Raw genomic sequence first — 45,698 nt, 5'->3', positions numbered from 1 at the left:
GTTTCAAAGAGCCATTAAGACCGCTGCGGGGATATCTACGACATTTTGCCGAGGCCTTTCGGCCCGGCAACAACCGAATTGGTTGGCTCATGCCTCAAGCCGCGTGAGCTTTTTTCGCGATTGCATCCTTTATAGTTCCCCCGCGTTTTCGAAGCCCATCCCTTTCATCCTCCTCGCGGTGGCCCGATGAATCGGACGCCGGGGGTTTTTATTCCCGCGTGCCGGCCCACCGTATCCCCAGGGAGAACCCATGCTGGACATTCTTCTCAACGAAAAACTGATCTTTGGCCTGGTCGGCGGACTGGGACTTTTTCTCTTCGGCATGAAGATCATGTCCGAAGGGTTGCAGAAGATCGCCGGCGACCGCATGCGCAAGATTCTTTCCGCCCTGACCAACAACCGGATTATCGGCACCTTGGTCGGTCTAACCGTGACCGCCATCATCCAGTCCTCCAGCGCCACGACGGTCATGGTGGTCGGCTTCGTCAATGCCGGCCTCATGTCCTTGGTCCAGTCCATCGGCGTTATTCTTGGCGCCAACATCGGCACCACCATTACTGCCCAGCTCATTGCTTTCAAGATCACCAAATACGCCTTGCCCGCCATCGGCCTCGGTGCCGGACTTAAACTTTTTTCCCGCAGTCGCAAGTGGGTCTACATCGGTGAGGTGTTGCTCGGTTTTGGTCTGCTTTTCTTCGGCCTGCAGATCATGGAGCAAGCATTCAATCCCCTGAAATCGAGCCAGGAATTTCGTGAAATATTCGTTCTGGTCGGGGATATGCCGCTGCTTGGCGTGTTGATTGGTACGATTCTGACCATAATCGTCCAGAGCAGTAGTGCCACCATGGGTATCACCATCGCCCTGGCCAGTGCCGGACTCATCTCCTTCGAGGCGAGCGTGGCCCTGGTTCTGGGCGAAAATATCGGCACCACCATCACCGCCAATCTGGCCGCCATCGGTACGAATCTGGCCGCCCGGCGTACGGCTTTCGCCCATTTCCTGTTCAATTTCATTGGCGTTGCCTACATGATTCTGCTGTTGCCCTTCTTTCTTTCCTTCGTTAACAGCATCACCCCCGGCGATGCCGATTTCGTCATTCAGGCCCAACAACAGGCCCAGACCCTGGGTGCCGCCGTTGGCGACAAACCCTTTATCGCCCGGCATATCGCCAATACCCATTCCCTCTTTAATATCATCAACACCATCATCTTCCTGCCTCTCGTCGGAATCTTGGCGAAGCTCACTACATTGATCATCCGTGGCCGCGATGAAGAGATGGAATTCCATCTGAAATATATCGACAACCGTGTCCTCAACACCCCGCCGATCGCTCTCGGACAGGCCAAGGCGGAAACCCGCCGTATGGGTCAGATCGCCCTGGAAATGCTCGACGAAACCCTCCTTTTTCTGAAGGACGGCAACGAAAAGCGGATTGCCGTTCTGGAAAAGAAGGAAGAGATTGTCGATCTTTTGCAGAAGGAGATCACCGACTTCCTCGTCGCCCTGTCGCAAAAATCGATTACCCAGGACACGTCCAAGCAGCTCGCCTCGATGATGCACATGGTCAACGACCTGGAGCGGGTGGGGGATCACTGCGAAAACCTTTGGCGTCTCGGCCAGAAAAAGGGAGCCCAGAAAATTATCTTCTCGGATGTGGGGGAGGCGGAACTGGTGCAGATCGGAGAAAGCACCAAGAGCCTGCTGGAATTCGTCGTCGCCGGCCAGGCCCGGGAAGACAAGACGATCATGGAAAAGGCCCGGCATATGGAAGACAACATCGATTATCTGGAAGAATCGATGCGCAACAACCACATCGCCCGCCTCAATACCGGCGAATGCGCGGTTCTGCCCGGTCTGATCTTCATCGATATGCTGCACAATTTCGAGAAGATCGGCGACCACACCTTTAACGTGGCGCAAGCGGTGGTGGGGGAGAAATAATTGTTTGCGGCCATCGACATTGGCACCAACACGGTTCGCATGTTACTGGCCGAGGTCGGTCTTCAAGGACTGACGCCATGTTGTTACGAACGCCGCATCACCCGCCTGGGCGGCGGGTTGTGCCCGATAAAGGGTCTGGCTCCCGATGCCCGGGAACGGACCCTTTGCGCGTTACGCGACATGGTTGCGACCATGGCCGCTCATGATGTCCAACGGTTGCGAGCGGTCGGCACCCAGGCTCTGCGTCTGGCGACGAACGGCACGGATTTTGTTCACGCCATCCGGCACGAACTGGGCATTGCCGTCGAAATCATCAGTGGCGACGAAGAGGCCCGCCTCAGCGCCCTCGGCGTCCGCGAAGCCCTGCGGCCTCAGCCCCCGTCCTGCCTGATCTTTGATATCGGTGGCGGCAGCACCGAGTTCATCCTGCTCGAAAGGAACCAGCGCCGGTTCGCCCGCAGCTATCCTTTGGGCGTGGTCCGTCTGGCCGAATCATCGGAGGAAACGGATCAGGTCATTGATGACATCCTTGATCGATTGGAAAAAGATCTGCACGACGTCAAAACGTCGGTCACCGACACGACCGCGCTGGTCGGCACCGCCGGCACCGTCACGACCATCGCCGCTCTGGATTTGGAAATGACCGATTACGACTGGCGGCGGGTGAACAATCACCGGGTGTCACGGGAACGGGTCGAATATTTTCTTTACCGCTTACGGTCCATGTCCGTGAGCGAACGGGAAAATCTGCCGGGGATGGAAAAGGGGCGCGGCGACCTGATCGTTCCAGGCCTTTCGATCGTTTCAGGGCTTCTTGCCCGATTCCGCAAAGCCGAAATCATTGTTAGTGATTTCGGTCTTTTGGAAGGCATCGTTCTGGATTTGGCGGCTGCGCCGGCAAATTGACTTTTACCCCCCGATTGTCTATATTCGCCTTTCTTCATTACATCCCAACCGAGGAGTTCTATGTCACAGGCAATTCTGTCCGGCAATGAAGCCTTCGCCCGCGGCGCTTTCGAGGCCGGGGTACGTGTCGCTTCGGCCTATCCCGGCACGCCAAGCACCGAAATTCTTGAGAATATTTCCCAGTACCAGGAAATCGATTCCAACTGGGCTCCTAACGAGAAGGTCAGCCTCGAAGTTGCCATCGGCGCCAGTTTCGGCGGTGCCCGGGCTATGGTCGCGATGAAGCATGTCGGCCTCAACGTCGCCGCCGACCCCCTCATGACCCTATCCTATATCGGCGTACGCGGCGGCCTCGCACTGGTAGTTTGTGACGACCCGGAGATGCACTCGTCGCAAAACGAGCAAGACAGCCGCCACTACGCCCGGCTGGCCAAAGCGCCGATGCTTGAACCCGCCGACAGTGCCGAGGCACTGGCATTCACCCGGCTCGCCTTCGAACTGAGCGAGCAGTTCGATACCCCGGTCCTGCTGCGCTCCAATACGCGCATCTCCCACGGAAAATCCATCGTCACCCTGGGGGAGCGGGTCAGCGGCCTGCCCGAACCGAAAATCGAGCGGAACCCCGGCAAGTTCGTCATGCTCCCGGCCAACGCCCGCAAGCGCCACCCGCTGGTCGAGCAGCGCCTGCTCGATCTCAAGACCTGGGGCTGCAACCACGAGATCAACCGCATCGAGGAAGGGGAGGGGGAGGTCGGTGTCATCACCGCCGGCATCGCTTACCAGTATGCCAAGGAAGTGCTGCCCAAGGCGCACATCCTCAAGCTCGGCATGGTCTATCCCCTTCCTGAGCAGTTGATCCGCGACTTCGCTGCCCGCTGCAAAACCCTCTACGTCATCGAGGAACTCGATCCCTTCATCGAAGAGCAGGTCAAGGCGATGGGGATTGACGTCAAGGGTAAGGAGATCTTCCCCATCTGCGGGGAATTCTCCCCCAGCCGCGTCGCTGCCGCTCTCGGTCTGCCCCAGCCTCAGGGAGTCGCGGTGCCTTCCGAGCCGCTGCCCAACCGGCCCCCCAACATGTGCCCCGGCTGTTCCCATCGCGGGGTCTTCTATGCCCTGAAGCGTCTCGGTGCCTTCGTCACCGGCGACATCGGCTGCTATACCCTAGGCGCCCTGCCGCCTCTTTCGGCCATGGATACCTGCGTTTGCATGGGCGCCGGCATCAGCAGCGCCACCGGCATGGCCAAGGCCCTGGGCGAGGCGGAGCGCTTCAAGGTGGTCGGCGTCATGGGCGATTCGACTTTCCTCCATTCGGGCATCACCAGCCTGATGGACATGGCCTACAGCGGCACCCCGGCCACGGCCATCATCCTCGACAACCGCATCACCGCCATGACCGGTCGCCAGGATAATCCCGGATCGGGCCACACCCTCGCGGGTCTGGAAACGCTTCCCGTCAATCTTGAAGCGATCTGCCGCGCCATTGGCATCCGCAATGTGCAAGTCGTCGATCCCTACGATCTGGACCGGACCCAGCAGGTCATCGACGAGGAGATGCGCCGACCCGAGCCCTCGGTGGTCATCGCCCGCCGTTCCTGCATGCTCGACCGTCACGGCCGCGGGGTGCGCAGCACACCGCTGTTCGTCAAGACAGAAGCCTGCACCGCCTGCAAGGCCTGCTTAAAGATCGGTTGTCCCGCCATTGAATGGCGGACGGACGAAGGGGGTGGCAAGGGCCACGCTTATGTCAACCAGGCGCTCTGCGTCGGCTGTGGTCTCTGCCGGCAGGTCTGTAAATTCGATGCCTTTGGAGTCGGTCATGAGTCCTGATGTAAAAAATATCCTGCTCGCCGGGGTCGGCGGTCAGGGCACCCTGCTGGCCAGCGAAATCCTCTCTGAAACCCTGATGCTGGCCGGTTTCGACGTGAAGAAGAGCGAGGTCCACGGCATGTCCCAGCGGGGTGGTAGCGTCACGTCCCACGTCCGCTACGGCACCAAGGTCTACAGCCCGCTCATCCCCGACGGGCAGGTCGACGTGCTCTTCGGTTTCGAGCTGCTCGAAACCTATCGTTATCTGCCGACATTGCGTGCCGGCGGCGCGGTGGTGGTCAACGATCTGAAAGTCATGCCCGCGACCGTGGCCATGGGGACGGAAAACTATCCCGTGGATATTCCCGGAAAAATTTGCTCCGTCTGCGCCGATGCCAAGATTGTCGACGGCCTCGACCTGGCTCTGAAGGCCGGCAACGCCCGTACCGTCAACACCGTCCTTCTTGGGGCCCTGTCACAACGCATGGAGATTGGCGAGGAGCTGTGGCTGGCGGGCTTGAAGAAGATGGTTCCGGAAAGGTTCCTAAAGGAAAATCTCGCCGCTTTCCAGCTCGGCCGTCAGGCCTGATGGGTAAATCTCGTTTTTTGTCAAAGGGTGAGTCATGATCTGGAACGACGAATTTGAAACCCTGCCCCGGGAAGTCATCGAATCCCTGCAAGTCAAGCGTCTGCGCCAGACCCTGGAGCGGGTCAACGCCACCGTCCCCTTTTATCGGGAGCAGTTCCGCAAGGCCAAGGTGACGCCGGACCAGATCAAAAGCCTCGATGATCTGCGCCGGTTGCCCTTCACCCTCAAACAGGACATGCGCGACAACTACCCCTACGGGCTCTTCGCCGTTCCTCTGGAGCAGATCGTCCGCATCCACGCCTCCTCGGGCACCACCGGCAAGCCGACGGTGGTCGGCTACACCCGCCGCGACATCGATACCTGGGCGGAACTGATGGCCCGCTCCTTCGTCGCCGCCGGCGCCCACAAGGGGGATGTCATCCATAACGCCTACGGCTACGGCCTCTTCACCGGCGGTCTCGGCGCTCACTACGGGGCCGAGCGTCTGGGCGCCTCGGTCATCCCCATGTCCGGCGGCAACACCATGAAACAGCTGATGATCATGCAGGATTTCGGCTCGACGGTGCTGACCTGTACGCCCTCCTACAGCCTCTATCTCGCCGAGGTGGCGGCCGAGGAGGGGATCGATTTCAAGGCGCTCAAGCTCAAGGTCGGGATATTCGGCGCTGAGCCCTGGAGCGAAGAGATGCGCAAGGAGATCGAAGAAAAACTCAATCTCAAGGCAATCGACATCTACGGGCTCTCGGAAATCCTCGGCCCCGGCGTCGCCATCGAGTGCATTGAGGCGCAAAAAGGGCTGCACATCTGGGAGGATCACTTCATCCCCGAAATCATCGATCCGGAGAGCGGCGAGATCCTTCCCTGGGGCGAGCAGGGGGAACTGGTGATTACGACCATCACCAAAGAGGGGATTCCGATGATCCGCTATCGTACCCGCGACATCACCCGGATCATCCCCGAACCCTGTATCTGCGGTCGCACCCATGTGCGTCTGGAACGGATGAGCGGGCGCAGCGACGACATGCTCATCATTCGCGGCGTGAACGTCTTCCCGTCGCAGATCGAAAGTGTGCTGATTAATATCGAAGGGGTCGAGCCCCACTATCAGCTGATCGTCGACCGGGAAGAGAATCTCGACACCCTGGAAGTGCAGGTCGAGGTCAACGAACAATCCTTTTCTGACGAAATCAAGGTCTTGCAGGGGCTTTCCAACCGCATCCGGAAAGAGATCAAGGACATGCTCGGCGTCACCTGCAAGGTGCGCCTGGTGGAGCCGAAGACCATCGCCCGCAGTGAAGGCAAGGCCAAGCGGGTCATCGACAAGCGCAAGGAACAGTGACCGTTCGCAACAGTCAAGGGGGTACCATGAAAGTCGATCAGATTTCCATTTTCATAGAAAACAAGTCGGGACGGCTGGCGGAAGTTACCCGGGTTCTGGGCGAAGCGGGCGTCAATATCCGCGCCCTGTCCTTGGCGGATACTTCGGATTTCGGTATCTTGCGGCTCATTGTTAATAAAACGGATGAAGCCAAGGCGGTGCTCAAGAGCAAGGGGTTCACCGTCAACAAGACCGACGTAGTGGCGGTAGAGGTTCCCGACCGGCCCCTGGGTCTCAACAGTATTCTCGAAATCCTCGACCGGGGGCATGTGAATGTGGAGTACATGTACGCCTTCGTCGAACGTTGCGGCGAAAATGCCGTCATCATCTTCCGCTTCGACAACACCGATGAAGCCATCCAGGTTCTGACCCGGGGCGGCATCACGGTTCTTTACGGTGAACGCATCTACAACATGTAGATCAAACGGATTGTTGATTTTCGATGTCCAGAGTTGAACACAAACAGAATGCCGCCCCGGTAGAACGTATCTGGGATCCGGCGAACGAATGCATGCCCCGCCCCGAACTGGAGATACTTCAGCTCTTTCGCCTCAAGCAGACGGTGCGCCGGGTCTGGGAGAACGTCCCCTGCTATCAGGCCAAGTTCCGTGAACTCGGCCTGGGGCCAGAGGATATCCGCTCCTTGGCCGATCTCTCCCGGCTGCCCTTCACCACCAAGGAAGACCTGCGCCTGAACTACCCCTACGGCATGTTTGCCGTTCCCCTGCGGGAAGTGGTGCGCATCCATTCCTCCTCCGGCACCACCGGCAAACCGACGGTGGTCGGCTACTCCCGGCAGGATCTCGACAACTGGTCGGAACTGGCGGCTCGCTTCATGACCGCCGCCGGCGTCACCGAGGACGATATTGTCCACATCGCCTTCGGCTACGGCCTCTTCACCGGCGCCTTCGGTCTGCACTACGGTGCCGAACGCATCGGCGCCTCGGTCATCCCCATGTCCAGCGGCAATACCGACAAGCAGCTGATGATCATGCAGGATTACCGCTCCAGCGCCCTGGTCTGTACGCCGTCCTACGCCCTGACCATGGCCGAGCGCATGGACAAGCTCGGCATCGACCGCTCGCAGCTCTCCCTGCGGGTCGGCCTCTTCGGCGCCGAGCCCTGGAGTGAGGAAATGCGCCGTGAGATCGAAAACCGCCTCGGAGTCATCGCCACCGACAACTATGGCCTTTCCGAAGTCATGGGGCCCGGCGTCGCCGGCGAGTGTCAGCAGCGTTGCGGCATGCACATCTTTGAGGATCACTTCCTGCCGGAGATCATCGATCCGGAAAGCGGCGAGGTTCTTCCCCCCGGCTCCGTCGGCGAACTGGTGCTGACCAGCCTCACCAAGGAGGCTTTTCCGGTCATTCGCTACCGCACCCGCGACATCACCAGCCTCGATTACGCGCCCTGCGCCTGCGGCCGCACGTTGGTACGCATGCGCAAGACCATGGGCCGCAGCGACGACATGCTCATCATCAAAGGGGTCAACGTCTTCCCGACCCAGATCGAGGAAGTGCTCTTCCAGGTCGAGGGCTGCCAACCCCACTACCAACTGGTTATCGACCGGGTCGGCAATGTCGATACCCTAGAGGTGCAGGTCGAGGTTTGCGAGAGTATTTTCTTCGATGAAATGAAAAAGCAGCGGGCTTTCGTCGAAATTCTGGAGAAGCGCCTCCTTTCCACCCTCGGGGTCGGCGCCAAGGTCAAACTGGTCGAACCGTCGTCCATCACCCGCCACGAAGGTAAGGCCAAGCGGGTCTTCGACAAACGTCGGCTCTGATTTTCCAACCTATTGACTTTAAAAGATAAAATAAAATTTAAGCCGGATGAATTTATCCTTGACATTCCCGGCGCTATCGCCGATAATCCGGCCTCGTTGATTGACGGGGCGTAGCGCAGCCTGGTAGCGCACGTGCATGGGGTGCACGGGGTCGGAGGTTCAAATCCTCTCGCCCCGACCAACGAGAAAAAGGGAGTGACTTGGTCACTCCCTTTTTTTTCGGCGCGGCTCTTTAAGCCCGCCGCGAAGGATGCAGATCATGAAAGAACAGATTCAGCGGTTGCTGGAAGAAGCCCTTGCCGCCATGAAAGCAAAGGGACTCTTCCCCGCCGACCTTGAACCAGCCATCCAGATCGACCGCACCAAGGACAAGGCCCACGGCGATCTCGCCACCAACCTGGCCATGGTCGGAGCCAAGACGGCAAAAAAGAATCCTCGCCAGCTTGCCGCCGAGCTCATCGAACAGTTGCCGGCATCGAAGCTGGTGCGCCGGGTCGAGATCGCCGGTCCCGGCTTCATCAACTTCTATCTCAATCCCGACTGGCTGGCCGAACAGCTGGAAAACGCCCTGGCCGATCCGCGCCTGGCCATTCCCCTAGCGGCCGCGCCGCAGACGGTGGTGGTCGATTATTCCTCCCCCAATCTCGCCAAGGAGATGCACGTCGGTCATCTGCGTTCGACCATCATCGGCGATTGCGTCTCCCGCACCCTCGAATTCCTCGGTCACCAGGTCATCCGCCACAACCATGTCGGCGACTGGGGTACCCAGTTCGGCATGCTCCTGGCGCACATGGAGGAACTGCAAGGGCAGGCGGGAGAGATCCGCATGCAGCTTTCCGACTTGGAGAGCTTCTACCGCGAGGCCAAGGGGCGCTTCGACGCGTCCCCCGCATTCGCCGACCGCGCCCGGCAACTGGTGGTCGATCTCCAGTCCGGCGATGCCCACTGTAATCGTCTCTGGCGGGAATTCCTCGACATCTCCCTGTCTCACTGCCAGCAGATCTACGACCGGCTCAACGTCGCCCTGACCCGTGAGAATGTGCGCGGCGAGAGCGCCTACAACGACGATCTGCCCCAGGTGATCGAGGATCTGGCCGCCGCCGGTCTGCTTACCGAAGATCAGGGCGCCCGCTGCGTCTTTCTCGATGAATTCAAGGGGAAGGATGACGAACCCCTGCCGATGATCGTCCAGAAGAAGGACGGCGGCTATCTCTACGCCACCACCGACCTCGCCGCCATCCGCTACCGTCTGCGCGTCCTCAAGGCCGACCGGCTGCTCTATTTCGTCGATCATCGCCAATCCCTGCATTTCCAGCAGCTCTTCGCCGTCGCCCGCAAAGCCGGATTCGCCGATGAGCACACCAGCCTCGAACACATGCCCTTCGGCACGGTCATGGGCGAGGACGGCAAGCCCTTCAAGACCCGCTCCGGCGGCGTCGCCAAACTCGCCGATCTGCTCGACGAGGCCGAGTCCCGCGCCTATGAGCTGGTCAAGGCCAAAAATCCGGAAATGAGCGAGGAAGAGCTGCGCCACATCGGCCGAGTGGTCGGCATCGCCTCAGTGAAGTACGCCGACCTCTCCAAACACCGCACCAGCGATTACGTCTTCAGCTTCGACCAGATGCTCAGCTTTGAGGGGAACACCGCCCCCTATCTGCTCTACGCCTACACTCGGGTGGCCGGCATTTTCCGGCGGGGAGAGATCGACGCCGAGGCGCTGCAAGGGAGCATCCGCCTGGAAGAAGAAGTGGAGAAGGAACTCGCCGGCAAGCTCGCCCAGTTCGGCGAGGTGGTCCAGCGCGTCGCCGAACGCGGTTGGCCGCATCTTCTCTGCGGCTATCTCTATGACCTGTCCGGAATTTTCTCCGGTTTCTACCAGAGCTGCCCGGTCCTCAACTGCGACGATGCCGCCATCCGCGCCAGCCGCCTGAAACTCGCCCGGCTCACCGCTCGGACGCTGCAACAGGGTTTGGCGCTCCTCGGCATCGAAACGCTGGAGCGGATGTAAGAGACAAACGCCCGTCCAACCCCTCTCCCTCCGGAAGAGGGTATTTTAAAGGCGTCCTGACTTTTCCGGTCACGGCGCCTTTTGTTTTTCTTTTTGAACGATTATGATGGGGCGACTTGCCATTGTTCCATTCCCTCCGCAAAGGATTCCCATGAGCGAAGAAGCCATCGTCAGTTTCGCCGATCTCGCCTTGGCCCCGGCCGTTTTCCGGGTCATCGACGAAGTCGGTTACGAAACCCCCTCGCCAATCCAGGCCCAGAGCATCCCGCCACTGCTGGAAGGGCGCGATCTGCTCGGCCAAGCGCAGACCGGCACCGGCAAGACCGCCGCTTTTTCCCTGCCGCTCTTGAGCCGCATCGACCCGGCGCTGAAATATCCGCAGATTCTGGTGCTGACGCCAACCCGCGAACTGGCCTTGCAGGTGGCCGAGGCGATGCAGACCTACGCCCGCCATCTGCCGGGTTTTCAGGTGTTGCCGGTCTACGGTGGCCAGAACATGAGTCAGCAGTTGCGCCAGTTGTCGCGGGGCGTGCAGGCGGTGGTGGGAACGCCGGGGCGGATTCAGGACCATCTGCGCCGGGGCACGCTCAAGCTCGACCGGCTGCTGGCGGTGGTGGTGGACGAAGCGGACGAAATGCTCAAGATGGGCTTCATTGAGGAGGTCGAGCAGATTCTCGAACATGCGCCCCCCACGCGGCAGACCGCGCTTTTTTCCGCGACCATGCCCAACGAGGTGTTGCAGGTGGCCCGCCGGCACCTCAGAAATCCCGTGGAAATCCGCATCAAAACCAAGACCTCGACGGTGGAGACCATCAGCCAGCGTTTCTGGCAGGTGAAGGGACTGCACAAACTCGATGCCCTGACCCGCATTCTCGAAGCGGAAGAGATCGAGGCGATGCTCATCTTCGTCCGCACCAAGATCGACACCGTCGAACTCTCGGAAAAACTCGAAGCGCGGGGCTTTTCCTGCGCGCCCTTAAACGGCGACATGACCCAGGCGATGCGCGAGAAGACCGTCGAGCGCCTGAAAAACGGTAGTCTTGACATCGTCGTCGCCACCGACGTGGCGGCCCGCGGCCTCGACGTTAAGCGCATCAGCCATGTGGTCAACTACGACATCCCCTACGACACCGAGGCCTACATCCACCGCATCGGCCGGACGGGGAGGGCGGGGCGGGAAGGCAAGGCCATCCTCTTCGTCGCCCCCCGCGAGCGGCGGATGCTCTATGCCATCGAACAGGCCACCCGCCAGCCGATCACACCGATGACTCTGCCGAGTCGCCAGGACATCACCGACCGGCGCATCGGCCTCTTTAAAGAGATGATCGCCGAGGCGATGGAGTCGCAGGATCTGGAATTTTTCGAGGAGTTAATCGACAACTATCAGGATGAATACGATGTCGGCCTGCGCCGCATTGCCGCGACTCTGGCTTATCTGGTGCAGAAGGACAAACCCTTGCAAATGGAAGGCGGCGCCGAAGAGAAGGTCAAGGCGGCGCCCGAGGCCCCGGAGCGCCCGCGCGTCCGCGAGAAGACCGGCGACATGCGCCGTTACCGCATTGAGGTCGGCCGCATCCATGGCGTCGAACCCCGCCATATCGTCGGCGCCATCAGCAACGAGGCGCAACTGAGCAGTACCCACATCGGCCAGATCAAACTCCACGACGCCTTCAGCCTGGTCGACCTCCCCGCCGATCTGCCCAAGGAAACCATCCGTCTGCTCAAAGACGTCTGGGTCTGCGGCCAACGCCTGCAACTCAGCCTCGACGAAGGCAAACCCGCGTCGGGCAAGGAAAAACCATTTAAAAAAAGACCGGGGAAGAAAGTCGAAAAAGCGGCGCGGACGAAACCGGTCGGGAAGAAGCCGCCGGTGAAGAGGAAAAGTAAATTTGGTGCTGATTCTGACCAGACTTAAGGATTTACTTTTAATGCAAATGCCCATAATTGCTAGCAATTAATCAGACGGGCAGATACAGGACGAGGGAAATGTCGAAAAGACAATCGGAGTTCGTTAGATGGATGGGGCCTATTCTTGATGCACTTCGTTATCTTGGTGGCTCCGGTAAGCCCCGTGAGGTCTCTGAGCTTGTAGCTGAAAGGCTTTCGGTTCCAGATAAAAAACAGGAGGAAACGCTCAAATCTGGTCAGTCCAGATTTCATAACCAAGTTGCTTGGGCTCGACAATACTTAGTTTGGGAGGGACTTCTAGATAGCTCGACCCGTGGTGTTTGGTCGCTTACTGAGAAAGGCAACGAAACCAAACTGAGCGATGAGGCAGGTAGGCAAATATTCCTCAAATGGGTCAAAATTCATTCTGATGCACGCAAGAAGGGCACCGATCCGGACATTCCTGCTGCCATTGAGCAGAGCGTAGACGATGATGATCACAAACAGGTTTTACTGGAGGTTTTGAAAGGATTGACACCGGAGGGATTTGAGCGCGTTTGCGCGCGTTTACTTCGAGAGTCCGGATTCGAGAAGGTAACGGTCACTGGCGGTCCAAAAGATGAAGGGATCGATGGGATTGGCATACTTCAGGTTAATCCTTTCGTGAGTTTCAAGGTTCTTTTCCAGTGCAAGCGGTACAAAGGTGCGGTTTCTCGGGCTCAGGTCGGTGATTTCCGCAACGCCATGATCGGACGGGCAGACAAGGGCATTATTATGACAACCGGAACTTTCACGACGGATGCGCGTCGAGAAGCAGATCGTGATGGTGCCCCGCCAGTTGAGCTTGTAGATGGTGAAAAACTCGTAGAAATGTTCGAAAGCATCGAGTTGGGTCTGAAGCCCAAGCGGATTTACCAAGTAGATCATGCATTCTTTGCCCCATATTTAGCGAAAAATGACTAATAGGACCGCAGCAGGCCATAGGTCACGGCAGTGGAACAGCAGCGGGTCAGGTGGAACAGCAGCGGGTCAGGCTTCCAAGTTGCCAGGATGATCAACTGAGGGGTAAATCAGGACGTCAACCCAATCAACTTGATTAAACCTATGAAATTCCATAACTTTCTGCCTTGAGAAAATAAACTCTTTTATTCCCTGCGATCCCCAGGTTATTATGGTGCCATATTTAAACCTATTCTAAGGGCTTATTATGGACCGAATTTTCGCCTCCGCATCCGTCAGCATCAGCGACCTCAAGAAAAATCCCAGTCGCGTTATCCTTCAGGCCGAAGGCGCTCCCGTGGCGATTTTGAACCACAACAAACCGAGCGCCTATCTGGTTCCAGCCGAGACCTTCGAGGCCGTGATGGAAAAACTCGAAGAGTACGAATTGGTGAAACTGGTGGAAGAACGGGCCGAGGAAGCGACAGTGAAGGTCAGCCTTGATGACCTATGAACTCGAATTCAAGGTGTCCGCGCTCAAGGAATGGCGCAAGTTGGACGAGTCGGTTCGTCATCAGTTCAAGAAAAAGCTCGCCGAAAGGCTCGTCCAGCCCAGGGTTGAAGCGGATCGTCTGCGCCACTTGCCGGACTGTTACAAGATTAAGCTGAGAAATGCAGGTTATCGGCTGGTCTACCAGGTTGACGACCGAAAGGTTCTGGTGATTGTGGTGGCGGTCGGCCGCCGTGATCGCCTGACCGTCTACCGCGCCGCCAAGGATCGCAGCTGAACGCGAAAGCCCCCTGACTCCAAATCAAAGGCGTAACATCACCCGAAAAAAGACCGTTGCGTCAGCCACCTCCAGATGCTACTTTCAAAAGTACAACAGGAGGTACAACCAATGCCAAGAGTGCCGAAAATCATCCCCATCTCGGATCTTCGCCAGGACGTCGGCGGCGTCATCAAGCGCGTATCCGTTTCCCGCGAACCCCTGATTATCACTCAGCGCGGAAGGGCCGCCGCCGTGATGGTCAGCATGAAAGAATACGAACAAACCCAGCATGAGCTTGAAATCCTGCGATTGCTTGCTCGTGGCGAGCGGGACATCGAGGCCGGCGTCGGCTTCGACCTGGAAGCCGTGCTCGCCGACGCGGATGCGCTTCTGGCGGAACAGCAATGAAAATCGTCTTTACCCCAGCGGCACGCGATCAGTTTCTGCACGCATTAGCCTATATCCGCCGCGACAACCCGCTCGCGGCGGTTTCATTTCGGCAGAAGACCGAGAAAATCCTCTCCCGTCTCCGCGATTATCCCGAAACCGGACGAACTCTTCCGGAGTTTCCGGACATTCACTACCGTGAGGTCATCGTGACGCCCTATCGGTTTTTCTATCGGGTCAAAGACGATGTGGTCTGGGTCGTGGCCGTCTGGCACGGCGCACAGATTCCTGAAGACCCGTCGGAAACCGGCTAGAACCGTGAAAGCCCCCTGACTCCGAAAAGAGCAGGGGGCTTTCGCGGTTCATGGTTCATCCCCAGTTACGGACGGCGTTTTCCGGGGCGGTCGAGGCGCGCGGGCTTTTTCCCGCCGCCGGGCTTGGCCGGCCCGGGTTTTTGCGGCCGCGCCTCGGAAACCTCGATCTTGCGCGGACCGAGAAGGGCGCCGTCGAGGGTATCGACGACCTCGCGCACCTTGACGTCGGCCATCTTGACGTAGGCGCAGCCCTTGAACTGACCGCTCTGGTGATCGGTAATCATGTGGATGGAGCGCACCTTGCCCGCCACCTCGAAGAGTTTCTGCAATTCTTCTTCTGTCGTTTCGAAGGCGATATTTCCGACGTAAAAATCGACCAGCATAATATCTCCAGTGTTATTTATGAGTTATCGGTTGAATCTAAGGTCTCTTCTGAAGGTTCCTCGAAGCTGACGCGGCCAAGCTTGCCGCCGCGCAGCTCGCGGATGAAGGCCTCGGCGGCGCGGTGCATATCGATGTCGCCACCGGCCATCAGACAACCCCGTTTGTGGCCGATGGCCTCGACCAGCGCGGTGGGCGTCTCGGGAAGATCAGCCAATCCGTAGCGTTCGCGCAGCATTTCGGGATAGCGCCGCAGGAGATAGTCTCCGGCATAGAGCGCCACTTCGAGATAATCGATGGCGCTGTCGCCGATGGCGCCGCTCGCTGCCAGCCGATAGGCGACGTCCTGATTTTCCATGTCCGGCCAGAGCAGCCCCGGCGTGTCGGAGAGCATGATGCCGTTGCGCAGGTCGACCTGCTGGTGGCAGGTGGTGATGGCCGGCCGGTCGCCGACCCGCGCCATCTTCTTGCCGGCCAGGGTGTTGATGAGGGTCGATTTGCCGACATTGGGGATGCCGACCACCATTGCCCGCAGGGGGAAGCCGGGCTTAGCGCGCTTGGGCGCGAGCTGCTTGCACAGTTTGGTGATGAATCCGACCTGGCCCCGGTCGCGGGCATCAAAGGGCAGGGCGCGCACATCTTTCTGCGCGTCGAAAAAACGCACCCACGCCTGGGTGACCTCCGGGTCGGCGAGATCGCTTTTGTTCAGAATCTTGATGCAGGGTTTATGGCGACGCAGGGTGCCGAGAATGGGATTGGCGCTGGAAACGGGAAGACGGGCGTCAAGCACTTCGATAATGACATCGAAGGACATGATGACATCGGCAACCTGCCGACGGGCTTTCGCCATGTGCCCGGGGTACCATTCAATTTTCATCTATCCAAGATCCTTTTCAATAACTGCTTGATTGGCGGGCAATTTAACATAGTCACGTGGAAAATGTCGAAAATTTCCGTGAGCAAGAAGTCATGCGCTATTTCGGGGGAGAAGTTTCTGGACGGCAACAGCTAAAGGCGGACATCAACACGTTACGTCGCATAAGATATATTATGTAAACTAAAGCAGACGTAAAACCAAAGGGGCCGAGCGAGAGAAAGTGGCAATGGAAACCAGGTCATGGATGTTGCGATCCCCCTTTAATCACAAAGTCGCTAAAGATGAGATTTTTCCCCATATCCAAGCCAGGGCCGGTCGAAAAAAGTCGATTACAGGGCAAATTTGGAGGTTGGGATTTGTTCAGTTTCAACCACTTGTTTTTATTGATACTTTTCGACGCCTATTACCGTGCCGTCAGCGCCACGGCGGTTTCGGGGAACGCCCGCAATATTTTACCGTCCATGGTGATCAGTTTGACTCCAAGATGTTGTGCCAACGTTACGAATTCGCAATCATAGGCCGAGCAATCGCTCCTCTCCACCAGAGTCAGGACCGATTCGGAGCTGACGTCGAATTCGAAACCGGCCATCATCGTTTCAGCCTCCTGTTGCAGTTGAACCGCTTGCACCAAGGTTAACTGCCCTCGGCGCAGAATACCGGCCAGAACATTTCTGAATTCACTTTGCCAGAGAATGGGCGTGGCCCACTGCGGCTCGTCCAGCAGCAACTGCTCGGCCTGGGGGGTGAATTCGCAAGGCAGGTACAGATAGACCAGAATGTTGGTATCGACGACGATCACGAGCGGCCTTCCCGTTTGAAGGCATCCAGCTCGTCCGCATGAAAGACCGTTTCAATTCGGCCGCGCAGTTGACGTGCCCTGCGCAAACGTTCTTCGGCGGCAAAACCGCCGGGGGTCAGAACAGCTTCCAGACAGACGATGGCTTCGCTGTTGATGCTACGCCGATGCAATTCAGCGGAAGCCTTAAGGCGGGCGTAAACCTCGTCGGGGATATTTTTAAGAGTCAGAGTCGTGGGCATGGCTCCTCCTTTCACTTTGGAACCATTATGGTTGCGAAACGCCACTCCGTCAAGTCACCACCAATACAATAGGATGATCCGTTCCCGACGGGGTTTTCCCTCTTAGCCGATACTCGCCAACTCCAGTCGATTCCCCCAGCGCTCCATCAGAACTTGTCGTAACTCCTCGTACTTTGGATGAGTCATGAAATCCACCTCGGCGGCGAGGCGGAAAGCTTCCTGACGGGCTTCTTCGAGGACGCGTCCGTCACGGAGGAGATTGGCGACGCGGAAGTCGGGCAGGCCCGATTGCCGGGTGCCGAGGAATTCGCCGGGGCCGCGAATTTCCAGGTCGGCTTCGGCGATACGGAAACCGTCGTTGGTTTCGGTCATCACCTGCAAGCGCTTCATGCCGTCCTCACTGCAGCGCTGGGAGCGGATCAGCAGGCAATGGCTCTGGTCGGCGCCGCGCCCGACCCGTCCGCGCAGCTGATGGAGCTGGGCCAGGCCGAAACGCTCGGCGTGTTCCACCAGCATCACCGTGGAGTTGGGCACGTCGATGCCGACCTCGATAACTGTGGTCGACACGAGAATATCAAGTCGGCGCTTTTTGAAGTCATCCATCACCGCCTCTTTTTCGTCCGGCTTCATCTGGCCGTGCAACAAGCCGATCTTGAAATCGGGGAAAATCTTCTCTTGCAGATGGGCGGCCCCTTCGCTGGCGGCGAGGAGATCGGACTTCTCGGATTCCTTCACCAGCGGATAGACGATGTAGGCCTGCCTCCCCTGCCCCACCTCATTTTTAATGAAATTATAGGCCCGGTCACGGTGATTTTCACTCAGCATCTTAGTGACGACGGGCGTACGACCCGGCGGCAGTTCGTCAATTACCGACAGGGCGAGATCGCCGTAGAGGGTCAGGGAGAGGGTGCGGGGGATGGGCGTGGCGGTCATGACCAGGATATGCGGGGAAACCCCTTTACGCTTGAGCTCCCCCCGTTGGCGTACGCCAAAGCGGTGCTGTTCGTCGATGATCCCGAGGCCAAGCTGCTGAAATTCCACCCCTTCCTGCAACAGGGCATGGGTGCCGACAACGAGATGGATGGCACCGGCACGGATCGCTTCAAGAGTTTCGCGCTTCTCTTTGACGGTTTGCGAGCCGGTCAGCAGAGCGCAGCGCAAGCCGAGGGCTTCGAGCCAATGATGGAATTGCCGGTAATGCTGCTCGGCGAGGATTTCCGTCGGCGCCACGACCGCCACCTGGGTGTCGTTTTCGATGGCGATGAGTGCCGCCATCAGAGCAACGATGGTCTTGCCGCAACCGACATCCCCCTGCACCAGCCGGTTCATGGGATGGGGGGCCATCAGATCGGCTTTGATTTCGCCGAGGACCCGGCGCTGGGCGGCGGTGAGCCGGAAAGGGAGCATCTTCGCGAGGGGTCTGGTGTAGCGGTGTTGGACCTGGAAGGGAATGCCCTCTTCCAGAACGATGCCGCGCCGTTTCAGGGCCAGGCCAAGTTCGAGAAAGAAGAACTCGTCGAAGACCAGGGTGCGGCGAGCGGCATCCCTCCCCTCTTCCAGTTCCCGCAAAGAAACCTCGCCTTCGGGCCAATGGGCCTGAGCCAAGGCCTCGGCCAATGGGAGCAGATTCCGGCGGCGAGCGATCTCCTTGGGAATGGCGGAGGTTACCAAGGGGGCATAGCGCTCGACCACCTCCTTCATGATCTTGCGCAGGCTCTTTTGTGGCAGGCCTTCGGTGAGGGGGTAGACCGGCAGGATGCGGCCGAAACTTAAAGGGTCGGCGCGCAGGACGATTTCGGCGTCGGCACCGTCGGGAAGGAATTCCACGTCGGGATGATGCACTTCGCGCAGGGCGCCGAAGCGTTTGACCTCGCCGATGAAGACCGCCTTGCGGCCGACGGCAAACTGTTTTTGCATCCAGTCGCCGCGATAGCGGAACCATTTGAGGGCTACCTGGCCGCTGCCGTCGCTCACCATTGCCTCGAAAATCTTCTTGCGGGCACGAGGGGTGACGGTTTCGCCGGCGTAGGTAATTTCACCGGTAAAAACCTCGGCGGCGCCGGGTACGAGTTGGGCGATCTTCTTCAGTTGGCGGCGGTCTTCGTAGCGGAAAGGCAGGCAGTAGAGGGCGTCCTCCACGGTGTGGAGTCCGAGTTTGGCGAGTTTTTCCAGGACACGGGGACCGACCCCCCGGATCGTTTCCAGGGGGGTCGAAAGTAGTTGCATACCGCGATTTCGGGTGGGAGTCAGGGGCATCCCCTCCCCTCCCGATTACTTTTCGAAAATGGCGTTGAGCGCTTTGAGCAGCTCGTTGATATCCAGGCCGTGAGCGGTGGCGCCATGCTCCAGGCTTTCGCTCATGGCACCCATGCAACCGACGCAGCCGAGGCGGAATTGGCGCAGCACACCGACGACTTCCGGACTCATCTGCATCACCTGATGAAAGGTCATATCCTTGGTGATTTTCTGGCTCATAGCGGGTCTCCTTTGATTATTCGTATTTGATATCGATGATTTCGTAGATGCGCAGCCCCGAGGGAACCTTGATGCGCACTTCGTCATCGAGCTTGTGGCCGATAAGGGCCTTGCCCACCGGGGAGGTCACCGAAATCTTTCCCTGCTTGAGATCGGCTTCATCCTCACCAACGATCTGATAGGTCACTTCCGTGCCGGAATCGACATCGAAGATGGTAACAGTGGCGCCGAAGACCACCTTGTCCGTATCGAGCTCCGCCGGGTTGATGACCTGGGCGCGGGCAATCTTGTCGTTCAGTTCCTTGATTCGACCTTCGATGAAACCCTGACGATCCTTGGCGGCGTCGTACTCGGCGTTTTCTGAGAGATCTCCATGGCCGCGGGCTTCGGCGATGTCCTGAACGACTTTAGGACGATCGACGCGAATCAGCTTCTTGAGTTCTTCCTGGAGGCGCTGATAGCCCTCCTGGGTCATGGGTAGGGAATGGGACATGGCTGCTTCTCTTTCCTTTTCCAAAAATAGTGTCGGGCAGGTTACCCCGCCCGACATGTGTATTCATACCGTTTTTTCGCTGAAAAGAAAACCTTTATTTCGGCGGATAATACTCTTGTAGCGGCGTCACGTCAAGAGCTTCGCGGCTCATGGCGAGGATGCCGTCGACAGCGGCGTTAATGCCGGCGACGGTGGTGTAGTAGGCGACGTTGTTCATCAGCGCGGTGCGGCGGATGGAATAAGAGTCGGCAACCGACTGGGGACCCAGGGTAGTATTGAAAACCAGTTGGATTTCCCGGCTTTTGAGGGCGTCGACAACGTGGGGCCGACCTTCCTTGACCTTGTTGATGGGGCTGACCAAAACCCCGTGAGCCTCCAGATAGCTCGCCGTGCCGTGAGTCGCCACCAGTTTGAAACCGGCTTCGGCCAATTTCCGCGCCGATTCGAGGATATGGCGCTTATCCGCATCCTTGACGCTGATAAAGGCGCTGCCGCTCAACGGCAGCTTGACGTTGGCCGCCAACTGCGCCTTGGCGAAGGCTTTGCCGAATTCGTAGTCGATGCCCATGACTTCGCCCGTCGATTTCATCTCAGGTCCGAGCAGGGTATCGACGCCGGGAAACTTGACGAAGGGGAAGACCGATTCCTTTACCGAGATGTGCTTGGGGGTGATTTCTCCTGAAACCCCCAGTTCTTTCAGAGTTTTTCCGGCCATGATCCGGGCCGCGATCTTGGCCAGCGACCGGCCGGTGGCCTTGGAGACGAAGGGGACGGTGCGGCTCGCCCGGGGGTTGACTTCCAGGAGGTAGACGATGCCGTCTTTGACCGCAAACTGGATGTTCATCAGGCCGACGACCTTCAGCTCCAGGGCCAGGGCCGCGGTCTGCCGGCGGATGTCGTCAACGATGGCCGGCGCCAGGGAATAAGGCGGCAGGGAGCAGGCCGAATCGCCTGAGTGAATACCCGCCTCTTCAATGTGCTGCATGATGCCGCCGATAACGACCTCCTGACCGTCACAGAGGGCGTCCACATCGACCTCGATGGCGTCTTCCAGAAACTTGTCGACGAGAATCGGATGCTCGGGAGAAGCCTCGACCGCGTGCTTCATGTAATTGCAAAGCTGCTCCAGTTCGTAGACGATCTCCATCGCCCGGCCGCCGAGTACGTAGGACGGCCGCACCACCACCGGGTAGCCGATGCGTTCTGCTACCTTCTCGGCCTCCTCGAAGGAACGGGCCAAGCCGTTTTCTGGCTGTTTCAGGTCGAGCTTGTGCAACAGCGCCTGAAAGCGCTCCCGGTCCTCGGCGCGGTCGATGGCGTCGGGGGAAGTGCCGATGATCGGCACTCCCGCTTGTTCCAGGGCCACCGCCAGCTTGAGCGGGGTCTGGCCGCCGAACTGAACAATGACCCCGACCGGTTTTTCCACGGCGACGATTTCCAGCACGTCTTCCAGGGTCAGGGGTTCGAAGTAGAGGCGATCCGAGGTGTCATAGTCGGTGGAGACCGTCTCGGGGTTACAGTTGACCATGATCGTCTCGAAACCGTCCTCGGCCAGGGCGAAGACCCCATGCACGCAGCAGTAGTCGAATTCAATCCCCTGGCCGATGCGGTTGGGACCGCCGCCGAGAATCATGATCTTCTTGCGGTCACTCGGCGCCGCCTCGCACTCTTCTTCGTAGGTCGAGTAGAGATAGGGGGTAAAGGCAACGAACTCGGCGCCGCAGGTATCGACCCGCTTGTAGACCGGGCGCACGCCGAAGCGGTGACGCAGGGTACGAATGTCCCCTTCCGTCGTTTGCCAGAGTTGGGCCAGACGTTTGTCGGAAAAACCGTTTTGTTTGGCCTCGCGCAGCGTTTCGCCATCCTCGCGGGCGGAAGGGGCGAGGGCGATCAGTTTCGACTCCATGGCGACAATGGCGGCAAGATGGTGCAGAAACCAGGGGTCGATGCGGGTCAGTTCATGAACCTGGTCGATGGTAAAGCCGGCGCGAAAGGCGTCCCCCACATACCAGAGTCGCTCCCAGTTGGGCACCCGCAGCCGGGATTGAAGCAGGGCCTGCTCGCTTTCCGTCAGTTCCCGTCGCATTTCTTCATGCACGTCGAACAACCGGCTCTCCAGACCGTGGGAGCCGATTTCCAGAGAGCGCAGCGCCTTCTGGAAACTCTCCCTGAAGGTCCGGCCGATGGCCATGACCTCCCCCACCGACTTCATCTGCGTGGTCAACGTCGCGTCGGCCTTGGGAAACTTTTCGAAAGTGAAGCGGGGAATTTTGGTGACGACGTAGTCGATGGTTGGCTCGAAAGAGGCGTAGGTCTCCCGGGTGATGTCGTTGGGAATCTCATCGAGGGTGTAGCCGACCGAAAGCTTGGCGGCGATCTTGGCGATGGGAAAGCCGGTGGCCTTGGAGGCCAAGGCTGAAGAGCGGGAAACACGGGGGTTCATCTCGATCACCACCAGTCGGCCGTCCTCGGGGTTGATGCCGAACTGGATGTTCGAGCCGCCGGTTTCCACGCCGATTTCCCGGATGATGCGCAAGGAGGCGTCGCGGAGGATCTGGTATTCCTTGTCGGTCAGAGTTTGCGCCGGGGCGACGGTAATGGAGTCGCCGGTATGCACGCCCATGGGATCCAGGTTTTCGATGGAGCAGATGATGACCACGTTGTCGGCGAGGTCGCGCATGACCTCCAGCTCGTACTCCTTCCAGCCGATGACCGATTCTTCGACCAGGATTTCGTCTGTCGGCGAAGCATCGATGCCGGCCATGGCCATCTGCTCGTACTCTTCCCGGTTGTAGGCAATGCCGCCGCCGGTGCCGCCGAGGGTGAAGGAGGGGCGGATGATGGCGGGAAAACCAACATGTTCAATGACCTCCATCACCTCCTGATAGTTATGGGCCAGGCCCGAGCGGGGGACAGCCACGCCGATGCGCTCCATCGCCTGCTTGAACAGGGTGCGGTCCTCGGCCATCTCGATGGCCGGCAGCTTGGCGCCGATGAGTTCCACGCCGAACTTGTCGAGGATGCCGTTCTTGGCTACCGCCACCGCCGTGTTGAGGGCGGTCTGCCCGCCCAGGGTCGGCAGCAGGGCGTCGGGGCGCTCCTTCTCGATGATCCGCGCCAATACCTCGGGGGTCACCGCCTCGACATAGGTGCGGTCGGCAAAGCCGGGGTCGGTCATGATGGTCGCCGGGTTGCTGTTGAGCAGGACGATTTCGTACCCCTCTTCCTTCAGCGCCTTGCAGGCCTGGGTGCCGGAGTAGTCGAACTCGCAGGCCTGACCAATGACAATCGGCCCGGCGCCGACGATGAGAATTTTCTTGATATCTGCGCGTTTGGGCATGTTTTATCTTTCACTCAAGAGGAGAGAGGTTAAAGGACAAAGGACAAAAGACATGCTAAAGACCTTTTTCCTTTATCCTGGATCCTTTTCCCTGTTTTTCCTGCTCCATCATCGCGATGAAGCGGTCGAAGAGATAGCGGGCGTCGTGGGGGCCGGGGGAAGCCTCGGGGTGGTACTGAACGGAGAAGGCCGGGACGCTCCGGTGGCAGATCCCCTCGACGGTGCTGTCGTTGAGATTGACGTGGGTCTGGACGGCGCTGTCAGTGATGGAGGCAGCATCGACGGCGAAGCCGTGATTCTGCGAAGTGATCTCCACGGCGTGCTTTTCCCCCTGTAAGACCGGCTGGTTGCCGCCACGATGGCCGAACTTGAGCTTGTAGGTGCGGCCGCCGAGAGCCAGACTGAGCAGTTGATGGCCGAGGCAGATCCCGAAAATCGGCTTCTTGCCGAGAATCTTCCGGATGTTTTCCTGGGCATAACGGATCGGCTCGGGGTCACCGGGTCCGTTGCTGAGAAAAACCCCGTCCGGATCCATCGCCAACACCTCTTCCGCCGGGGTGAAGGCGGGGACGACGGTGACATCACAACCGAGACTGACCAGGTTGCGCAGGATGTTGCGCTTGATACCGAAATCGTAGGCCACGACCTTGAAGCGCGGCGGCGTCTCGGGGCGCGCATAGCCCCGGCCCAGCTCCCACAGCCCTTCTTCCCAGTGATAGGGCGCGTCGCAGGTCACTTCCCGCACCAGGTCGCGGCCGACGATGGACGGCGCCTGGCGCGCTTTCGCCACCAGACTCTCGGGATTTATATCGACGGAAGAGATAATGCCGGTTTGGGCGCCGTGGTCACGGATGTGCCGAACCAGCGCCCGGGTGTCGATCCCCTGGATGCCGATGATGCCGTTCTCCTTGAGATAGGCGTCGAGGCTCATGCGCGCGCGCCAGTTGCTCGGCACTTCGTGGCATTCTTTGACCACGAAACCGGCCAGATGCGGGCGGGAGGATTCCACATCCTCGGGGTTGATGCCGCAGTTGCCGATCATCGGATAGGTCATGGTGACGATCTCGCCGCGATAGGAGGGATCGGTGAGAATCTCCTGATAGCCGGTCATGCTGGTGTTGAAGACCACTTCACCGGTGACTTCGCCGGTGGCGCCGAAGGATTTTCCGTGGAAAACCCGGCCGTCGGCCAGGGCCAGAATGGCTTTCATTATGCGTGGGGCTCCTTGTGATGGGCGGATGCCCGTCGAAACGCCACCGATGGCGTTTCGACGGGCGCTGATAAGCTGGGACTTAACGCTGATAGACGACTTTGCCACCGACGATGGTGCGAACCGCCGCGCCCTGGATGTTCCAGCCGTTAAAAGGCGTATTCTTGCTTTTCGAATGGAGTTTGGCGGCTTCAACCGTCCATTTCAATTCCGGGTCGATCAGGGTCACGTCGGCGACGACGCCGACGCTCAGCGTGCCACGCGGGATGCCAAGAATCCGCGCGGGAGCGACGGTCAGTTTGGTCACCATGTCGACGAGGGAAAAGACGCCGTCGCGAACTAGGGCCAGACTCAGCGGCAGGGCGGTTTCGAGACCGACAATGCCGTTCAGGGCGACGTTGAACTCGACATTCTTTTCGTCGAGATGATGAGGCGCATGATCGGTGGCGATGGCGTCGACAGTGCCGTCGGCCAGCCCCTGGCGCAGGGCGGCCACATCCTCGGCGGTGCGCAACGGCGGATTCATCTTGGCGTTGGTGTCGTAACCACGCACCGCTTCCTCGGTCAGAGTGAAGTGATGGGGAGTCGCCTCGCAGGTCACCTTGACCCCCCGCTTCTTGGCGGCACGGACGATCTCCACTGAGCCCTTGGTGGAAACGTGGGCGACATGGAGACGGGCGCCGGTGAATTCAGCCAGCATCACGTCACGGGCGGTGGCGGCATCCTCGGCGACCCAGGGAACGCCTTTGAGCCCGAGTTCGGTGGCGACGAAGCCGTCATTCATCACCCCCTCGCCGATCAGGGAAAGATCCTCGGCATGGGAGATCAGCGGCAGGTTGAAGGGTTTGGCATATTCGAAGGCGCGGCGCATGATCTCGCCGTCGCTCACCGGCCTGCCGTCGTCGGACAAGGCGACGCAGCCGGCGTCCTTGAGATCCCCCATCTCACTGAGGGTTTCGCCTTTAAGCCCCTTAGTGATGCTGCCGATGGGAAAGACGTTGGCTACCCCTTCCGCCTTCGCCTTCTCGACGATGTAGCGGGTGACCGCCTTGTTGTCGTTGATCGGGTTGGTGTTCGGCATGCAGGCCACCGAGGTGAAACCGCCGGCCACCGCCGCTTTCGTACCGGAGACGATGTCCTCCTTGTATTCCTGGCCGGGATCACGCAAATGCACGTGCATGTCGATCAATCCTGGGGTCACCAGCAGTCCGGCGGCGTCGATGACTTCGGCGCCGGCGGCGTTCAGGTTCTTGCCGACCTGGGCAATGCATCCTTCCTGGATCAGCAGGTCGAGGGTATCGTCGATGCCGTTCGCCGGGTCGATGACCCGGCCGCCTTTGATAAGAATGCTCATATCCGTCACCTCTCTATCAAAAAAAACGATGATTTAGTTCAAGCTTCCGAATGATCGCCGCCGGCCACCAGATAGAGCAGGGCCATGCGCACCGCCACACCGTTTTCCACCTGGTTGAGAATGACGCTCCGGCTGCCGTTGGCCACATAGGAGGAAATTTCCACCCCGCGATTCAAAGGGCCGGGATGCATGACGATGACGTCAGACTTGGCCAAGGCCAAGCGCGCCGGGTTGAGGCCGTAAAGGCGGGCATATTCGCGCAAGGTTGGGAGTAGGGTTTTGCCCTGGCGCTCCAGCTGGATGCGCAGCATCATAACGACATCGGCGTCGCGCACCGCGTCGTCCATGTCGGTGAAGACCTCGGCGCCGAGACGCTCGATCCCCGGTGGAACCATGGTTCCGGGGCCGCAGAACCGAACCTTCATCCCCATCTTGGTCATGGCGTAGAGGTCGGAACGAGCCACCCGGCTGTGGGTGATGTCGCCGACGATGGCGACAGTCAAACCTTCGAGTCTGCCTTTGCGCTGGCGAATGGTGAGCAGGTCGAGAAGAGCCTGGCTGGGATGTTCGTGCGCGCCGTCGCCGGCGTTGATGATCGAGCAGTCAACGCGTTGGGCCAGATAGTGCGGAGCGCCGGAGGCGGAATGGCGCATGACGATGATATCGGGCTTCATCGCCTGAATGTTTTTGGCCGTATCCTCCAGGGTCTCGCCCTTGGTCACTGAGGAAGTGGAGGCGGTCATATTGATGGTATCGGCGGAAAGGCGTTTACCGGCGATTTCGAAGGAAGTGCGGGTGCGGGTGCTGGCTTCATAGAAGAGGTTGACGATGGTCTTGCCCCGCAAAGTCGGCACCTTCTTGATTTCACGGCTATTGATTTCCCTGAGGCTTTCGGCGGTATCGAGAATCAGTTCGATGTCTTCTCTGGAGAGCTGTTCCGTGCCAAGGATGTGCTTATGGCGGAAAGACATGGGGGCCTCCCTGATGGGGTGTTAGGGTTTGACGAGACGGACTTCGACCGGGTTGTTGTCGGCGGCGAACTCGACGAGAATTTTCTCCTCGCGGGAGGTCGGCACGTTGCGCCCGACATAATCGGCGCGGATCGGCAGTTCCCGGTGCCCCCGGTCGATGAGGGTGGCCAGCTGGATGTTTTTCGGCCGGCCGATATCGACAAGGGCGTCCATGGCGGCGCGGATGGTGCGGCCGGTGAAGAGGACGTCATCGATCAGCACGACCTTGCGGCCGTCGAGGGGGAAAGGGATTTCGGTCTTGCCGAGGGGCAGGCTGCCGCGGGAGCCGAGGTCGTCTCGATACATGGTGATGTCGATGGTTCCCAAGGGGATTTTTTCCCCCTCGATCTGGGTGATCCGCTGCCCGAGGATGCGCGCCAGATGGTCGCCGCCGCTGCGGATGCCGATCAGAACGAGCCCTTCCGTCCCCTTGTTGCGTTCGAGAATCTCGTGCGCAATCCGGGTGAGTGCGCGACCGATGCCGGCGCTGTCGAGAATCACCGTTTCATTGCTGGCCATGCCCGAATCTCCTTTGGTTCGTGGTTGCGGCAAAAAAAATACCTTCCCGCCGGTGGGCGAAAAGGTATGGGGGTACGAATTCCGGAGCTGGATTTTCTGCATCTTTGCCACCCTTGCTAATCTCTCGGGATTAACGTTAAAGGGATACGTCGAATTTGGACGGAACTATAGCAACATAAAATCTGTCAAGTCAACGGAAAATGCGTGAGAGAAAACTACTCGATGGGACGGCCGAGGCGGTTCCAGCGGATCTTGTGAAGCCAATCGGCCTGGGAATCCCAGGACCAGTATTTGATGAAGGCCAGTCCCTTGATCTTCGACTCTTCGACAAAACCCCAGAAACGACTGTCATAAGAACGGTCACGGTTATCCCCCATGACGAAATAGTGCCCCTTGGGAACCGTCACGGCGGGCATGAAGTCGCGGGGGCCGAAACCGGAAGGAACGATATTGTTCTCTTTATGGATTTCCTGGGGGATATGAAAGGGCTCGCCATTGACCAGGACTTCCTTGTCCCGGACTTCCACCGTGTCGCCGGGGAGGCCGACGATGCGTTTGATGAAATCGCGACGCTGGAAAAAGTTTTTCCCTTCGTCTTCGGGGAATTCGAAGACGATCACATCCCCTCGCTCAGGTTCGCGGATGGTCAGATAGCGGCCGTCGGCAAAGGGCACCTGCATGCCGTAAAGGAACTTGTTGACGAGCAGGTGGTCGCCGATCAGCAAGGTGTCTTCCATAGAGCCGGAAGGAATCTTGAAGGCCTGGACCACGAAGGTGCGAATGATCAGGGCCAGGATGGCGGCAACGAAGAGGGCCTCGGCGTATTCCCGATACCAGGGTTTCTTGACGGTCGCCGGTGCCGAGGAGGGAGTTTCGGTTTTCGACATTATTTCTGCTCTTTCACCTTGAGGATAGCGAGAAAAGCTTCCTGAGGCAGTTCGACATTGCCAACCTGCTTCATGCGCTTCTTGCCTTCCTTCTGTTTTTCCAGCAGTTTCCGTTTTCGGGTGATGTCGCCGCCGTAACACTTGGCGGTAACGTCTTTGCGCAGGGCCTTGACCGTCTCGCGGGCGATGACCTTACTACCGATAGCGGCCTGGATGGCCACCTCGAACTGCTGACGGGGAATGAACTCTTTCATCTTCGCAACCAGATCCCGGCCCCGGTACTGGGCCTTGTCGCGATGGACAATGAGGGAGAGGGCGTCGACCAGATCGCCGTTGATCAGAACGTTGAGACGGACCAAGGCGCTTTCGCGGTAATCGAGTTGCTCGTAGTCGAAGGAGGCATAGCCGCGGGTGATCGACTTGAGCCGGTCGTAAAAATCGAGGACGATCTCGTTTAACGGCAGTTCGTAGACGACCATGACCCGGTTGGCGGTCAGGTATTTGATCTCCCGCTGCACACCGCGCTTTTCCTCGCACAGGGCCAGAACCATGCCGACGAATTCGTTGGGCACATGAATCGAAGCGAGGATGAAGGGCTCTTCGATTCGTTCGATATGCTGGACCTCGGGGAGTTTGTTGGCGCTTTCCACTCGCAGGTGTTCCCCCTTGACCGTGGTCACTTTGTAAACGACGGTCGGCGCGGTGGTGATGAGCTCGACGCCGAATTCCCGCTCCAGACGTTCCTGGATGATCTCCATATGCAGCAGGCCGAGGAAACCGCAGCGGAAACCGAAACCGAGGGCCAGGGAATTTTCCGGTTCGAAGGAAAAGGAACTGTCGTTGAGGCGCAGCTTTTCCAGGGCATCGCGTAGGGCGTCGTATTCGCCGGTGTCGATGGGATAGAGCCCGGAAAAGACCATCGGCTTCACTTCCTTGAAGCCAGGCAACGGTGCGGCGGCGGGGCGGTGCAGATGGGTGATCGTGTCGCCGACCTTGGCATCCTGCACGACCTTGATCCCGGCGATGAGAAAACCGACCTCGCCTGCGGCAAGTTCCGTCATCTCCACGGGATGGGGAGCGAAGACCCCGACCTTCAAGACCTCATAGCTCTTTTTGTTGGCCATGAGCTGGATCTTGTCCCCCTTTTTGAGGCAGCCGTCGAAGATCCGCACGAGGATGATGACCCCCTGATAGGAGTCGTACCAGGAATCAAAAATCAGCGCCTTGAGCGGTGTGTCGGGATTGCCCTTGGGAAAAGGAATCTTCTTGACCACCGCTTCGAGGATTTCGTGGATGCCGATCCCTTCCTTGGCGCTTGCCTCCACGGCGTCGGCGGTATCCAGGCCGATGATCTCCTCAATCTCGGCCTTGACCGCCTTGGCATCGGCGCTGGGCAGGTCGATTTTGTTGAGCACGGGAAAGACTTCCAGATTCTGGTCGATGGCCAAGTAGACATTGGCCAGAGTTTGCGCCTCAACCCCCTGGGAAGCGTCGACCACCAGCAGCGCCCCTTCGCAGGCGGTTAGGGAACGGCTGACCTCGTAGGTGAAGTCCACATGCCCCGGGGTATCGATGAGGTTGAGAACATAATCATGGCCGTCGTCGGCCCGGTAATTGAGGCGCACCGCCTGGGCCTTGATGGTGATGCCGCGCTCCCGCTCCAGTTCCATCTTGTCGAGGAACTGATCGGTCTTTTCCCGGTCGGTCAAGGCGCCGGTGGTTTCGAGAAGACGGTCGGCAAGGGTCGATTTGCCGTGGTCGATATGGGCGATAATGGAAAAATTTCGGATATACTTCTGATCCATGCAGGCCCTTTTTGGCTTGATGTTGGGATTAAAGACGCAATCCCATAACATAGTGAATCGGTTCGTCTTTGTAAAGTACAAATGCGGGTGAAAAAGAGCGGGGCTTCCCCCTGCCCGCTCCGGACAATTTTCACTGCAAGAGGAGATGTTTTATCCTTGCCTTGGCCCCGGCCAACCGACATGATTCACATTCCGAAACAAAAACCAACCTGGAGTCGTCAAGCGCCGTGAACAGTATTGTCTCTCTCATCGCTGAAAGCTGCCGGATTCACGGAGATCGAGTCGCCCTGCGGGAAAAGGTATCCGGCATCTGGGTGGGGCTTTCCTATGCCGAACTGTGGAAGCGGGTGGAATCTCTTGCCTCCGGATTGCGGAAGCAGGGTTTTGCCCCCGGGGCGCACGCCGCCCTCCTCGCCCCCTCCTCGCCCCGTTGGATTCTGGCCTACCTCGCCGTCCTCCACGCCGAGGGGGTGGTGGTTCCGGTGGACAAAGAGCTCAAAACGGGAGAACTGCGTCATGTCCTAGCGGACAGCGACGCCGAACTGGTTTTCACCACGTCGAATTATCTGGAAACCCTGGCGGAGTTGCGGGAGAGTCTGCCCCGCCTGGAGCGGATTGTCCTACTCGAAACCCTTCCCGATGATTCCCGGCCACAACGGGAGCTGGCCCGGGCCTTGGATGCCCTGCTCGACGAATGGCAACGGTTGCGCCGGGATCTTGATCTGCCCGAAGCCCGCGGCCAAGTCATGGAAAATCTGGCGAACCGTGTCTACTGCCTGCTCGCTCCCCACCCCCCGGGAATGGATCGGCCTTTGTTGAGAAAAGACCGTATCCCCCCCTTCTGCAACAAGCGCATCCCCCCCCAGGACTCGTGCCTGCTCACCTTCGACGAACTGCTGAACGCATCGCCGGCCGTCGCGCCGGAAATCCCACCCGAGAAAACTGCCGTCATCCTCTACACCTCCGGCACCACCGGGCGCTCCAAGGGAGCGATGCTCAGCCATGGCAACATCGTCTCCAACATCCGCTCGGCAGCGGAACTCTTTCACCTCGACGCCGACACCCATACGCTCTCTTTCCTGCCGATCAATCACGTCTTCGAGCAGGTCTGCGGTATCCTTCTGCCCCTCTCCCTAGGGGGCTGCGTCTCCTTCGCCGAATCCCTAAAGAAACTTGGAGACAACCTGACCGAAATCAAGCCGACCTGCTTTCTCGGCGTCCCTGCCCTCTACCGGATCTTCTACGACCGAATCATGAAAAACATCCAGGGTAACCCCCTTTCCCGCACCCTCTTCGCCCTTCCCCTCACCCGATCCCTGGTCGCCGCCAAAGTCCGCAAAACCTTCGGCCACAAGACCCTCTTTATCAGTGGCGGCGCCGCCCTCGACCCGGAAATCGCCCGGGGGTTTCAAAGTCTGGGGCTCAAGCTGGTGCAGGGCTACGGCATCACCGAAACGGCGCCGGTCATCTGCGCCGAACCCCCTGATGCCCCGCGCATCGGCACGGTCGGGGTGCCCCTGCGCGACGTGCAGATCAGAATTGACCAGCCCGACAACGAAGGGGTGGGCGAAATTCTTGTGCGCGGACCGAACGTCATGCGCGGTTATTACAACAACCCCGAGGCGACCGCCGAAGTGCTGACCGATGGCTGGTATCGCACCGGCGATCTCGGCTCCCTCGACGGCGACGGTTATCTGAGTATTCGCGGCCGGGTCCGCAACCTGATCGTCACTCCTAACGGCAAGAATGTTTATCCCGAAGAGGTCGAACTGGAACTCCTGAAAAGCCCTTACATCGCCGAAGCGATGGTCTATGGCCACAAACTCTCCGCCAGTGCCGAGGAAGTGCATGCCCTCATCTATCCCGACGCGGAGGCCCTAGACGGCTTGGCGCGAGCGCGCGGTGAGTCGGCTTTGAGTCAAGCGGAGGTCGAGGAGCTTTTCCGGCGGGAAGTGATGACGGCGGGGAAACGACTGGCGGACTACAAACGAGTGAAAAAATTTACTCTGCGTGAGGATGAATTCCCCAAAACGACGACCCGGAAGATCAAGCGTTTCGCCGTCGAGGCTCGGATTCCCATAGCGGAGCCGCCACGGCGAGCGGAAGAGGAGAACTCTTGAATGCCGGTTGCGAACTGAAGAACGAAAGTCCTTTCACCAGAAATTTCATTCGCGCCGGACATTACTCCGGCGCGAATCTCATGGCCGGCGGTAAACCGGTCTTCGTCTCATTGTTCTTTCTGCACTGGGCTCAGCCTGCCAGGCGATAACGGTTGATTAGTTCTTCCCGCAGATTTCTCAGGGACTCTTCCAGTGCGGCGAAGAGATTTTCTGCATCGGCCAGGCGATCTTCCCGGGCGCAAATTTCCAGTTGCCGGGCCAGGGCCATGGCCTCTTCGGCCTGGAAAAAGCCGACCACCGATTTGAGGTTGTGGGCAAGCATCTCCAATTCCCGACGATCCCCTCGCGCCTTGCTGCGTCCCAGATTTTCCAGCGTTTCGGGGAAATCCCGAAGGAATTCCCGAGCCATGTCGGCGAGCAGATTGGCTTTTTCCGCTTCCCGTTTTCCAGCACCGGTCTTGCGGCCTTCGTGCCCCTCGTCGGAAGCGACGGCTTGCCGCAGAAAATGCTCCACCACTTCATAAAAGACTTCGGGACGGATCGGCTTGGCGAGGTATTCATCCATCCCCGCGGCCAGGCAGCGCTCCCGATCCCCTGTCATGGCTTGGGCGGTCATGCCGACGACCGGGATATACCGTCCCCGCTCCTCGCCCATCCGGCGAATGGCCCGCGTCGCCTGCAACCCGTCGACCTCGGGCATCTGCACATCCATGAGAATCAAATCGAAGTCCCTTTGAGCAACGGCATCGACGGCGGCCTGTCCATCGCTGACCAAGGTCAGATTCCAGTTTTTCTTGCGCGCCAGGGCCAGGGCCAACTTCTGATTGAAGGCATTATCCTCGGCCAGCAGCAGTTGATAACCGGCTTCCGCACTTTTCGCCGGGGGGGGGGGCTCTAACTCCTCGCCGGATGCGGAGACGGCCTCGCCCCGCATCCGGCGAGCAAGACAGTCGGTCAACGCCGCAAGAATCTGCCGGACCGACACCGGCTTCAGCAGGTAATCCCGCAACCCGGCCTCATGCAGGCGGGCGATCTGTCGTCCGGAGTCGACGGTTGTCAAAAGAAGCAGAATCGGAATCCGCTCATCGAGATGCTCACGAATGATGGACGCCGTCGTCACGCCGTCCATCCCCGGCATATCCCCATCGAGAATCACGGCGGCGAAGGGTTGCCGGCGATGGCGGGCTTCATGCAGGATCTGGATGGCTTCATCCCCCGCCGCGCAGGCCTGACTTTCCGCCCCCAAACGGCGAAGACCCTCGACCAGGAGGGCGGCACCGGCGGCATGGTCGTCCACCACCAGCAGTTTGTATCCGGATAGAACCTGTTCGGAAACCAAAACGCCTTCCCCGGTGACGGCAAAGGGGAGCTCGACGATGAACGTACTCCCCTGCCCTTGCGTGCTCGTCAGGGAAATGGCACCCCCCATCCCTTCGACCAAGGCCTTGCTGATGGCCAGCCCGAGCCCGGTTCCGCCGTATTTGCGACTAGTGGAAACATCGGCCTGACTGAAATTTCTGAACAGGCGTTCTTGGGCGCTTTCGGAAATGCCGATCCCGGTATCGCTGACGGAAAAACGCAGACGGCAGCCGTTCGCAACGGACGCAACGGACTCGACCCGCAGCATCACTTCCCCCCGTTCGGTGAATTTCACCGCATTACTCAGCAGATTGAGCAGGATCTGGCGCAGGCGCAAGGGGTCGCCGACCAGGTTCTCGGGGATCTCCGGAGATACACTGAAGAGCAGTTCAAGATTTTTTTTATGGGCGGCGACGGCCAGACTGCGCACCGCCGTTTCCACACTCTCCGCGAGGCAGAAAGAGACGGATTCAAACTCCAGCATGCCCGCCTCGATCTTCGAAAAATCGAGGATGTCGTTGAGCAAGCCGAGAAGGGACTCCGCTGAAAACTTGACTGTCTCCAGGCAATCCTTCTGATGCGGGCTCAGGTCTCCGTCGAGAGCCAGTTCGGTCATGCCGATGATGGCGTTCATCGGCGTGCGCACCTCGTGGCTCATGTTGGCGAGGAACTCCCCCTTGGCCCGGTTGGCCGCTTCCGCCGCCCGGGAAGCGGCGATCAGGTCGTTCTGCATGCGCAGACGGGTGCGTTCCGATGCGACGTACTGACGAAAACCAAGAGCGATGGCCAGCAGCCCGAAAAGCCAGATCAGAGCATGATTGAAGCCCTGATTATAGAGTTCGATCCAGGCCTGCTCTTCATAAGGTTTCAGCGGCACGACGACGGTAAGGCCTCCGCAGATTTCGCCACGGGCGCAGCCGTGTTTTTCGTGACATTGCAGACATCCCTCTTCCCCCTTAAGCGGGGTCATAAGACGCAGCACCCGTCCTTCGGCACGGGTTTCAACGGTGGAAACGTCCGGTTCTCCCGCCTGCAACAGCCCGAGAGCAGCACTCTCCCACTCATCGGGCCGGTTGTCCGGGTTCCGGGGGCGGGTGCTGGTCATGCCGGTTTTCACTCCCAAACGGGGGTCTTCCAAGGCATAAACCATCCGGCTCATGTATTCGGGGTTGATCAGGGTCAGGGTTTCCCCCGATTCGGTACGGATGTCCCGGGCAGGCAAGTCGCCGAGCAGGGGATTAGGTTCGATTCCGGTGGCGAGATTGACATAGACGCCGCCATAAATCGAGCCCCAGCGGCGGTAGAGAACGTCCTTGGCGGAGAGGGTACGGGCCTGCACCAAGGCCAGCTGTTCCATGTTCTCTCTGGAGGTATGGGCGGTCCAGACCAGGGAGGCGGCGATCAGCAGCGTCCAGATGCAGATGAAGAAGAGAAAATACTTGCCCAGATATCCCGGCAGGGGGATGGCGCCGGAAAGAGTCTGTTTCTCGGACATTGAACGTTCCAGGAGCGTGCGGGAAAAGCGGATGAATGAATCAAGGACTCGAAACCGTCAGTCTTCGACCAGGAAAGCTGAACAATCTGAACCAAAATACACTAAAAATAATTTATGTATAGAAGAAAAAGGCACCACCCGTAGTGCTGCTCAGACCGTCCGATAGGCATCGGCCAAGGCATTCAGCAAGGCGCAGCCAGCCTGGGAAAGAGAGGGACCGAAAGCGACGACGCCGTCTTCGTGGCCGAGCATGACGAAAACCCGACGCCGACGCTGTTCACGCCGGGCGAGAAGCTCGCGAACCGCCTGGGCCATGGCCGGCGTACCACAACCGGCAGCGGCCGGGGTGGTGGGCAGGTCGAGCCAGCGGGCAGCCTGCCAGATGTGGGGGGAATGGACGTGAATGACCGCCCGGATACGCTGATCTAGGGTGTAGATACCGGCATGGGTCATCGCTTCCGAAGAGGGGTGGACGGGGCCTTTAGAAACGATTTGGTTTTCCCGGGGAAGCCACTCAAGGACAGTGACGAAATGCTCCGGCCCCAGTTCGGCCAAGGCGCCAGTCTGGGTGCCGCTGACCAGAAAGGGATAACGCGCGGCGCCTGTGCTCGGCAGTCGAACACTCAGGTTGCCAAAGCCGAAGCCGCCGTAACGCTGGGGGTCTTCCCCGATCAGATCGAGACGGTGAAGGATGCGACGCCAGGCGATGAGTTCGGCGACTGCGGCCATCGGAAGCGGGGGCTCCGGCTGATGGGAAAGACGATACTGAATGACTCCTTCTTGTTCCGTCATAATCCTCTCATTCTTCTTGGGAAGGGCAAACACCCGTGACGTCCATCCTGGGAAAAGCGCAGGATGGATACGATTCGTTAACGGCCGAACAACCCCTGCAGGGCATCCCGCATCAGCTGTTTTGCCGGCTCGGCCTGTTCTTTGCCCACCCCCGATGCATCGAGCTTCTTGAAGACCTTTTCTTCAAGTTTCCGTTGCAATTCCGCTCCCGCTTGCTTTTTGAGTGCCGTGGAATCGAAATCGAAGCGGGGCTGATCGAACGACCCGGCCAATTTCAGAGGAAGCCGGGCCCACCCCTGATCATCGCTGAAGTACCCGGCGATCTTTCCTTTTTTGTCGAGTCTGGCGCTCAGCCCGGGGGAGAGTCGCGCCCCCAGATCGAGAGCAAGAGTTCCGTCCAGACCGATCTCTCCGGTCGGCGCGAGCTGCAGATCCTGACCGTTCATGCGGCTGTTGAGCTGCAGCCGTCCCTGACGAATCCGGTAATTTCCCGAGCCGTTGCGGAAAGTCAGTTCGTTCAATTCATCAAGACGGAGAATTTCGGCGAAGCCCCGGGTCAGAGGGGTGGCGGTCAGACGGCCATTGACGAAAGAGAACTCACCTTCGGCGGTGAGTTGATCGCGCAGGGTCGCGACGCGACTCCCTCGGCCCTTGAAGTCGGTAGCGAGGGAGAGCGCACCGAGCACCGTCCCCTGGGCACGGGGAGCGAATAGCCGGGTGAGGGCGTCGATGGAAAGACTGGAAAGCTCGATGCGCCCCTCATAGGCCAACCCCTTACGACTCAAATCGACGGTCCCCGATTGTTTGAAGGCGCCTCCGGCAAGTTGACCGGAGAGGGTCTCAATCGTCAGCAGATTGTCAGCCAGATGATAACGCAAAAGCAGATCATCAATGGTCATCCCCTGATAAAGAGCCTGTTTGACGCGCATCTCGCCCTCAGCCCGCAGCGGCAAATCAAAGGGTCCAACCTCTTCGGAAACGGTCGGCGGCGGAACCGCAGGGAGCAGGTCCCCTTGTCCTCCGGAAGGCACAGGAGATTCTTTCTTGATGAGCAGAGGATCGACCTGAAAGCGCTCGGCGGAAACCGAACTGGTAACGGCGATCGGATCGGCGAAAATATCGGGGATCCGGAAATTGATGGAAGCCGCATCTTCGCCTAGGAGGAGTTGAAGATTTTCCGCCGACAGCTCCTTTTCTTCCATGGTGATTCGGCCATTCAGTAGCGGCCGTACCGCGCCCACGGAGCCCTGAAGGTTGGTCAGCTGGAAATCCCCGTGTTTGATCAGATCCATCGGCCTGTCGACGGGTCCGGCGAGAGTCACCCGCGCGGTTACAAAGCCGGCCGGATCAAGCTCCCGGAGCGACGTCACCAGGCCATCGGGAAGGGCATTCAGCGCCGAACGCAGTTCCAGTTCATTCAGACTAACGTCCAGATCCAAGCGGGGGGATTGATCGAGCCCGGCCACCTCTCCCCGCAGTTCCAGAGGAATACCGTTGAGGTCGGCCCGCAGGCTGTTGAGTGCAAGCCTGCTGGCGGCGGTATCGTAGAGGAGGTCGTAATCGACGGCCATCCGGGCCTTGGAGATCGGTACTTTGGGCAGGGCATTGAGATTGATCGCGATGTCGCGCAAAACGACCTTGCCTTTGCCGACAAGATCCCGGTTACGATTAGCGAAGGTCAGGTCAAGATCGAGTTTGAGCGAACCGAGGTGCCCGGGAATCTCGTCGCGAAAATAGGGAAGAAAAGCGGTCAGATCAAGATTGTCGAGGCGGATGGCGGCCGCTCCTGACCGACCATGGACATCGGCTTTGCCGTCGATGAAAAACTCCGCGCCGTTGAGCCGCGCCTTGACGGTGAAGGGGAATTCCCGTCCGGAGGAAATTTCCGTGGCTTCGACATCCAGGTTGCTGATCTGATAACGATAAGGCGCCTGGGCGTTGATCCGCTGATCGACAAAAGTGAATTCCCCGCCGTTGATCACGCATGAGGAAATGAGCAGATCGAGCCCGTTCTTTGCCCCCCCGGCGTCGTCCGGCGGGGCGACGGGTTCGCTTCGCAAGGCGGCGTCGTCTTGGGGCTGAAACAAATCGGAGATGTTGAACTGTCCATCGGCCTGGCGGATCAGGGTGATGCGAGGCGTCTCGAGGCGCACCTCGTCTACCTCCACCCGTCCCTGCAACAAAGGCCAGAAGCGATAGCGCAACACCGCCTGATCGGCCTGGAGAAGGGGATCGTTCCCCTCTTTCGCCAGCACCTGCACGGCGTCGAGGCGAATACCGCTGAACAGCCCGATTTCCACGCCCCCCAGACGCACCTCGCGACCCAGGGTCTGTTCCGCCAGCGGCAATATGCGCGCCTTGATGCGTTCAGGAGTCATCAGGGTTTTCACCAAGACCGTCAGACCGACAGCGAAAAGAACCAGAAAAGCGAAAAGAAATCCAAGCCACTTAACGGGTCGAGTCATTATTTTCTCCGGAAGATTGCAGAAACCTTTCGATCACGGCCGGGGAAAGACCTCCCAACTCTAGAAGTACGGACCAATGTCTCTTTTCGACGGGGAGCACCGAGAGGCGGTTGCCCCGCTTCAGTACGCCCAGGTCGGAAAGCCGGGGATGGTCTTTCATGACCTGGCGGGTAACCGGACAAGAAAAGGACTGGAGAGCCTGAACATCGACCATATACCAGATGGGGTTGGCAACGCTGGAACGAGGGTCGAAATGATCGCTTTCCGGATTCAGAGCCGTATCGTCGGGATAGCCTGGTCGTACCACCCTCGCTACGCCGACAATGGCCGGATCGGGAACATTGCTGTGATAAAAAAGAACCCCGTCGCCAACACGAACCTCATCACGCAAAAAATTGCGGGCCTGATAGTTTCGTACCCCGTCCCAAGGGCTGGTCCGATCAGGAGCACGCAGCAGATCGTCGAAGGAGAAGCAGTGCGGTTCCGATTTCATCAGCCAGAACTGGGGCATGAAAAATCCTTCAATAAAAAAAAGGTTTTTGACCTCGGTCAAGGGGGTTGCAGCAGGGTTTTGCTAAGGTCCATTCATCACGACTAACGTGAAGATTATACATGGAACAACGCCATATTCGCGGATTCTAATCTGATTTTCAACCGGCAACAGCAAGGAGCGGACATTATGGGCATTCTCGATTGGCTCGGTTTATCGAACAAGGAGCAAACCCCAACTTCAACAGAAAGGAACATCCCCATGTTTTGTTACCAGTGTGAACAGGCCGCAAACGGCGGCTGCACCAAAATCGGCGTCTGCGGCAAGAAGCCGGATGTCGCGGCTCTGCAGGATCTGCTGATCTTCGGTCTCAAGGGCGTCGCCTTTTGGGCCAATGAAGCGCGCAAGGCCGGGAAGAAAGATGCTGAAATCGATCGTTTCATGCACGAAGGCCTCTTTACCACCATCACCAACGTCGACTTCGATCCCGAAGCCATCGTCAAGATTCTGCGCAAGTGCGGCCCCCTGCTGACCAAGGCAAAAAATCTGGCCGGTTCCGTGACCGGCGCCATTCCCGAGGCGGCGCAATGGCAGCCTGCCGGCACCACGGATGAGCTGATCAAGCAGGGCGAAGCGCATGGGGTCAAGAGCAACGGAGTTGATCCCGATGTCAAGTCGATGCAGGAGACCCTGATCTACGGTATGAAGGGTTACGCGGCTTACGCCGATCATGCCCTGATTCTCGGCGCCGAAAATGACGAAATCTACGCCTTCACCCACAAGGCCCTCGCCGCCACCCTCGACAAGAACCTCGGCCTGATGGATTTCGTTAATCTCGCCATGGAGTGTGGTCGCATCAACCTGGTTACCATGGAGTTGCTCGACAAGGTTCACACCGACACTTACGGTCACCCGGTGCCGACCCCGGTACAGCTTGGAACCAAGGCGGGCAAGGCGATTCTCGTCTCCGGTCACGACCTGAAGATGCTTGAAGAGCTGCTCAAGCAGACTGAGGGCAAAGGGATCAACATCTACACCCACGGCGAGATGCTCCCCGCCCACGGCTATCCCGGACTGAAGAAGTACGCCCACCTGGTCGGCAACTTCGGCGGCGCCTGGCAGGATCAGGCGAAGGAATTCGTCAACTTCCCCGGCGCGATCATCTTCAACACCAACTGCATCCAGCGTCCCGCCGACAACTATAAAGACCGCCTCTTCACCTGGGGTCTGGTGCAATGGCCCGACGTCACGCACATCGACGGTTGGGACTTCTCCGCCGTCATCAAGAAGGCTCAGGAGTGCGAAGGCTTCCCCGAGGCTCCGGGAAAAGAGATTCTCACCGGTTTCGGCCATAACGCCGTTCTCGGTGTGGCCGACAAGGTCATCGAGGCGGTCAAGGCCGGGCAGATCAAGCACTTTTTCCTGATCGGCGGCTGCGACGGTGCCAAGTCGGGACGCAACTACTACACCGATTTCGCCGTGAAGGCGCCCAAGGACACCATCATCCTGACCTTGGCCTGCGGCAAGTATCGCTTTAACAAGCTCGACTTCGGCGACATCGGCGGCATTCCCCGCCTGCTCGACATCGGCCAGTGCAACGACGCCTACAGCGCCATCCAGATCGCCGTTGCCCTGTCAAAAGCTTTCAACTGCGGCGTCAACGACCTGCCCCTGTCAATGATCCTCTCCTGGTACGAGCAGAAGGCAGTAGCCATTCTCCTGACCCTACTCCACCTGGGAATCAAAAACATCAAGCTGGGACCGAGCCTGCCGGCTTTTATCACTCCGAATGTGCTCAACTTTCTGGTCGAAAACTTCAACATCGGCCCCATCACCACCGCCGAGGAAGATCTCAAACAGATTCTCGGCTGATTGGAGACAGGTCTACGAAAAAAACGCCCGGTGGATTTCCACCGGGCGTTTTTTTCGTTCAAGACCGATAATCGAGACGACTTACTTGAATTCGGCGCGGCGGTTCTGAGCCCAGGCGGCTTCGTTCGCGCCCATGGCCACCGGTTTTTCTTCACCGTAGCTGACGATGCGCAGGCTTTCCGGAGCAACACCGAGAGAAACCAGGTAGTTGCTGGCGGCACGGGCGCGGTTTTCACCCAGGGCCATGTTGTACTCGTCGGAACCACGCTCGTCGCAATGACCTTCAATGACGATATTGGCGCCGGGGTTGGCCTTCATCCACTGGGCGTTCTGGCGAAGAATCTCCTTCGACTCTTCCGAAAGGACATAGCTATCGAACTCGAAGTGAACGGTATTCATCCCCATCTGGGCGTTACCGACGCGAAGATCGCTCGCCGAAGACTGGCGGGAAGACGTGTCCGCCGAAGCCGAAGCGACAGGTGCAGCGACAGCGGCGGGAGTTTCGAGGTTTTCGGCGACCTGGGTTTTCTTGGCACAACCGAAAGCAAATGCGCAACAAGCGATCATCACGGCCGAGCAGAGAACTTTCTTTTGCATTGTTTTGTGACCTTTCCAATGAGGTTGATTGAACCGCCGCACAGACAGACGGCATGAAAAACACGATAAAAAACACGAACGACACCGACGCCGGCATCATTTATCACGCAAAACGAAAAGGGGGATGGTCTTTCCCCGGGCGGGGAGCAAAAGATCTAGGCGGGAGGAATGAAAATTCGAGTATGGCCTTCAGGAAGGGCAAGTTCCGGCGGGGGAGAATAGACCAAGCGCGACACCTGAAGGTTTTCGGCCAGGACGAAATCGGCGCAAGGAACGGGAAGGTCCAGTCCTTGCCCCTTGACTTTGTAATGGGCTGTTTGCGGTTTGTAGTCGCCATCGAGGATGACGGCAACCTTGGCGATGACATCCTGCACCGGAACGACGAACTCGACGTAGCTGACGCTACTCAGACGCATGGCGACAATTGCGAACAGCAGCACGATGGCAAAAATTTTTTGAAGTGGTCCGCTGGTGATCATCGCCTGCTTCAAGGGTCTATAAAAAGGGGAAAATCATGTAAAGCGGGTGGAAATTACCACTTCTAATAACATTGTCAATAGAATTTTTTCAGGACATCTCTCCGAGCCCAGATGACGTTAAAAACATTTTTAAATACAATAGGTTAAAAAATTCATCGAGGTCGCGGCCGCCCCCTTTCACCGGCCGCGACCCGGTCTCGCCTTACCGCAAAAGATCGAGAGCCTGACGCAATCTCGTCAGAACCCGTTCCCGGCCAAGAACCTCAACGACTTCGTGGATTCCGGGACTGGTGGTTCCTCCAACCAGTGCCACCCGTACCGCAGGCCCGAACTTGCCGAGTTTGAGACCGGTTTCTTCGGTGACCTTCTGAAATGCGGCCATAATACCGTCATGATTCCAGCTGTCACAGGCTTCCAGATTCCGGAGAAGCGCGGCGATAGGTTCGTGCTTGTCAGCCGTTAGAAATTTGGCGACCGCATCTTCGTCGTACTCCACCTCGGACTTGTAATAAAAGGCGGCGCCTTCGGCCATCTCCACCAGGGTCCGGGCCCGCTCCTGCAAGGTTTTCACCACCGCCGACAAGTCCGGCCCGTTCTCCGTGGCGAGTCCCAGTTTGGCAAGAAATTCAGTCAACAGGGATGCCAGGCGCACGGGGTCGCCGGTCTTGATGTAGTGAGCATTGAGCCAGAGCAGCTTGTCCGGGTTGAAGACCCCGGCAGCACGGCCGACCTGCTCTAGGGAGAACTTCTCGATCAGTTCCTCCATGGAGAAAATCTCCTGATCACCGTGAGACCAGCCCAGCCGTGCCAGATAATTGACCAGCGCCTCGGGAAGATAGCCCTGTTCCTGGTAGGCCATCACCGAGGTCGCACCGTGCCGCTTGGACAAGCGGCTTTTGTCGGCGCCGAGAATCATTGGCACATGGGCAAACTCGGGAATCTGATAGCCGAGGGCGGTGTACATCGGAATCTGTCGGGGGGTATTGTTGACATGATCGTCGCCGCGAATGATCAGATTGATCCCCATTTCCGCGTCATCCACCACTACCACGAAGTTATAGGTCGGGGTGCCGTCACTGCGCTGGATAATGATGTCGTCCAGTTCTTCGTTACGAAAGGTGATCGGGCCCTTGATCCGGTCGACAAAAGTCGTCTCCCCCTCATGGGGGGACTTGAAGCGAACCACGAAGGGCGCATTCGGCGCGGCAGCCTGGCTGCGCTCACGACAGGTGCCGTCGTATTTGGGTTTGCCGCCGCTTTTCAGGGCGGCTTCCCGCTTAGCGTCGAGTTCCTCCTGAGTGCAATAGCAGCGATAAGCCAACCCCTTGTCGAGCAACTCTTGCACCTTGGCTTTGTAAAGATCGAAGCGATCAGACTGGTAATAGGGCCCTTCATCGTAACTCAATCCCAGCCAAGCCATGGCTTGAAGAATGGCATCGACCGATTCCTGGGTGGAGCGGGCGACGTCTGTATCCTCAATGCGCAAGATGAAGGTTCCCCGCTCTTTCTTCGCCAGCAGATAGTTGAAAAGCGCGGTGCGGGCGCCGCCGATATGCAGATAGCCGGTGGGGCTGGGCGCGAAACGAAGACGTAAATCCGACATCAAACTCTCCTGTTGTTCGGTGCTGAAAAAAGGGTAAAAAATTCGAGCCCGCCGAAAGCGAGCCCGATTTTATACTGCATCCCCGGGGGATTGACAAGGGGCATGGGTGATGTTCCGGTTTAGGTGATGACCACTCCGGCATAGCCGACCACCGAGGATTGATCGCCAGTGATGTCGCCGGAGTTGCCGTAGCGGATCAGGGTCGCCTCCCTGGCGCCCAAGAGTCGGGCCGCCGCCAGCATCGTCACCATCGGCAAAACCCCGCACATGCTGATGTTCTCGCTCCGTACCGTGCGATAGAGTCCTTCGGGATCAAGGGCGGCGATTTGCTGCAGGGCGTGCCGATCTTTTTCCCGGGCGACGGATCCCGCTTCGTAATGGGTCATATCCGAGCTGACGACCATCAGCACCTCGCCTGAATGCCGACTCAATACCTGGGCCAGACCGGCACCGAGTTCGAGCAGTTCAGCAAGGGGAAGATGGCCCAAACAAAGGGGAACAATGTGGCAATCGGGCGCAAGCACCTGCAGAAAGGGCAGTTGCACCTCCAGCGAGTGTTCCGCCAGATGCGCCCGGGCATCCGCCTCCAGCAACGGGCAGGCCGTCATTAGTTCCGCACCGAGTTCCTCGTCGATAACGGCCTCTCCCAGGGGGGTCAGCCAACTTCCCGACGGAAAGAGCGCCGCCCGCCTTCCCAACCCGTGATGGTTGGGGCCAAGCAGAAGTACTCGTGAAGGAATCCGCACCCGGGAAAAGACAGCCCCGGCGATCGCCCCTGAATAGACATACCCGGCGTGGGGCACCATGACTCCCAGGGCCGCGGTCTTTTCATCGGCCGGGGGGCAATACTCCTGAATCAGGCGGCGCAGGGACTGGGCGTTTTCGGGATAGAATTGACCGGCCACGGCGGGATGTCTCAGCATAGGTACCTCCCGGATCAGGAATTGAGGGTCGTGATGATCATGCGCGTCCCGATCACCAGCAGCATCAGCGCGAAGATCTTTACCAGTCTAGCGTGGCTGAAGCGTACGGCAAGGCGAACCCCAAGACGGGCGAAGAGCATGGTGAACGGAAAGACCAGCCCAGCGGCAAGCAGATTCACATACCCCAGGGAATGGGCGGGCAGCAGAGGATGGTTCCAGCCATGATAGATATAGGTCAGCACCCCGAAAGCCGCAGAAATGGCAATCAAGGCGCTGGAATTACCCACCGCGAGATGAATCGGCATGTGCAGCAGCATCAGCATCAGCGGCACCACGATGAAGCCGCCACCGGATCCAAAAAAGGCCGAAAAGAGCCCGCCGACCAGACCAATGAACAACAGCCGGCCCCAAGAGTGGGAATCCTTTTCTTCGGGAAACAGACGTGGATTGGAAAAAAACATTTTCACTGCCGCGAGAATCTGCATTATCCCGAACAGTATTTTCAGCCAGTCCCCGGAAAGCGAGGCGGCAAATGAGGCACCGAGTAGCGACCCGCCGATGCCGCCGACGGCCATGCGCAGGACCTGGTGCCACTGGACATTGCCCCGCCGGCGATGCCCCAGGGCGCTGCTCACGGCAGAGGGGATGATGACGCACAGGCTGGTGCCGAAGGCTGCATGTACGACGATCTCGGCGGGAAAGTTTACGAATTCGAAGGTCCAGAGGAAAAGGGGAACTAGGATGATGCCGCCGCCGATGCCGAGCAGCCCGGCCAGCAGCCCGGCCAGGGAACCGGTGAGAGCGAAAAGAAGCAGTACTTGGGGAGAAAACAGAGACATGCCTACCCTCGAAAATAAAAAAAGAGCCAGGCCCATAAGGACCGGCTCTTTTCACGATGATGGAGGCCCCGACCCGATTTGAACGGGTGATGGAGGTTTTGCAGACCTCTGCCTTACCACTTGGCGACGGGGCCGATTTTTTTACAGGTGCCGCCTAAGGCCCGGTATTGATAACAAAAAGCCCGGCCCCCTGTCAAGGAGAAAAAAGGAAGAGAAATGATGCTCGCAGGCTCGGTTAATCCTGCTCCAGTTTACTGGTCACGGAGCGAATTTTGCTGACCATGGTGTGTTCATCCCGATCCCGGCGGTCGTCGATCTTGATCAGTGTCGATACCCGACCCGCGCCGGCGACGAAAGGCGACTCGTGCATTTGCCGCAACAACAGGAAAATTTTATCCAGGTCTCCCTCGATGATCGTTCCCATCGGGGTCAACTGATGATGCCACCGCAAAAAGAGAAGATCCGACAAATAGTTTAAATCATTAGATTATTTGCAATTTTTTTCTTGCGCCGGGACGTAATCTATGGTATATTCCTCAACAATTCCAATGCCTTGCGAGGGA

39 protein-coding genes, 2 tRNA genes and 1 pseudogene are annotated in these 45,698 nt (G+C 58.7%); 17 read left to right on the top strand and 25 right to left on the bottom strand.

Going from position 1 to position 45,698, the window contains the following annotated elements; genetic code table 11:
• Positions 1-250: 250 nt before the first annotated feature.
• The 15 genes from RBR25_RS11450 to RBR25_RS11380 all read left to right on the top strand — a co-directional run bounded on the left by RBR25_RS11450 (position 251) and on the right by RBR25_RS11380 (position 14,712).
• Positions 251-1,942 (top strand): Na/Pi cotransporter family protein, encoded by a 1,692-nt coding sequence (locus RBR25_RS11450; protein WP_432819685.1) that lies wholly within the window; start codon positions 251-253, stop codon positions 1,940-1,942.
• Positions 1,943-2,848 (top strand): exopolyphosphatase, encoded by a 906-nt coding sequence (locus RBR25_RS11445; RefSeq protein ID WP_432819684.1) that lies wholly within the window; start codon positions 1,943-1,945, stop codon positions 2,846-2,848.
• Between the two features lie 60 nt (positions 2,849-2,908).
• Positions 2,909-4,678 carry an indolepyruvate ferredoxin oxidoreductase subunit alpha gene (iorA, locus tag RBR25_RS11440; RefSeq protein ID WP_432819683.1) on the top strand — a complete coding sequence of 590 codons (1,770 nt, stop codon included), beginning with the start codon at positions 2,909-2,911 and terminating at the stop codon, positions 4,676-4,678.
• Positions 4,668-5,246 (top strand): indolepyruvate oxidoreductase subunit beta, encoded by a 579-nt coding sequence (locus RBR25_RS11435; RefSeq protein ID WP_432819682.1) that lies wholly within the window; start codon positions 4,668-4,670, stop codon positions 5,244-5,246. Before iorA ends, RBR25_RS11435 begins: the two co-directional genes overlap by 11 nt.
• A gap of 34 nt (positions 5,247-5,280) precedes the next feature.
• Positions 5,281-6,585 (top strand): phenylacetate--CoA ligase family protein, encoded by a 1,305-nt coding sequence (locus RBR25_RS11430; protein ID WP_432819681.1) that lies wholly within the window; start codon positions 5,281-5,283, stop codon positions 6,583-6,585.
• Between the two features lie 26 nt (positions 6,586-6,611).
• A complete protein-coding gene (locus RBR25_RS11425; RefSeq protein WP_432819680.1) occupies positions 6,612-7,043 on the top strand; it encodes an ACT domain-containing protein in 432 nt (143 codons plus the stop codon).
• Between the two features lie 23 nt (positions 7,044-7,066).
• Positions 7,067-8,407, top strand: coding sequence for a phenylacetate--CoA ligase family protein (locus RBR25_RS11420; protein ID WP_432819679.1), 1,341 nt, complete (start codon positions 7,067-7,069; stop codon positions 8,405-8,407).
• A 104-nt stretch (positions 8,408-8,511) separates the two neighbouring features.
• Positions 8,512-8,588: transfer RNA gene (locus tag RBR25_RS11415), tRNA-Pro, on the top strand.
• Between the two features lie 78 nt (positions 8,589-8,666).
• On the top strand, positions 8,667-10,415 hold the full coding sequence (argS, locus tag RBR25_RS11410; protein ID WP_432819678.1) for an arginine--tRNA ligase: 1,749 nt from the start codon (positions 8,667-8,669) through the stop codon (positions 10,413-10,415).
• A gap of 151 nt (positions 10,416-10,566) precedes the next feature.
• A complete protein-coding gene (locus tag RBR25_RS11405; protein WP_432819677.1) occupies positions 10,567-12,330 on the top strand; it encodes a DEAD/DEAH box helicase in 1,764 nt (587 codons plus the stop codon).
• A gap of 104 nt (positions 12,331-12,434) precedes the next feature.
• Positions 12,435-13,265 carry a restriction endonuclease gene (locus tag RBR25_RS11400; RefSeq protein ID WP_432819676.1) on the top strand — a complete coding sequence of 277 codons (831 nt, stop codon included), beginning with the start codon at positions 12,435-12,437 and terminating at the stop codon, positions 13,263-13,265.
• 244 nt (positions 13,266-13,509) lie between these two features.
• Positions 13,510-13,755, top strand: a complete 246-nt coding sequence (locus RBR25_RS11395; protein ID WP_432819675.1) for a type II toxin-antitoxin system Phd/YefM family antitoxin — start codon at positions 13,510-13,512, stop codon at positions 13,753-13,755.
• On the top strand, positions 13,745-14,029 hold the full coding sequence (locus RBR25_RS11390; protein ID WP_432819674.1) for a type II toxin-antitoxin system RelE family toxin: 285 nt from the start codon (positions 13,745-13,747) through the stop codon (positions 14,027-14,029). The genes RBR25_RS11395 and RBR25_RS11390 overlap by 11 nt, the downstream gene beginning before the upstream one ends.
• A 111-nt stretch (positions 14,030-14,140) precedes the next feature.
• Positions 14,141-14,419, top strand: a complete 279-nt coding sequence (locus tag RBR25_RS11385) for a type II toxin-antitoxin system Phd/YefM family antitoxin (RefSeq protein ID WP_432819673.1) — start codon at positions 14,141-14,143, stop codon at positions 14,417-14,419.
• Entirely contained in the window at positions 14,416-14,712 is a 297-nt protein-coding gene (locus RBR25_RS11380; RefSeq protein ID WP_432819672.1) for a type II toxin-antitoxin system RelE/ParE family toxin, read from the top strand. The genes RBR25_RS11385 and RBR25_RS11380 overlap by 4 nt, the downstream gene beginning before the upstream one ends.
• 65 nt (positions 14,713-14,777) lie before the next feature.
• On the opposite strand, the gene RBR25_RS11375 is transcribed toward RBR25_RS11380, so the two are convergent.
• The 14 genes from RBR25_RS11375 to lepA form a co-directional block, all read right to left on the bottom strand.
• Positions 14,778-15,095, bottom strand: a complete 318-nt coding sequence (locus tag RBR25_RS11375) for an RNA recognition motif domain-containing protein (protein WP_432819671.1) — start codon at positions 15,093-15,095, stop codon at positions 14,778-14,780.
• Between the two features lie 17 nt (positions 15,096-15,112).
• Positions 15,113-15,970, bottom strand: coding sequence for a ribosome biogenesis GTPase YlqF (gene ylqF, locus RBR25_RS11370; RefSeq protein ID WP_432819670.1), 858 nt, complete (start codon positions 15,968-15,970; stop codon positions 15,113-15,115).
• A gap of 403 nt (positions 15,971-16,373) precedes the next feature.
• Entirely contained in the window at positions 16,374-16,769 is a 396-nt protein-coding gene (locus RBR25_RS11365) for a type II toxin-antitoxin system VapC family toxin (protein WP_432819669.1), read from the bottom strand.
• Entirely contained in the window at positions 16,766-17,008 is a 243-nt protein-coding gene (locus RBR25_RS11360) for a FitA-like ribbon-helix-helix domain-containing protein (RefSeq protein ID WP_432819668.1), read from the bottom strand. Before RBR25_RS11360 ends, RBR25_RS11365 begins: the two co-directional genes overlap by 4 nt.
• A 102-nt stretch (positions 17,009-17,110) precedes the next feature.
• Entirely contained in the window at positions 17,111-19,264 is a 2,154-nt protein-coding gene (gene recG, locus RBR25_RS11355; protein ID WP_432819667.1) for an ATP-dependent DNA helicase RecG, read from the bottom strand.
• 15 nt (positions 19,265-19,279) lie between these two features.
• Positions 19,280-19,483: a DUF1858 domain-containing protein gene (locus RBR25_RS11350; RefSeq protein WP_432819666.1), complete on the bottom strand. Its 204-nt coding sequence runs from the start codon at positions 19,481-19,483 to the stop codon at positions 19,280-19,282.
• A 16-nt stretch (positions 19,484-19,499) separates the two neighbouring features.
• The gene (greA, locus tag RBR25_RS11345) at positions 19,500-19,976 is read right to left on the bottom strand and encodes a transcription elongation factor GreA (RefSeq protein WP_432819665.1); all 477 of its coding nucleotides are present in this window, start codon (positions 19,974-19,976) and stop codon (positions 19,500-19,502) included.
• A 94-nt stretch (positions 19,977-20,070) separates the two neighbouring features.
• Complete coding sequence (gene carB, locus RBR25_RS11340) at positions 20,071-23,316, bottom strand: carbamoyl-phosphate synthase large subunit (protein ID WP_432819664.1); 3,246 nt, start codon at positions 23,314-23,316, stop codon at positions 20,071-20,073.
• A gap of 55 nt (positions 23,317-23,371) precedes the next feature.
• The gene (gene carA / locus RBR25_RS11335) at positions 23,372-24,526 is read right to left on the bottom strand and encodes a glutamine-hydrolyzing carbamoyl-phosphate synthase small subunit (RefSeq protein WP_432819663.1); all 1,155 of its coding nucleotides are present in this window, start codon (positions 24,524-24,526) and stop codon (positions 23,372-23,374) included.
• Positions 24,527-24,608: 82 nt separating this feature from the next.
• Positions 24,609-25,880 carry a dihydroorotase gene (locus tag RBR25_RS11330; RefSeq protein WP_432819662.1) on the bottom strand — a complete coding sequence of 424 codons (1,272 nt, stop codon included), beginning with the start codon at positions 25,878-25,880 and terminating at the stop codon, positions 24,609-24,611.
• 38 nt (positions 25,881-25,918) lie between these two features.
• Positions 25,919-26,851 carry an aspartate carbamoyltransferase catalytic subunit gene (locus tag RBR25_RS11325; protein ID WP_432819661.1) on the bottom strand — a complete coding sequence of 311 codons (933 nt, stop codon included), beginning with the start codon at positions 26,849-26,851 and terminating at the stop codon, positions 25,919-25,921.
• A gap of 21 nt (positions 26,852-26,872) precedes the next feature.
• A complete protein-coding gene (pyrR, locus tag RBR25_RS11320; protein WP_432819660.1) occupies positions 26,873-27,409 on the bottom strand; it encodes a bifunctional pyr operon transcriptional regulator/uracil phosphoribosyltransferase PyrR in 537 nt (178 codons plus the stop codon).
• A gap of 215 nt (positions 27,410-27,624) precedes the next feature.
• Positions 27,625-28,296 carry a signal peptidase I gene (gene lepB, locus RBR25_RS11315; RefSeq protein ID WP_432819659.1) on the bottom strand — a complete coding sequence of 224 codons (672 nt, stop codon included), beginning with the start codon at positions 28,294-28,296 and terminating at the stop codon, positions 27,625-27,627.
• The gene (gene lepA / locus RBR25_RS11310) at positions 28,296-30,101 is read right to left on the bottom strand and encodes a translation elongation factor 4 (RefSeq protein WP_432819658.1); all 1,806 of its coding nucleotides are present in this window, start codon (positions 30,099-30,101) and stop codon (positions 28,296-28,298) included. The genes lepB and lepA overlap by 1 nt, the downstream gene beginning before the upstream one ends.
• A gap of 227 nt (positions 30,102-30,328) precedes the next feature.
• Here lepA and RBR25_RS11305 point away from each other — a divergent pair, with 227 nt between their 5' ends.
• The gene (locus tag RBR25_RS11305; protein ID WP_432819657.1) at positions 30,329-32,221 is read left to right on the top strand and encodes an AMP-dependent synthetase/ligase; all 1,893 of its coding nucleotides are present in this window, start codon (positions 30,329-30,331) and stop codon (positions 32,219-32,221) included.
• Positions 32,222-32,351: 130 nt separating this feature from the next.
• Here RBR25_RS11305 and RBR25_RS11300 read toward each other — a convergent pair whose 3' ends face one another.
• The 4 genes from RBR25_RS11300 to RBR25_RS11285 all read right to left on the bottom strand — a co-directional run bounded on the left by RBR25_RS11300 (position 32,352) and on the right by RBR25_RS11285 (position 38,843).
• Positions 32,352-35,075, bottom strand: a complete 2,724-nt coding sequence (locus tag RBR25_RS11300; RefSeq protein WP_432819656.1) for a response regulator — start codon at positions 35,073-35,075, stop codon at positions 32,352-32,354.
• A 150-nt stretch (positions 35,076-35,225) separates the two neighbouring features.
• Positions 35,226-35,867 carry a class II aldolase/adducin family protein gene (locus RBR25_RS11295; protein ID WP_432819655.1) on the bottom strand — a complete coding sequence of 214 codons (642 nt, stop codon included), beginning with the start codon at positions 35,865-35,867 and terminating at the stop codon, positions 35,226-35,228.
• A gap of 77 nt (positions 35,868-35,944) precedes the next feature.
• Positions 35,945-38,332 (bottom strand): AsmA family protein, encoded by a 2,388-nt coding sequence (locus tag RBR25_RS11290; RefSeq protein ID WP_432819654.1) that lies wholly within the window; start codon positions 38,330-38,332, stop codon positions 35,945-35,947.
• A complete protein-coding gene (locus RBR25_RS11285; protein WP_432819653.1) occupies positions 38,316-38,843 on the bottom strand; it encodes an EVE domain-containing protein in 528 nt (175 codons plus the stop codon). Before RBR25_RS11285 ends, RBR25_RS11290 begins: the two co-directional genes overlap by 17 nt.
• Positions 38,844-39,083: 240 nt before the next feature.
• On the opposite strand from RBR25_RS11285, the gene hcp reads away from it, so the two are divergent.
• On the top strand, positions 39,084-40,694 hold the full coding sequence (hcp, locus tag RBR25_RS11280; RefSeq protein WP_432819652.1) for a hydroxylamine reductase: 1,611 nt from the start codon (positions 39,084-39,086) through the stop codon (positions 40,692-40,694).
• Between the two features lie 81 nt (positions 40,695-40,775).
• Here the strand turns inward: hcp and pal are convergent, their stop codons facing one another.
• From pal to RBR25_RS11245, 7 genes and pseudogenes are all read right to left on the bottom strand, one after another.
• The gene (gene pal, locus RBR25_RS11275; protein WP_432819651.1) at positions 40,776-41,291 is read right to left on the bottom strand and encodes a peptidoglycan-associated lipoprotein Pal; all 516 of its coding nucleotides are present in this window, start codon (positions 41,289-41,291) and stop codon (positions 40,776-40,778) included.
• Between the two features lie 155 nt (positions 41,292-41,446).
• Positions 41,447-41,770 (bottom strand): hypothetical protein, encoded by a 324-nt coding sequence (locus RBR25_RS11270; RefSeq protein WP_432819650.1) that lies wholly within the window; start codon positions 41,768-41,770, stop codon positions 41,447-41,449.
• Between the two features lie 202 nt (positions 41,771-41,972).
• Positions 41,973-43,373, bottom strand: a complete 1,401-nt coding sequence (gltX, locus tag RBR25_RS11265; protein ID WP_432819649.1) for a glutamate--tRNA ligase — start codon at positions 43,371-43,373, stop codon at positions 41,973-41,975.
• A gap of 119 nt (positions 43,374-43,492) precedes the next feature.
• A complete protein-coding gene (gene amrB / locus RBR25_RS11260) occupies positions 43,493-44,296 on the bottom strand; it encodes an AmmeMemoRadiSam system protein B (RefSeq protein WP_432819648.1) in 804 nt (267 codons plus the stop codon).
• 14 nt (positions 44,297-44,310) lie between these two features.
• Complete coding sequence (locus RBR25_RS11255; protein WP_432819647.1) at positions 44,311-45,135, bottom strand: sulfite exporter TauE/SafE family protein; 825 nt, start codon at positions 45,133-45,135, stop codon at positions 44,311-44,313.
• Positions 45,136-45,195: 60 nt separating this feature from the next.
• Positions 45,196-45,269, bottom strand: a tRNA-Cys gene (locus tag RBR25_RS11250).
• Between the two features lie 101 nt (positions 45,270-45,370).
• A pseudogene (locus RBR25_RS11245) lies at positions 45,371-45,574 on the bottom strand (MTH1187 family thiamine-binding protein); the annotation flags it as partial.
• Positions 45,575-45,698: the final 124 nt, after the last annotated feature.

It is taken from the genome of Trichloromonas sp., assembly GCF_034006665.1.
GTDB lineage: Bacteria > Desulfobacterota > Desulfuromonadia > Desulfuromonadales > Trichloromonadaceae > Trichloromonas.
Note: the sequence above shows the minus strand (reverse complement) of the source record. Positions and strands in the feature narration are given on the sequence as shown.

What these genes read in the sequence shown, in the direction of transcription:
- RBR25_RS11450 (WP_432819685.1), top strand. Translation starts at nt 251, where the DNA reads ATGCTGGACATTCTTCTCAACGAAAAACTGATCTTTGGCCTGGTCGGC.
- iorA (WP_432819683.1), top strand. Translation starts at nt 2,909, where the DNA reads ATGTCACAGGCAATTCTGTCCGGCAATGAAGCCTTCGCCCGCGGCGCT.
- RBR25_RS11435 (WP_432819682.1), top strand. Translation starts at nt 4,668, where the DNA reads ATGAGTCCTGATGTAAAAAATATCCTGCTCGCCGGGGTCGGCGGTCAG.
- RBR25_RS11430 (WP_432819681.1), top strand. Translation starts at nt 5,281, where the DNA reads ATGATCTGGAACGACGAATTTGAAACCCTGCCCCGGGAAGTCATCGAA.
- RBR25_RS11425 (WP_432819680.1), top strand. Translation starts at nt 6,612, where the DNA reads ATGAAAGTCGATCAGATTTCCATTTTCATAGAAAACAAGTCGGGACGG.
- RBR25_RS11420 (WP_432819679.1), top strand. Translation starts at nt 7,067, where the DNA reads ATGTCCAGAGTTGAACACAAACAGAATGCCGCCCCGGTAGAACGTATC.
- argS (WP_432819678.1), top strand. Translation starts at nt 8,667, where the DNA reads ATGAAAGAACAGATTCAGCGGTTGCTGGAAGAAGCCCTTGCCGCCATG.
- RBR25_RS11405 (WP_432819677.1), top strand. Translation starts at nt 10,567, where the DNA reads ATGAGCGAAGAAGCCATCGTCAGTTTCGCCGATCTCGCCTTGGCCCCG.
- RBR25_RS11400 (WP_432819676.1), top strand. Translation starts at nt 12,435, where the DNA reads ATGGGGCCTATTCTTGATGCACTTCGTTATCTTGGTGGCTCCGGTAAG.
- RBR25_RS11395 (WP_432819675.1), top strand. Translation starts at nt 13,510, where the DNA reads ATGGACCGAATTTTCGCCTCCGCATCCGTCAGCATCAGCGACCTCAAG.
- RBR25_RS11390 (WP_432819674.1), top strand. Translation starts at nt 13,745, where the DNA reads ATGACCTATGAACTCGAATTCAAGGTGTCCGCGCTCAAGGAATGGCGC.
- RBR25_RS11385 (WP_432819673.1), top strand. Translation starts at nt 14,141, where the DNA reads ATGCCAAGAGTGCCGAAAATCATCCCCATCTCGGATCTTCGCCAGGAC.
- RBR25_RS11380 (WP_432819672.1), top strand. Translation starts at nt 14,416, where the DNA reads ATGAAAATCGTCTTTACCCCAGCGGCACGCGATCAGTTTCTGCACGCA.
- RBR25_RS11375 (WP_432819671.1), bottom strand. Translation starts at nt 15,095, where the DNA reads ATGCTGGTCGATTTTTACGTCGGAAATATCGCCTTCGAAACGACAGAA.
- ylqF (WP_432819670.1), bottom strand. Translation starts at nt 15,970, where the DNA reads ATGAAAATTGAATGGTACCCCGGGCACATGGCGAAAGCCCGTCGGCAG.
- RBR25_RS11360 (WP_432819668.1), bottom strand. Translation starts at nt 17,008, where the DNA reads ATGCCCACGACTCTGACTCTTAAAAATATCCCCGACGAGGTTTACGCC.
- recG (WP_432819667.1), bottom strand. Translation starts at nt 19,264, where the DNA reads ATGCCCCTGACTCCCACCCGAAATCGCGGTATGCAACTACTTTCGACC.
- RBR25_RS11350 (WP_432819666.1), bottom strand. Translation starts at nt 19,483, where the DNA reads ATGAGCCAGAAAATCACCAAGGATATGACCTTTCATCAGGTGATGCAG.
- greA (WP_432819665.1), bottom strand. Translation starts at nt 19,976, where the DNA reads ATGTCCCATTCCCTACCCATGACCCAGGAGGGCTATCAGCGCCTCCAG.
- carB (WP_432819664.1), bottom strand. Translation starts at nt 23,316, where the DNA reads ATGCCCAAACGCGCAGATATCAAGAAAATTCTCATCGTCGGCGCCGGG.
- carA (WP_432819663.1), bottom strand. Translation starts at nt 24,526, where the DNA reads ATGAAAGCCATTCTGGCCCTGGCCGACGGCCGGGTTTTCCACGGAAAA.
- RBR25_RS11330 (WP_432819662.1), bottom strand. Translation starts at nt 25,880, where the DNA reads ATGAGCATTCTTATCAAAGGCGGCCGGGTCATCGACCCGGCGAACGGC.
- RBR25_RS11325 (WP_432819661.1), bottom strand. Translation starts at nt 26,851, where the DNA reads ATGTCTTTCCGCCATAAGCACATCCTTGGCACGGAACAGCTCTCCAGA.
- pyrR (WP_432819660.1), bottom strand. Translation starts at nt 27,409, where the DNA reads ATGGCCAGCAATGAAACGGTGATTCTCGACAGCGCCGGCATCGGTCGC.
- lepB (WP_432819659.1), bottom strand. Translation starts at nt 28,296, where the DNA reads ATGTCGAAAACCGAAACTCCCTCCTCGGCACCGGCGACCGTCAAGAAA.
- lepA (WP_432819658.1), bottom strand. Translation starts at nt 30,101, where the DNA reads ATGGATCAGAAGTATATCCGAAATTTTTCCATTATCGCCCATATCGAC.
- RBR25_RS11300 (WP_432819656.1), bottom strand. Translation starts at nt 35,075, where the DNA reads ATGTCCGAGAAACAGACTCTTTCCGGCGCCATCCCCCTGCCGGGATAT.
- RBR25_RS11295 (WP_432819655.1), bottom strand. Translation starts at nt 35,867, where the DNA reads ATGACGGAACAAGAAGGAGTCATTCAGTATCGTCTTTCCCATCAGCCG.
- RBR25_RS11290 (WP_432819654.1), bottom strand. Translation starts at nt 38,332, where the DNA reads ATGACTCGACCCGTTAAGTGGCTTGGATTTCTTTTCGCTTTTCTGGTT.
- RBR25_RS11285 (WP_432819653.1), bottom strand. Translation starts at nt 38,843, where the DNA reads ATGCCCCAGTTCTGGCTGATGAAATCGGAACCGCACTGCTTCTCCTTC.
- hcp (WP_432819652.1), top strand. Translation starts at nt 39,084, where the DNA reads ATGTTTTGTTACCAGTGTGAACAGGCCGCAAACGGCGGCTGCACCAAA.
- pal (WP_432819651.1), bottom strand. Translation starts at nt 41,291, where the DNA reads ATGCAAAAGAAAGTTCTCTGCTCGGCCGTGATGATCGCTTGTTGCGCA.
- RBR25_RS11270 (WP_432819650.1), bottom strand. Translation starts at nt 41,770, where the DNA reads ATGATCACCAGCGGACCACTTCAAAAAATTTTTGCCATCGTGCTGCTG.
- gltX (WP_432819649.1), bottom strand. Translation starts at nt 43,373, where the DNA reads ATGTCGGATTTACGTCTTCGTTTCGCGCCCAGCCCCACCGGCTATCTG.
- amrB (WP_432819648.1), bottom strand. Translation starts at nt 44,296, where the DNA reads ATGCTGAGACATCCCGCCGTGGCCGGTCAATTCTATCCCGAAAACGCC.
- RBR25_RS11255 (WP_432819647.1), bottom strand. Translation starts at nt 45,135, where the DNA reads ATGTCTCTGTTTTCTCCCCAAGTACTGCTTCTTTTCGCTCTCACCGGT.